At 33.7% G+C, this 57,671-nt stretch carries 52 protein-coding genes and 2 riboswitches (1 of these 54 running past the window's edge); of the genes, 42 read left to right on the top strand and 10 right to left on the bottom strand.

Annotated features, from left to right (window positions below; all coding sequences use genetic code 11):
- The 8 genes from OD803_RS11320 to argH all read left to right on the top strand — a co-directional run.
- Positions 1–631: the 3' portion of an argininosuccinate synthase gene (locus tag OD803_RS11320; RefSeq protein WP_262733488.1), read on the top strand. Its footprint begins 557 nt before the window's first position; only the last 631 of its 1,188 coding nucleotides appear in the window; its start codon lies off the left edge, out of view; the stop codon is at positions 629–631.
- Entirely contained in the window at positions 628–1,602 is a 975-nt protein-coding gene (gene argC, locus OD803_RS11315) for an N-acetyl-gamma-glutamyl-phosphate reductase (protein ID WP_262733487.1), read from the top strand. Before OD803_RS11320 ends, argC begins: the two co-directional genes overlap by 4 nt.
- Before the next feature lie 179 nt (positions 1,603–1,781).
- Positions 1,782–2,582: a pyrroline-5-carboxylate reductase gene (proC, locus tag OD803_RS11310; protein WP_262733486.1), complete on the top strand. Its 801-nt coding sequence runs from the start codon at positions 1,782–1,784 to the stop codon at positions 2,580–2,582.
- Entirely contained in the window at positions 2,579–3,709 is a 1,131-nt protein-coding gene (locus tag OD803_RS11305; protein WP_262733485.1) for an aspartate aminotransferase family protein, read from the top strand. Before proC ends, OD803_RS11305 begins: the two co-directional genes overlap by 4 nt.
- Positions 3,710–3,776: 67 nt before the next feature.
- On the top strand, positions 3,777–4,715 hold the full coding sequence (locus OD803_RS11300) for an N-acetylornithine carbamoyltransferase (RefSeq protein ID WP_262733484.1): 939 nt from the start codon (positions 3,777–3,779) through the stop codon (positions 4,713–4,715).
- Entirely contained in the window at positions 4,712–5,488 is a 777-nt protein-coding gene (gene argB, locus OD803_RS11295; RefSeq protein WP_262733483.1) for an acetylglutamate kinase, read from the top strand. Before OD803_RS11300 ends, argB begins: the two co-directional genes overlap by 4 nt.
- A complete protein-coding gene (locus OD803_RS11290) occupies positions 5,485–6,546 on the top strand; it encodes a M20 family metallo-hydrolase (protein ID WP_262733482.1) in 1,062 nt (353 codons plus the stop codon). The genes argB and OD803_RS11290 overlap by 4 nt, the downstream gene beginning before the upstream one ends.
- 108 nt (positions 6,547–6,654) lie before the next feature.
- A complete protein-coding gene (gene argH / locus OD803_RS11285) occupies positions 6,655–7,929 on the top strand; it encodes an argininosuccinate lyase (protein ID WP_262733481.1) in 1,275 nt (424 codons plus the stop codon).
- Between the two features lie 54 nt (positions 7,930–7,983).
- Here the strand turns inward: argH and leuB are convergent, their stop codons facing one another.
- The 4 genes from leuB to OD803_RS11265 form a co-directional block, all read right to left on the bottom strand.
- Positions 7,984–9,102, bottom strand: a complete 1,119-nt coding sequence (leuB, locus tag OD803_RS11280; protein ID WP_129761098.1) for a 3-isopropylmalate dehydrogenase — start codon at positions 9,100–9,102, stop codon at positions 7,984–7,986.
- Between the two features lie 147 nt (positions 9,103–9,249).
- Complete coding sequence (leuD, locus tag OD803_RS11275) at positions 9,250–9,834, bottom strand: 3-isopropylmalate dehydratase small subunit (protein ID WP_262733480.1); 585 nt, start codon at positions 9,832–9,834, stop codon at positions 9,250–9,252.
- 82 nt (positions 9,835–9,916) lie between these two features.
- The gene (gene leuC / locus OD803_RS11270) at positions 9,917–11,341 is read right to left on the bottom strand and encodes a 3-isopropylmalate dehydratase large subunit (protein ID WP_262733479.1); all 1,425 of its coding nucleotides are present in this window, start codon (positions 11,339–11,341) and stop codon (positions 9,917–9,919) included.
- 34 nt (positions 11,342–11,375) lie between these two features.
- Complete coding sequence (locus OD803_RS11265; RefSeq protein WP_262733478.1) at positions 11,376–12,551, bottom strand: 2-isopropylmalate synthase; 1,176 nt, start codon at positions 12,549–12,551, stop codon at positions 11,376–11,378.
- A gap of 145 nt (positions 12,552–12,696) precedes the next feature.
- On the opposite strand from OD803_RS11265, the gene OD803_RS11260 reads away from it, so the two are divergent.
- The 16 genes from OD803_RS11260 to OD803_RS11185 all read left to right on the top strand — a co-directional run bounded on the left by OD803_RS11260 (position 12,697) and on the right by OD803_RS11185 (position 33,824).
- Positions 12,697–14,241 (top strand): hypothetical protein, encoded by a 1,545-nt coding sequence (locus OD803_RS11260; protein WP_129761094.1) that lies wholly within the window; start codon positions 12,697–12,699, stop codon positions 14,239–14,241.
- 98 nt (positions 14,242–14,339) lie between these two features.
- Positions 14,340–14,473, top strand: a riboswitch (SAM riboswitch).
- A gap of 129 nt (positions 14,474–14,602) precedes the next feature.
- A complete protein-coding gene (thrA, locus tag OD803_RS11255; RefSeq protein ID WP_262733477.1) occupies positions 14,603–17,998 on the top strand; it encodes a bifunctional aspartate kinase/homoserine dehydrogenase I in 3,396 nt (1,131 codons plus the stop codon).
- Positions 17,999–18,017: 19 nt separating this feature from the next.
- Positions 18,018–19,187 carry a trans-sulfuration enzyme family protein gene (locus OD803_RS11250; RefSeq protein ID WP_262733476.1) on the top strand — a complete coding sequence of 390 codons (1,170 nt, stop codon included), beginning with the start codon at positions 18,018–18,020 and terminating at the stop codon, positions 19,185–19,187.
- A gap of 27 nt (positions 19,188–19,214) precedes the next feature.
- Positions 19,215–19,622, top strand: coding sequence for an RrF2 family transcriptional regulator (locus OD803_RS11245; protein ID WP_131509000.1), 408 nt, complete (start codon positions 19,215–19,217; stop codon positions 19,620–19,622).
- Between the two features lie 150 nt (positions 19,623–19,772).
- Entirely contained in the window at positions 19,773–20,399 is a 627-nt protein-coding gene (locus OD803_RS11240; protein ID WP_129761090.1) for a phosphoadenosine phosphosulfate reductase domain-containing protein, read from the top strand.
- Positions 20,400–20,414: 15 nt separating this feature from the next.
- The gene (locus OD803_RS11235) at positions 20,415–22,505 is read left to right on the top strand and encodes a HEPN domain-containing protein (RefSeq protein ID WP_262733475.1); all 2,091 of its coding nucleotides are present in this window, start codon (positions 20,415–20,417) and stop codon (positions 22,503–22,505) included.
- Positions 22,506–22,507: 2 nt separating this feature from the next.
- Positions 22,508–23,278, top strand: coding sequence for a uroporphyrinogen-III C-methyltransferase (gene cobA, locus OD803_RS11230; RefSeq protein ID WP_262733474.1), 771 nt, complete (start codon positions 22,508–22,510; stop codon positions 23,276–23,278).
- Between the two features lie 2 nt (positions 23,279–23,280).
- Entirely contained in the window at positions 23,281–23,868 is a 588-nt protein-coding gene (locus OD803_RS11225) for a precorrin-2 dehydrogenase/sirohydrochlorin ferrochelatase family protein (protein ID WP_262733473.1), read from the top strand.
- A gap of 2 nt (positions 23,869–23,870) precedes the next feature.
- Positions 23,871–24,920: an NAD(P)/FAD-dependent oxidoreductase gene (locus tag OD803_RS11220; RefSeq protein WP_262733472.1), complete on the top strand. Its 1,050-nt coding sequence runs from the start codon at positions 23,871–23,873 to the stop codon at positions 24,918–24,920.
- A gap of 133 nt (positions 24,921–25,053) precedes the next feature.
- Positions 25,054–25,785: a serine O-acetyltransferase EpsC gene (gene epsC, locus OD803_RS11215; RefSeq protein WP_262733471.1), complete on the top strand. Its 732-nt coding sequence runs from the start codon at positions 25,054–25,056 to the stop codon at positions 25,783–25,785.
- Positions 25,782–26,672 carry a cysteine synthase CysM gene (gene cysM, locus OD803_RS11210; protein ID WP_269468237.1) on the top strand — a complete coding sequence of 297 codons (891 nt, stop codon included), beginning with the start codon at positions 25,782–25,784 and terminating at the stop codon, positions 26,670–26,672. The genes epsC and cysM overlap by 4 nt, the downstream gene beginning before the upstream one ends.
- A gap of 59 nt (positions 26,673–26,731) precedes the next feature.
- Positions 26,732–26,849, top strand: a riboswitch (SAM riboswitch).
- Positions 26,850–26,897: 48 nt separating this feature from the next.
- Complete coding sequence (locus OD803_RS11205) at positions 26,898–27,911, top strand: homocysteine S-methyltransferase family protein (protein WP_262733470.1); 1,014 nt, start codon at positions 26,898–26,900, stop codon at positions 27,909–27,911.
- A 3-nt stretch (positions 27,912–27,914) separates the two neighbouring features.
- Positions 27,915–30,689 carry a methionine synthase gene (gene metH, locus OD803_RS11200; RefSeq protein WP_262733469.1) on the top strand — a complete coding sequence of 925 codons (2,775 nt, stop codon included), beginning with the start codon at positions 27,915–27,917 and terminating at the stop codon, positions 30,687–30,689.
- Between the two features lie 195 nt (positions 30,690–30,884).
- The gene (gene metF, locus OD803_RS11195) at positions 30,885–31,838 is read left to right on the top strand and encodes a methylenetetrahydrofolate reductase [NAD(P)H] (RefSeq protein ID WP_262733468.1); all 954 of its coding nucleotides are present in this window, start codon (positions 30,885–30,887) and stop codon (positions 31,836–31,838) included.
- A gap of 34 nt (positions 31,839–31,872) precedes the next feature.
- On the top strand, positions 31,873–32,964 hold the full coding sequence (locus OD803_RS11190) for an acyloxyacyl hydrolase (RefSeq protein WP_262733467.1): 1,092 nt from the start codon (positions 31,873–31,875) through the stop codon (positions 32,962–32,964).
- 113 nt (positions 32,965–33,077) lie between these two features.
- Positions 33,078–33,824, top strand: a complete 747-nt coding sequence (locus tag OD803_RS11185; RefSeq protein ID WP_262733466.1) for a head GIN domain-containing protein — start codon at positions 33,078–33,080, stop codon at positions 33,822–33,824.
- Here OD803_RS11185 and OD803_RS11180 read toward each other — a convergent pair.
- From OD803_RS11180 to gldA, 3 genes are all read right to left on the bottom strand, one after another.
- Positions 33,811–34,302: a hypothetical protein gene (locus tag OD803_RS11180; RefSeq protein WP_262733465.1), complete on the bottom strand. Its 492-nt coding sequence runs from the start codon at positions 34,300–34,302 to the stop codon at positions 33,811–33,813. The genes OD803_RS11185 and OD803_RS11180 overlap by 14 nt on opposite strands.
- Positions 34,303–34,424: 122 nt before the next feature.
- Positions 34,425–35,342 (bottom strand): HNH endonuclease, encoded by a 918-nt coding sequence (locus OD803_RS11175; protein WP_262733464.1) that lies wholly within the window; start codon positions 35,340–35,342, stop codon positions 34,425–34,427.
- A gap of 48 nt (positions 35,343–35,390) precedes the next feature.
- Positions 35,391–36,284: a gliding motility-associated ABC transporter ATP-binding subunit GldA gene (gldA, locus tag OD803_RS11170; RefSeq protein WP_129761078.1), complete on the bottom strand. Its 894-nt coding sequence runs from the start codon at positions 36,282–36,284 to the stop codon at positions 35,391–35,393.
- Positions 36,285–36,566: 282 nt separating this feature from the next.
- On the opposite strand from gldA, the gene OD803_RS11165 reads away from it, so the two are divergent.
- The 5 genes from OD803_RS11165 to OD803_RS11145 all read left to right on the top strand — a co-directional run bounded on the left by OD803_RS11165 (position 36,567) and on the right by OD803_RS11145 (position 41,246).
- Positions 36,567–37,394 carry a prephenate dehydratase gene (locus OD803_RS11165; RefSeq protein ID WP_262733463.1) on the top strand — a complete coding sequence of 276 codons (828 nt, stop codon included), beginning with the start codon at positions 36,567–36,569 and terminating at the stop codon, positions 37,392–37,394.
- The gene (locus tag OD803_RS11160) at positions 37,391–38,539 is read left to right on the top strand and encodes a pyridoxal phosphate-dependent aminotransferase (protein WP_131508933.1); all 1,149 of its coding nucleotides are present in this window, start codon (positions 37,391–37,393) and stop codon (positions 38,537–38,539) included. The genes OD803_RS11165 and OD803_RS11160 overlap by 4 nt, the downstream gene beginning before the upstream one ends.
- Positions 38,536–39,387, top strand: a complete 852-nt coding sequence (locus OD803_RS11155; RefSeq protein WP_134200912.1) for a prephenate dehydrogenase — start codon at positions 38,536–38,538, stop codon at positions 39,385–39,387. The genes OD803_RS11160 and OD803_RS11155 overlap by 4 nt, the downstream gene beginning before the upstream one ends.
- A gap of 13 nt (positions 39,388–39,400) precedes the next feature.
- Positions 39,401–40,483, top strand: a complete 1,083-nt coding sequence (locus tag OD803_RS11150) for a bifunctional 3-deoxy-7-phosphoheptulonate synthase/chorismate mutase type II (RefSeq protein ID WP_129761074.1) — start codon at positions 39,401–39,403, stop codon at positions 40,481–40,483.
- A gap of 130 nt (positions 40,484–40,613) precedes the next feature.
- Positions 40,614–41,246, top strand: a complete 633-nt coding sequence (locus OD803_RS11145) for a T9SS type A sorting domain-containing protein (RefSeq protein ID WP_262733462.1) — start codon at positions 40,614–40,616, stop codon at positions 41,244–41,246.
- Positions 41,247–41,272: 26 nt separating this feature from the next.
- On the opposite strand, the gene OD803_RS11140 is transcribed toward OD803_RS11145, so the two are convergent.
- On the bottom strand, positions 41,273–41,731 hold the full coding sequence (locus OD803_RS11140) for a hypothetical protein (RefSeq protein WP_262733461.1): 459 nt from the start codon (positions 41,729–41,731) through the stop codon (positions 41,273–41,275).
- Positions 41,732–41,819: 88 nt separating this feature from the next.
- Between OD803_RS11140 and rsgA the strand changes: the two genes are divergently transcribed.
- From rsgA to rlmN, 9 genes are all read left to right on the top strand, one after another.
- Positions 41,820–42,770, top strand: coding sequence for a ribosome small subunit-dependent GTPase A (gene rsgA, locus OD803_RS11135; protein ID WP_262733460.1), 951 nt, complete (start codon positions 41,820–41,822; stop codon positions 42,768–42,770).
- A gap of 3 nt (positions 42,771–42,773) precedes the next feature.
- A complete protein-coding gene (dtd, locus tag OD803_RS11130) occupies positions 42,774–43,226 on the top strand; it encodes a D-aminoacyl-tRNA deacylase (protein ID WP_262733459.1) in 453 nt (150 codons plus the stop codon).
- Entirely contained in the window at positions 43,226–43,750 is a 525-nt protein-coding gene (locus tag OD803_RS11125; protein WP_262733458.1) for a metal-dependent hydrolase, read from the top strand. The genes dtd and OD803_RS11125 overlap by 1 nt, the downstream gene beginning before the upstream one ends.
- 50 nt (positions 43,751–43,800) lie before the next feature.
- Positions 43,801–45,615 (top strand): DUF3857 domain-containing protein, encoded by a 1,815-nt coding sequence (locus OD803_RS11120; protein ID WP_262733457.1) that lies wholly within the window; start codon positions 43,801–43,803, stop codon positions 45,613–45,615.
- Between the two features lie 107 nt (positions 45,616–45,722).
- Entirely contained in the window at positions 45,723–47,744 is a 2,022-nt protein-coding gene (locus OD803_RS11115; RefSeq protein ID WP_262733456.1) for a DUF3857 domain-containing protein, read from the top strand.
- Positions 47,745–47,746: 2 nt separating this feature from the next.
- On the top strand, positions 47,747–48,073 hold the full coding sequence (locus OD803_RS11110) for a nucleotide pyrophosphohydrolase (protein ID WP_129761071.1): 327 nt from the start codon (positions 47,747–47,749) through the stop codon (positions 48,071–48,073).
- 51 nt (positions 48,074–48,124) lie between these two features.
- Complete coding sequence (locus tag OD803_RS11105) at positions 48,125–49,351, top strand: 3-phosphoshikimate 1-carboxyvinyltransferase (protein WP_262733455.1); 1,227 nt, start codon at positions 48,125–48,127, stop codon at positions 49,349–49,351.
- Between the two features lie 73 nt (positions 49,352–49,424).
- Entirely contained in the window at positions 49,425–50,474 is a 1,050-nt protein-coding gene (gene queA, locus OD803_RS11100) for a tRNA preQ1(34) S-adenosylmethionine ribosyltransferase-isomerase QueA (protein WP_129761069.1), read from the top strand.
- 84 nt (positions 50,475–50,558) lie between these two features.
- Positions 50,559–51,599, top strand: a complete 1,041-nt coding sequence (gene rlmN, locus OD803_RS11095; protein ID WP_262733454.1) for a 23S rRNA (adenine(2503)-C(2))-methyltransferase RlmN — start codon at positions 50,559–50,561, stop codon at positions 51,597–51,599.
- Positions 51,600–51,653: 54 nt separating this feature from the next.
- Here the strand turns inward: rlmN and OD803_RS11090 are convergent, their stop codons facing one another.
- Positions 51,654–52,811 (bottom strand): T9SS type A sorting domain-containing protein, encoded by a 1,158-nt coding sequence (locus OD803_RS11090; RefSeq protein ID WP_262733453.1) that lies wholly within the window; start codon positions 52,809–52,811, stop codon positions 51,654–51,656.
- 156 nt (positions 52,812–52,967) lie between these two features.
- On the opposite strand from OD803_RS11090, the gene OD803_RS11085 reads away from it, so the two are divergent.
- From OD803_RS11085 to OD803_RS11070, 4 genes are all read left to right on the top strand, one after another.
- Positions 52,968–53,945 carry a polyprenyl synthetase family protein gene (locus OD803_RS11085; RefSeq protein ID WP_129761066.1) on the top strand — a complete coding sequence of 326 codons (978 nt, stop codon included), beginning with the start codon at positions 52,968–52,970 and terminating at the stop codon, positions 53,943–53,945.
- Positions 53,946–54,008: 63 nt separating this feature from the next.
- Entirely contained in the window at positions 54,009–54,584 is a 576-nt protein-coding gene (locus OD803_RS11080; protein ID WP_243832985.1) for an RNA polymerase sigma factor, read from the top strand.
- Positions 54,571–55,362 carry a hypothetical protein gene (locus tag OD803_RS11075; protein ID WP_262733452.1) on the top strand — a complete coding sequence of 264 codons (792 nt, stop codon included), beginning with the start codon at positions 54,571–54,573 and terminating at the stop codon, positions 55,360–55,362. Before OD803_RS11080 ends, OD803_RS11075 begins: the two co-directional genes overlap by 14 nt.
- Positions 55,363–55,399: 37 nt before the next feature.
- Positions 55,400–56,476, top strand: coding sequence for a hypothetical protein (locus OD803_RS11070; RefSeq protein WP_129761064.1), 1,077 nt, complete (start codon positions 55,400–55,402; stop codon positions 56,474–56,476).
- Positions 56,477–56,507: 31 nt separating this feature from the next.
- On the opposite strand, the gene OD803_RS11065 is transcribed toward OD803_RS11070, so the two are convergent.
- Entirely contained in the window at positions 56,508–57,572 is a 1,065-nt protein-coding gene (locus tag OD803_RS11065; protein WP_262733451.1) for a hypothetical protein, read from the bottom strand.
- Between the last annotated feature and the right edge of the window lie 99 nt (positions 57,573–57,671).

Genomic DNA, 57,671 nt, shown 5'->3' with positions numbered 1-57,671 from the left:
ATCAGAAACCTTAACTTCTGATAAACCTTTACCAAGCGAGGCATATCCATCGCAATTAAAACATTCAGATCCAGAAAAAGTCTCGTTAACCTTTTTAAAAGGTGAATTGACTGCAGTAAACGGAATCGAAAACAATCCAGAAGTCAATATTGAAGTCTTAAATACGTTAGCGTCTGCCTATGCAATTGGTCGCGATATTCACGTTGGCGACACCATTGTCGGTATAAAAGGTCGTGTAGGTTTTGAAGCTGCTGCTGCTCTAATAATCATCAAAGCACACCATTTACTAGAAAAACATGTATTAACCAAATGGCAATTACAGCATAAAGATAATCTGTCTAATTTCTACGGAATGCATTTGCACGAAGGTCAATATTTAGATCCTGTAATGCGAAATATGGAAGCCTTTTTAAAAAGTAGTCAAGATAAAGTTTCTGGTGATGTTGTGGTGACTTTAAAACCTTACCATTTCACATTAGATGGCATTACTTCAAAACATGATTTAATGAGTGCGAAGTTTGGAAGTTACGGTGAAGAAAACAAAGGTTGGACTGCTGAAGACGCTAAAGGATTCATTAAAATTTTCGGTAATCAAAACAAAATCTATCAACAAGTAAATCAAGAGTTATGATTAAAGCAGGAATAATTGGTGGCGCAGGATACACAGCAGGTGAGTTGATTAGAATTTTAATCAATCATCCTGAAGTGAATATAGATTTTGTGTACAGCACATCCAATGCAGGTAATACTATTGGTAAAGTACATCAAGATTTAATTGGTGAATATTTAGAATTTTCTAATAAAATCAATCCACAAGTTGATGTTGTTTTTTTATGTTTAGGTCACGGAAATTCTAAAGCATTTTTAAGTAAAAATGAATTTTCAGCTGAAACCAAAATTATAGATTTAAGTAATGATTTTAGGCTTGAAAAAGATAAGATTTTCAATGGAAAATCATTCGTTTACGGTCTACCTGAATTAAATAAATCAGACATAAAACAAGCGGATTATATTGCAAATCCTGGTTGTTTTGCAACTGCAATTCAATTAGCATTATTGCCTTTAGCAAATGCAAAATCATTAATCGAAGGTGTACATGTAAATGCAGTTACAGGTGCAACTGGTGCAGGAACATCATTATCTGCGACTACGCATTTTACTTGGCGTGACAACAATTTTTCATATTACAAACCTTTTACACATCAGCATTTAGGTGAAATTAATCAGTCGGTGAAACTGTTACAAGATAATTTCAATGCACAGATCAACTTTATGCCAAATCGTGGTGATTTTTCAAGAGGAATTTTCGCAACGCTTTACACAAAATTTGAAGGTGGTTTAGAAGATGCCAAACAACTGTTTAGTAACTATTATAAAGACGCAAAATTCACTTTGATTTCAAATGAAGATATTCATTTAAAACAAGTTGTCAATACCAATAATTGCATACTTCATTTACATAAACACGAAGATAAATTATTGGTTACAAGCATTATTGATAATTTACTAAAAGGCGCGTCAGGACAAGCCGTTCAAAACATGAATTTAATGTTTGGGTTTGAAGAAACAGCTGGTTTAAAATTAAAGGCGAGTTATTTTTAAAACGACGTCATTGCGTTAGCGATTGAAGTAGCATCCTTTTTATTTGCCGCTTCGAGCGCAGTCGAGAAGTTGTCAAATAAAAAGATATAACGGAAAGCGCGACCCTCGTGGTAACGCCAAAAACATCAATTTACAAAATAGATTCCTGCCTGCGCAGGAATGATAAAACAACCAAAAAAATGAAAATAGCAATCATAGGAACAGGAAATTTAGGGAAATCGATAGCCAAAGGATTAATCACCAACAATGCGATTACGACTCTGTATTTAACAAAACGAAATGTGGATAGCATATCTGAATTTGATGGTTATAAAAACGTGACGATTACAACTGATAACGTTTTGGCAGTACAACAATCGGATATTTTGATTTTTGCGGTTCAGCCAGCACATTTCGAATCGATTTTAAAGGACATTAAACCTTTTTTAACCGAGAAGCATGTCGTAATTTCTACAATTACAGGTTATACCATTCCTAAAATTGAAGCACAAATTGGGACTGATCAATTTATCATTCGTGCTATGCCAAATACAGCAATTGCAGTTGGCAAATCCATGACCTGTTTGTGTAGCAATTTGCAAGGCGAAAAACGAATTAAAATTGCGCAAGCTATTTTTAATCGTTTGGGACATTCGTTAGTAATTCCTGAAGCGAAAATGCAAGCAGCAACAGTAGTTTGTGCTAGCGGAATTGCCTTTTGGATGCGCTTGATTAGAGCGACTACACAAGCGGCAATTCAGTTGGGATTCGACTCTAAAGAAGCACAGGAATTAGCGATGTACACATGTGAAGGTGCAGCTAATTTATTAATCACAAATGGCAATCATCCAGAAGAAGAAATTGATCTTGTAACTACGCCAAAAGGTTGCACTATTGAAGGGTTGAACGAAATGGAACACAAAGGATTAAGCTCATCTTTAATTCAAGGCATGGTCGCATCGTTCAACAAAATTAACAACATTAAAAAGGAACAAATATGAGTTTGTTTAACGTTTATCCACTTTTTGATATTACACCTGTAAAGGCTAAAGACGTCTATGTTTACGACGAAAATAATGTGGAATATTTAGACTTGTATGGCGGACATGCAGTGATTTCAATTGGGCATTCGCATCCAAAATATGTATCGGCAATTTCTAATCAAGTGTCAAAATTGGGTTTTTATAGTAATGCGATTCAAAATCCGTTACAAGTTGCTTTAGCGGATAAGCTAGAAGCGCTTTCAGGATGTAAAGAGTATCAATTATTCTTGTGTAATTCTGGAGCAGAAGCGAATGAAAACGCTTTAAAATTAGCATCCTTTCACAACGGAAGAGGTAAAGTGTTAGCTTTTAAAAATTCGTTTCATGGTCGTACATCTGCAGCAGTTGTAGCAACCGATAACCCTAAAATTGTGGCGCCAATTAATGCACAACAAGACGTTGATTTTGTTGAGTTAGGCGATTTAATTTCAGTTGAAAATATTCTGAAAGCAAACCAAACTTGCGCAGTAATCATTGAGTGTATTCAAGGTGTTGGCGGATTGGATGAAAGCACTACCGAATTTTATCAAGGTTTGGAAGCGTTATGCAAGCAATACAACACGATTTTAATCGCAGACGAAGTGCAATCTGGTTTTGGTAGAACGGGTGATTTTTTTGCTTTTCAAAAACACAATATTACGCCAGATATAATTTCAATTGCAAAAGGTATGGGAAATGGTTTCCCTATTGGTGGTATTTTAATTCATCCCAATATCAAACCTAGTTTTGGTTTGTTAGGTACAACCTTTGGTGGCAATCATTTGGCTTGTGCAGCTTCACTTTCGGTTTTAGAAGTTTTAGAGGAAGAAAAACTGCTAGAAAATGCAAATGAAATTTCAGTTTATTTTATTGAAAAAGCTAAAGAATTACCAAGCTTGAAAAGTATTAAAGGTCGTGGATTAATGTTAGGATTAGAGTTTGATTTTCCTGTTTCAGAATTAAGAAAACAACTCATACACAAACATCATATGTTTACAGGAAGCGCCAAAAACCCTAATCTTTTACGAATTCTTCCACCATTAACCATTCAGAAAAAACACATTGATGCCTTTTTTGAGGCTTTGAAAATTGAGTTAAATACATAAAAACCTCTCGATTGCGCTCGAGGAGACATTTTTCTGTCAGGTCGAGCGCAGTCGAGACCTAATTATTATGAAAAAATACACCGAAATAAAAGACATTTCTAACCTAAACGAAACTATAAAGGAAGCTATTTTATTAAAAATGAATCCTTATGAATTTCAAGATTTAGGAAGACATAAAACCTTGGTCATGTTGTTTTTCAATGCCAGTTTACGTACCAGATTAAGTACCGAAAAAGCAGCAAAGAATTTAGGAATGGATGTGATGGTTTTAAACGTTAATGATGCTTGGCAATTAGAATTTGAAGACGGAACCGTTATGAATGCCAACACATCAGAACACGTTAAAGAAGCAGCGCAAGTGATTTCGCAGTATGCAGACATTATTGCGGTTAGAGTATTTCCAACATTAACAGATAAAGCCAAAGACCAAAGCGAATACATTTTAAAAAGTTTTGAAAAATATGCTACAGTACCAATCGTTAACATGGAAAGTGCGACAGCGCATCCATTACAAGCTTTGGCAGATGCGATTACGATTACTGAATTGGCAGAAAAACCAAAACCTAAAATCGTTTTGTCTTGGGCACCACATCCTAAAGCACTACCACAAGCTGTGGCAAATTCGTTTGTGAAAATGATGCAAAATTTAGAGGTTGATTTTACAATAACGCATCCTGAAGGTTACGAGTTGGACAAAAAGATCACTAAAGAAACACCAATAAATTACAATCAAAAAGAGGCTTTACAAGATGCCGATTTTGTATATGTAAAAAACTGGAGCAATTTTAACAACTACGGAAAAGTTTTAAATCAAGATGAAAAATGGATGATGACACAAGACAAGTTAGGCAATGCCAAATTCATGCACTGCTTGCCAGTAAGACGTAATGTTGTTGTTGAAGATGCAGTTTTAGATAGTGAAAATTCAGTAGTCATAAAACAAGCCAATAACAGAACATTTTCAGCTCAAATTGTGTTGAAGCAGATTTTAGAAGGATTAAGATGAAAACACTAAAAATCATAAAAATAGGTGGAAACATCATCGATAACGAAGATGCATTACAAGCATTTTTAAAAGATTTTTCTACGATTGAAGAACCTAAACTATTGGTACATGGTGGAGGAAAATTGGCAACAAAACTTGCCAACCAAATGCAAGTAGAAGTAAAAATGATTGATGGTAGACGCATTACAGATGCTGAAACTTTAGACATTATTACTATGGTTTACGCAGGCAAAATCAATAAAAATATAGTCGCAGAATTGCAAGCAAATAACTGTAATGCAATTGGATTTTCTGGTGCAGATGGCAACACGATTGTATCAGATAAAAGACCTGTAAAAACTATCGATTACGGTTTTGTTGGTGATGTAAAACAAGTGAATACAAAAAGTTTAGAATTACTCTTAAATAATAGTATAACGCCTGTGTTTTGTGCAATTACACATGATAAAAATGGACAATTATTAAATACCAATGCAGATACAATTGCTTCAGAATTAGCTATAGGATTATCCGAAATTTTCAATACAGAATTATATTACTGCTTTGAAAAAAACGGTGTTTTAAAAGATGTCAATGATAATCATTCAGTGATTGAATCAATAACTTCAGAAAATGTTCAGCAATTGATAGACAATCAAATTATATCAGAAGGTATGCTTCCAAAAATTAATAATTGCATGCATGCTGTCAAACATAATGTTCAAAAAGTATGCATTGGAAAACCAGAGATGCTTTTCGATAAAAACTTAACCTACACAACCATTTCAAAATGATAGAAAGATTAACCACAACAGCAATTAAACTATTAAAAACGCTTATTGAGACACCTTCGTTTTCATCCGAAGAAGACCAAACTGCGCAACATATTGAGCAATGGTTTCAGCTTCAAAACATACCATATCAACGCACAAATAATAACGTTTGGGCAATCAATAAACATTTTGATGAGACTAAACCAACGTTACTATTAAATTCGCATCACGATACGGTAAAACCAAATAATGGCTACACTAAAGATCCGTTTAAAGCGATTGTTGAAGATGGAAAACTGTATGGTTTAGGCAGCAATGATGCTGGTGGTTGTTTGATAAGTTTGCTGGCGACATTTGCTTATTTCTATGAGCAAAAAAATCTGAAATACAATTTAGTTATTGTTGCTTCCGCGGAAGAAGAAAGCAGTGGCGACAATGGTTTAAATAGCATGTTAAGTGTTATTCCAAAAGTAGATGTTGCGATTGTAGGTGAACCAACCTTGATGCATTTAGCTGTTGCCGAAAAAGGTTTGGTTGTGTTTGATGCTGTAATAAAAGGCACGCCAAGTCATGCAGCACATCCAAATGATGATAATGCAATTTATAATACAATTTCGGTATTGGAATGGTTTAAAAATTATGAGTTTGAAAAAACGTCTGAAGCTCTAGGCGAAGTGAAAATGACTGTGACACAAATCAATGCTGGCAAGCAACACAACGCTGTTCCTGCGAATGTTGATTTGGTGGTTGATGTTCGTGTGAATGATAAATATTCTAATCAAGATATTGTAGATATTTTACAACAAGAAGCGCCTTGTGATAGCATCATTCCTCGAAGTATAAAACTGAATTCATCGTCCATTCCAATGGATCATCCTTTGGTAAAAGCTGGAATTGAAATTGGAAGAAACACTTACGGTTCGCCAACCTTATCAGATCAAGCGGTGTTAAGTTGTCCATCGTTAAAATTAGGACCAGGAGATAGCACACGATCGCACAGTGCAGACGAATTTATTTATATCAATGAAATTGAAGAAGGCATAAAGATTTATATTGAATTGTTAGAGAAAGTATTATAATGTCAGGTCGAGCGCAGTCGAGACCTAATCAACCTCTCGACTGCGCTCGAGGAGACAAAAGTTTAATTAAAAAGAAAGCAGAGATTCCTGCTTTCGCAGGAATAAATTATGAAACTCTGGGATAAAGGAATTAGCATAGACAAAAAAATAGAACAATTTACGGTTGGTAACGATCGAGACATCGATTTGCACATAGCAAAATACGATGTTCAAGCCTCATTAGCACATGCTAAAATGTTGCAAACGATAGGCATTTTAACTGCTGAAGAATTGCAATTATTAGAAAAAGGACTTCAAAATTTAGCATCACAAATTGAAAACGGAACATTTACCATAGACAATCAATTTGAAGATGTACATTCAAAAATTGAATTTGAACTCACCAAAACCTATGGTGACGTTGGTAAAAAAATCCATACAGCACGATCTAGAAACGATCAAGTTTTGGTGGCGTTACAACTATTTTATAAAGCTGAATTAATCAATATAAAATCTAAAACAAAAGACTTTTTTGAAACGCTATTAGAGTTGGCTGAAACACATAAAAAAACACTATTACCTGGCTACACGCATTTACAAGTTGCGATGCCATCATCTTTTGGGTTATGGTTTTCTGCCTACGCAGAAGTCTTAATTGATGATGTGTATTTGTTAGATGCAGCGTTAAAAACCGTTGATCAAAATCCGCTTGGTTCTGCAGCTGGTTACGGAAGTTCATTTGCAATTGATAGGCATTTAACTACAGAACTTTTAGAGTTTTCAACTTTAAAATACAACGTCGTTGCTGCACAAATGAGTAGAGGGAAAAGTGAACGTACTATTGCATTAGCATTAGGTAGTTTAGCCAATACTTTGGCGCGTTTTGCTATGGATATTTGCCTGTATATGAGTCAGAATTTTGGCTTTATCAGTTTTCCGGATGAATTAACTACAGGAAGTAGTATTATGCCTCACAAAAAAAATCCAGATGTTTTTGAGTTGATTAGAGGAAAGAGTAACAAAATTCAAGCTTTATATCATGAAATGGTTTTAATAACCAATAATCTGCCAAGTGGTTATCACAGAGATTATCAGTTGTTAAAAGAAAATATGATTTCTGCCATTAAGGATATGCAAGATATTTTAGAGATTTTCAACTATTCCATTAAACAAATAGAGGTGAAATCTATCGACTTAAACGATTCAAAATATCAATATTTATTTACGGTTGACAACATCAATACACTAGTTGAAAACGGTATGAGTTTTAGAGAAGCCTATCAAAAAATTGGTAACGAGGTGCAAAACGGAACCTACAAACCTGATACCTCAAAACAGCACACGCACATTGGTAGTATTGGCAATTTATGTTTAGAGAACATAAAATCGAAGTTTCCTGAATAAAAAAGCACCTCTTTGGAGGTGCTTTTCTGATTTTAATCAAAATAATTAATCACTCTAAATAATAGTAGATTGACCCAAATGAATATTCGCGAAATTTAGGTTACTATCTTTAGGGTTATTAATAAAGTCTTCAATAAAGTCTCCAACTTTACTTGTTGTTATAGTATTGTTTTTACTGTTTAAATCAGGTGTTGTGATTTCTAGTTGTAACGATTTTTCAACAGCTTCTCTAACCATTTCAGCTTCTTCATGTAACTCAAAATGATCAAGTAACATAGCAGCCGATAAAATAGAAGCTATAGGGTTTGCAATACCTTTTCCGGTAGCTTGCGGATACGAACCATGAATAGGTTCAAACATCGCGTGTTTATCACCAACCGATGCCGAAGCTAACAATCCAATGCTACCACCAATAACACTGGCTTCATCACTAATAATATCACCAAACATATTTTCGGTTAAAATAACATCAAACTGTTTTGGGTTTAATATCAATTGCATTGCAGCGTTATCTACAAACAAAAAGTCTAATGCTACATCAGGATAGTCTTCAGCAACTTGTTTTACAACATTGCGCCATAAACGAGACGTTTCCAATACATTGGCTTTATCAACAAGTGTTACCTTTTTTTGTCTTGTTTGTGCAGCTTTAAAAGCTAAATGCGTAATACGCTCAATTTCTTCACGAGAATATTCACATAAATCTGAAGCGATATTACCATCTTCACTTAATTGTTTTTCACCAAAATAAATACCACCAGTCAATTCGCGATAAATACTAATGTCAGTGCCTTTAATGTTTTCTTCCTTCAATGGCGACTGACTTAAAAGCATATCGTAAGCCTTAACAGGCCTAATGTTTGCATACAAACCAAGCTCTTTACGTAGCTTAAGTAATCCCTGTTCCGGACGCACTTTTGCATTAGGATTATTATCATATTTTGGGTCGCCAATGGCACCAAACAATACAGCATCGCTGTGTTTGCACAAATCTAGCGTAGCATCAGGAAGCGGTTCTCCAGTTTCATCAATGGCTATTGCGCCAACTGAAGCCGATTTAAAATTAAACGTATGGTCAAACTCTTGAGCTATCGCTTTCAATGTCTTGATGGCTTCTTTTGTAACTTCTGGACCAATACCATCTCCTGATAAAACTGCAATATTTAATTTCATAGTCATTTCCTTCGAAAGCAAATCATACTGCTCTCTTTATTTAGTTATTATTTTGTTGCTTTTTTTGGCGTTACCACAAGGGTCGCGCTTTCGGCAGTCGCTTCCAGATGGTTACAATCTGGAGAGCTTCAACAAATGCCTCAATCGCTAACGCGATAGCTCAAAAGCTTCTATTTGTTCTTTTTTACTTAATAGATAATCAATATCATCATAGCCATTAATCATACAAGTTTTCTTGTAAGGATCAATGTCAAAATCGGTTTGCAAATTTGTGCCATCAACCATTAAGGTTTGTGCTTCTAAATTCACGGTTAATACTGTTTCAGGATTGGTTTTAATAACCTCAAACAAATCTTTTAAAAATCCTTCAGAAACTTGTAATGGCAACAAACCATTGTTTAAAGCATTGCCTTTAAAAATATCGGCAAAAAAACTAGAAACAATCACTTTAAAGCCATAACCAGCAAGCGCCCAAGCAGCATGCTCACGACTAGAGCCGCAACCAAAATTATCTCCAGCAACCAATATGCTACCATGATATTTTGGGTTGTTTAAAGCAAAGGCTTCGTTGATGTTTCCTAGTTTATCAAAACGCCAATCTCTAAATGCATTATCACCAAAACCTTGTTTGTCGGTTGCCTTTAAAAAACGCGCTGGAATAATTTGATCGGTGTCAATATTCTCAATTTCCAACGGAATGGCAGTACTATGTAAAGTTGTAAATTTTTCCATACTATTTCCTGCGAAAGCAGGAATCTCTTTTTAATATTATTTTGTCAGGTCGAGCGCAGTCGAGACCTAATATTAATTTATTTTAAGAATGAGACCTTTCGACTGCGCTCAAGGTGACATTCGTTTCGTTTAACGCTTTAGTGACATCAACAATTTTTCCTTCTATAGCAGTTGCAGCGGCAACTAAAGGACTTGCTAAAATAGTCCTTGCGCCTTGTCCTTGTCTACCTTCAAAATTTCTATTTGATGTTGAAACACAGTATTCGCCTTCAGGAATTTTATCATCGTTCATAGCTAAACACGCACTGCAACCAGGTTGTCTTAATTCAAAACCAGCAGCTTCAAATACTGTTTTTAAGCCTTCTTCTTCTATTTGAGATTCTACTTGCTTACTTCCAGGAACTAACCAAGCAGTTACATTTGGTGCTTTTTGCTTGCCTTTTATATAGTTGGCAGCAACTCTAAAATCTTCAATTCGGGAGTTGGTGCAACTTCCTATAAATACGTAGTTAATAGGCTTGTTTAGCATAAATTCTCCTTTTTTAAAGTCCATATATTCCAAAGACTTTTCAAAAGAAGCATCGCTTAAATCTGGGATTTTGGCATTTATTTTTATACCCATTCCAGGGTTGGTGCCATAAGTAACCATAGGTTCGATGTCTTCAGCATCAAACGTATATTCTTTATCAAAAGTAGCATCGGCATCAGTAGGAAGTGTTTTCCAGTAAGCAACAGCTTTCTCAAAGGCTTCACCTTGAGGCGCAAATTCTTTCCCTTTTACATAGGTAAAAGTAGTTTCGTCTGGCGCAATCATGCCACCACGAGCTCCCATTTCAATACTCATATTGCATACAGTCATTCGGCCTTCCATACTCATGTTTTCAAAAACATCACCAGCATATTCACAGAAATAACCAGTTCCTGCATTTGTGCCAATTTTTGAAATGATGTATAAAATAACATCCTTTGGTAATACACCAGGTTTTAGGGTTCCGTTTACAGAAACACGTAAGCTTTTAGGTTTTGTTAAAAGCAAACATTGGCTAGCAAAAACTTGTGCAACTTGACTTGTGCCAATACCAAAAGCAATGGTTCCAAAAGCGCCATGCGTTGAGGTGTGGCTATCGCCACAAACCATAGTCATTCCAGGTTGCGTAATACCAAGTTCTGGAGCCATAACGTGAACAATACCATTGTATTTATGACCAAGACCGTAAAGTGTAATGTTGTTTTTATCGCAGTTTTCAGCCAATTGTTTTAATTGGTTCCTGGATAATTCGTCTCTTACTGGTAAATGTTGGTTTTGTGTTGGTGTATTGTGATCTGCAGTTGCTATAATTTGATTTGGTCTAAAAATAGGAATGTTACGTTCTTCAAGCTCATTAAATGCTTGAGGACTCGTAACTTCATGAATTAAATGTTTGTCTATATATAAAATTTGAGGGCCGTTTTCAATAGAATCGACCACATGTGCATCCCAAACTTTATCGAATAATGTTTTTCCCATAGTTGTTTTCCGCGAAAGCGGTACTCTTTTTTAATTAAGCCGAAATGATTTGTTGATACACGTTGCTTGTTTCAATAATTTGATGAATATCGCTATCATTGACTTCCTTTTTCTTATCTGCAAAAACCAAGAAGTTTTGATAAATATCATCAAGCTGTAATTTGGTTAGTTCGTAACCAATATTTTTCGCGCGATACGCTAAAGCAGCTCGACCACTTCTAGCTGTAAGTACAATTGCAGACTCGGTAACACCAACATCTTTTGGGTCTATAATTTCGTAAGTTTCACGGTTTTTAATAACACCATCTTGATGAATTCCAGAGCTGTGAGCAAAAGCGTTACTACCAACAATAGCTTTGTTAGGTTGAGAGTAAACACCCATTTGTTCTTGTACTAATTGGCTAATGCCATAAAGTTCTTGTGTTACAATACTTGTGTCTAAATTTAAATAAGGGTGTTGTTTTAAAATCATGACGACTTCTTCAAGAGCTGTGTTTCCAGCACGTTCGCCAACACCATTAATAGTGCATTCTATTTGGCGAGCACCATTAATAACACCTTCTATAGAATTTGCTGTGGCTAATCCTAAATCGTTATGGCAATGACAAGATAAAATAGCTTTGTCTATGCCTTTTACATGTTCTTTTAAATATTTTATTTTGGCACCATACTCACTAGGTAAGCAGTAGCCTGTAGTATCAGGAATGTTTAAAACCGTTGCTCCAGCACTAATGGCAACTTCACAAACTTTAGCAAGGAATTCGTTATCAGTTCGTCCAGCATCTTCGGCATAAAATTCTACATCTTCTACAAACGATTTAGCGTATTTTACAGCATTATAAGCACGTTCTAAAACTTTTTCGCGCGTAGAGTTAAATTTGAATTTTATATGTGAGTCTGATGTGCCTATTCCTGTATGTATTCTTGGTCTAACAGCTGTTTTTAAAGCTTCGGCAGCGACCTTAATATCATTTCCAACAGCACGTGTTAGTCCACAAACGGTAGCGTTTTTTACAATTCTTCCTATGGCAGCAACAGCTTCAAAATCTCCAGGGCTAGACACAGGAAAACCTGCTTCAATAATATCAACACCCAACGTGTCTAATCGTTCAGCAATGACCAGTTTTTGACTTGTGTTTAATTTACAACCTGGAACTTGCTCACCATCGCGAAGTGTTGTATCGAAAATTTGTACTTTATCTTTAGACATTAAAAAATAAATTTTTGTATTGTCTTACGAATTTATACTTTGGATTTATGATAGCGTATAAACTCGCAACTTTGTTTACGATGTTCAAATGCATTATTTTAATTTACAACACTGTATTTCAATTAGTTAATATTTAATTTGTTTGATGACTAAAGACCAAAAAGATAATTTGTTTTCGTTGGTAAAATCCATGACCAAATCTGAAAAACGCCAATTTAAATTGTATGTTGGCAGATTGGGTGTGAATGATGATTCAAAATTTTTGAATTTGTTTAATGTTATGGATAAGTTGTCATCGTATGATGAGGTTGCTATTTTAAAAAATGCCAATATTAAAAAGCAGCAATTAGCTAATGTAAAAGCGCATTTGTACAAGCAAATTTTAATTAGTTTACGTTTGAGTCCGTCGCACCAAAACACACGTTCTCAAATAAGAGAACAGCTAGATTTTGCGTCTATTTTGTATCATAAAGGTTTGTATAAGCAGGCGTTGAAAATTTTAGATAAAGCTAAAGATGTTGCGATACAGCATGAAGAAAAAAATCTAGCTTATGAAATTGTAGAGCTAGAAAAGGTTATTGAATCGCAGTATATTACACGTAGTATCAGTGGTCGTGCAGATGAACTTACAATACAAGCCAAAGAGTTGAGTCAAGCCAATGTGATTGCCAGTAAACTCTCAAATTTATCTTTGCAGTTATACGGACTTTTTCTAAAATTTGGTTACGCCAAAAACCAAGATGATGCTAAAGAAATACAAGACTATTTTAACGCCAGATTACCTAAATATGACATTTCACAGTTAGGTTTTAGAGAAAAATTATGGTTGTATAAAGCCTATTTGTGGTATAGTTTTTTAATGCAAGATTTTTTAAACTGCTATAAATTTGCTTTAAAATGGGTGTCTCTTTTTGAGCAAAATCCTGAAATGATTCACCTAAATCCTGTGTTTTTTATAAAAGGAAATAACTATTTGTTGGAGTCGCTTTTTTACATAAAAAACAAAGATAAATTTAAAGAATACCTCGATAAATTTGAAGATATTATAAATACGCCATCTTTCAATAAAGATGAAAATGTAGAAGCTTTATCATTCTTATATTACAATGTAAATAGTGTGAATTACTATTTTGTAGATGGTAGTTTTCACGAAGGCTTGCAGTTAATTCCTAAAATTGAAAAAGCACTACCAAAATATCAAGATAGAATAGATGAACATCACACCATGATTTTCTATTACAAGTTTGCGAGTATGCATTTTGGGGCAGGAAATAATCGAGAATGTATTCATTATTTAAATAAGATAATTTCTAATAAATCGCTTTCTATGCGTGAGGATTTACAGTGTTTTTCTCGTGTTTTAAACGTTGTGGCGCATTATGAAGAAGGTTTAGATTATCATTTGGAGCGTTTATTAAGAGATACTTATAAATATCTACTGAAAATCAATGACTTAAACGAGGTTCAAAAAGAAATGATTAGGTTTATTCGAGGACTTCAAGACATTTTTCCGCATGATATTAAAAAAGCATTTGTTAAGTTTCATAAACAGCTTAAGCAATACGAAAATCATCCTTATGAGCGTCGTGCATTTTTGTATCTTGATATTATTTCTTGGTTAGAAAGTAAGATTGAAAACAAGCCTGTAGCACAGATTATTAAAGAGAAATATTTAGAACAATACGCCTGATTTTTTAAAGAGATTTTATAAAAAAAATCAAAATTATTTGGATATTAAAATTTTCTAACTGAATATTTGCACTCACAAAGTTCAAATTACTTATTGAAATGTTATCAAGAAAGGTGGAGGGAATAGACCCTATGAAACCTTGGCAACCCTCGAAGTTCCTGCGAAAGCAGGAATCTAAATCGAGAAGGTGCTAAATTCTACTTTTTGTTATTTCGAGTATAATCGAAAATTTCAATTAGATAGATAACACAAAACTAATTACAGTCCTGTAATTACGTAATTTCTTTTTAACATATTCTATTTAAGTCCTCACAAAAGAGGTGTTTTGACTTTTTGATTTTTTAAAATTTATAAATCAAACATGAGCAAACTTAAATATGTTTTATTAGACAATGTCTTGCTAGAAAACAATGTGAGCATTAAAATTAAATTGTCTTATCAAACCTTTGGAAAACCTTTAGGAGAAGCACCCATTGTAATGGTAAATCACGCACTTACCGGAAATAGTAATGTTGCTGGTAAAGATGGTTGGTGGACAGATTTAATAGGCGATAACAAAGTTATCGATACTCAAAAATATACCATTTTAGCATTCAATATTCCAGGAAATGGTTACGACGGATTTGCGGTTGAAAACTACAAAGATTTTGTAGCAAGAGATATCGCGAACATATTTCTTTTAGGCCTAAAAGCATTACAAATTGATAAACTTTTTGCGCTAATTGGAGGTTCGCTTGGTGGTGGAATTGCTTGGGAAATGGCGTTTTTGTCACCAAATCTAGCCGAATATTTAATTCCTGTGGCAACCGACTGGAAATCTACCGATTGGTTAATTGCCAACTGTCAAATTCAAGAGCAATTCTTGGTGAACTCAAACAATCCGGTTCACGATGCACGCATGCACGCGATGTTGTGTTACCGAACGCCACAATCGTTTAAAGAGCGTTTTCAACGTAGTAAAAATGATGATTTAGAAATCTTTAATGTGGAAAGTTGGTTGTTGCATCACGGAAAAAAACTGCAAGAGCGTTTTCAACTATCGGCTTACAAACTCATGAATCAATTACTAAAAACCATTGATGTTACGCGTGGTAGAGGCGATAATGTAAATGTATTGGATATCATAAAATCTAACATTGCCATTGTTGGTGTAGATTCCGATTTGTTTTTTACCGCTGAAGAAAACCGCGAAACACAACGCCAATTGGCATTAACGCATCCTAATGTGACCTACAGTGAAATTCATTCCAGTCACGGACACGATGCATTTTTAATAGAATTTGAACAATTAGAACAGATTATAGAAGGCATTTTTAGACCTGAAACCAAAAATAAAAGAATGAAAGTATTAAAATTTGGAGGGAAATCGCTTGCTAATGGCGACGGATTAAACCGCGTGTTGTCAATTATAGAGCATAAAGTAAATGAAGGCGAGCGTATTGCGGTTGTGGTTTCAGCTAGAGGAAAAGCAACTGATACTTTAGAAGCCATTTTGGAGAAAGCAGCCAAAAAACAAGACTATCAAACTGCTTTTGAAACGTTTAAAAATTATCAAACAGAACCATTACCAGGTATTGATTTTACTGAAGAATTTTCAGAATTGAACAACATTTTTGAAGGTGTTAAACTGCTTGGTGATTATAGCGATAAAATTAAAGCGCAAGTATTATCCTATTGCGAATTATTATCTGTGAAATTGATTTCAGAATTATTAAAATCAAAAGGTGTTAACGCTAACCCAACAGATGCCAGAGTTTTGATAAAAACAGATGCTGATTATATAAATGCACAACCTCAAGATAAGCAATCTAAAGACAATGTTTTGGCGCATTTTAAAAGCTATAATGGTACAACTGTAAACGTTGTAACAGGATTTATCGGCTCTAATAAAAATGGAGAAACGACCTTGTTGGGAAGAAATGGAAGCAATTATTCAGCGTCATTATTGGCAAACTATTTAGATGCCGAAGAACTGCAAAATTACACGCATGTAAATGGTATTTACACAGCAAATCCAGATTTGGTAGAAGATGCCCAAAAAATTAGGGAGTTATCCTTTAACGAAGCTAACGAATTAGCGAACTTCGGTACAAGCGTTTTACATGCCAAAACCATTATTCCGCTAGTTGAAAAGAATATCAATCTTCGTATTTTAAATACGTTCAACCCTGAAGATGAAGGGACGTTGATCACAGCAAAATCAAGCAACAAAGAGGTTACGTCTTTGTCAGTTCTAAAAGATGTTGCGCTTATAAATTTAGAAGGTCGTGGTTTGCTAGGTAAAGTTGGTGTTGATGCGAGAATTTTTAAGGCGTTGAGCAATTATGGAATTAGTGTGAGTATTGTATCTCAAGGATCTTCTGAAAGAGGTATTGGTTTGGTGATAAATTCCGCACAAGCTACACAAGCGGTTATTGCTTTAGAACGTGAGTTTGAAACTGATTTCTACTCAAAGGATGTCAATAAAATTGAAGTGGTAGATGACGTTGCGGTGATTTCAATAATCGGTATCGAGTTAAGTTCGTTTCATAAGCCATTCAATGCGTTAATTAAAAATCAAATTACACCGTTGTTGTTCAACAATACGGTTACAGGACGTAATGTGAGTTTGGTGGTTAAAAAGACACAATTACATAAAGCTGTAAATGTAATTCATGGTGAAATTTTCGGAATTTCAAAAAAGATAAACATCGCCATTTTTGGTCACGGATTGGTTGGTGGCGCTTTGATTAATCAAATTTTAAAATCAAAAACAGAGATTGAAAAGCGTAAAGGCATTAACTTAAATGTGTTCGCCATTGCCAATTCTAAAAAACTATTGTTGGCAAAACATGGCGTTTCAGAAAACTGGAAAACCGAGATTACTTCAGCTGAAGAAAATTATAATATTCAAGACGTTATTGAGTTTGCTAAAGCGCATCATTTTGAAAATCTTATTGCTGTTGATAACACAGCAAGTAAAGTATTTCATGAGAATTATAAACCTTTGGTAGAAGCAGGTTTCGACTTGGTATCGTCTAATAAAATTGCCAATACCATTTCGCATGATTTTTATGCAGATTTACGTCAACATTTAAAAGAAAACAACAAGCAATACTTGTACGAAACTACGGTTGGCGCAGGTTTACCGTTAATAGATACTATTAAACTTTTACATGAATCTGGTGAGAATATTACACGTATTCGTGGTGTGTTTTCAGGAACGTTAAGTTACTTGTTCAATAACTTTTCGGTTCAGGATAAACCATTTAGCACCATTGTTCAAGAAACGATTGATAAAGGCTTTACCGAACCAGATCCACGTGAAGATTTTTCAGGAAATGATGTGGCAAGGAAACTACTTATTCTAGCTCGCGAATTGGATTTAATAAACGAGTTTGACGATGTTGCTGTTCAAAATTTAATACCTGAAGCATATCGTGATATTTCGGTTGCAGAATTTTTACAGCAATTAGATGTTCTTGATTCAGAATTTCAAAATATAAAAGATACACAACAACCAAACCATGTATTGCGATATGTTGGTGATTTATCAGGAGATTTACAACAAGACAAAGGAAATCTAGAAGTGAAATTGGTGTCAATTCCTGAAGATAGTGCTTTAGGGCAAGTAAAAGGAGCTGATGCTATTTTTGAAATTTTCACAGAATCGTATGGCGAACATCCTATTGTAATTCAAGGAGCTGGAGCAGGCGCAGAAGTTACTGCAAGAGGTGTTTTTGGTGATATTTTACGCCTTTCAAAACATATTAACTAAAAGAAAAAAACTAAAGATAATGAGCAAAGAAAACCATTTTGAAACCCAAGCGATACGCACACAAATGGAGCGTTCGCAGTATTTAGAGCATTCAACACCATTGCACTTAACCAGTAGTTTTGTGTTTGAAGATGCCGAAGATATGCGTGCTTCATTTGCCGAAGAAAAAGAGCGTAATATTTACAGCCGATTTACAAACCCAAACACGTCAGAATTTGTAGATAAAATTTGCAAGTTAGAAGGTGCTGAAGCTGGTTATGCATACGCAACAGGAATGTCGGCTGTGTTTTCAACATTTGCAGCTTTGTTAAATGCAGGTGATCATGTGGTGTCTTGCCGAAGCGTTTTTGGGTCAACACATAGTTTGTTTACCAAATTTTTACCAAAATGGAATATTGAAACGAGCTATTTCAAAGTAAATGAAATTGATAAGATTGAAAGCCTTATTCAACCAAATACTAAAATTCTCTATGCTGAAACACCAACCAATCCAGCGGTTGATATTTTAGATTTAGAGTTGCTAGGAAACATCGCCAAAAAACACAATTTACTATTGGTTATAGATAACTGTTTTGCAACACCATATTTACAAAACCCTATTAAATTTGGAGCAGATTTGGTTATTCATTCAGCAACTAAATTAATAGATGGTCAAGGTCGTGTTTTAGGTGGTGTCACTGTTGGTAAAGCCGATTTGATTAGAGAAATTTATCTGTTTTCAAGAAATACAGGTCCAGCATTATCGCCGTTTAATGCGTGGGTATTATCAAAAAGCTTGGAGACACTTTCTGTTCGAGTTGATAGACATTGTGAAAATGCGTTAAAAGTAGCAGAGTTTCTAGAGTCGCATAAAAATGTGCAATTGGTAAAATATCCGTTTTTAAAATCGCATCCGCAATATGACATAGCTAAAAAGCAAATGAAAAAAGGCGGTAATATTGTTGCTTTTGAAATAAAAGGAGGTATTGAAGCTGGAAGACAGTTTTTAAACAAATTGCAACTATTGTCATTGTCAGCAAATTTGGGAGATACCAGAAGTATAGCAACGCATCCAGCATCAACAACACATAGTAAATTGAATGAAGCTGATAGACTTGAAGTTGGAATTTCAGATGGTTTGGTGCGTGTGTCAGTAGGGTTGGAGCATTATGAGGATATTATTGCCGATTTAAACCAAGCGTTAGGTTGATAACAGATTTTGGTTATCTTTGAATTTATGCTTTCAAAGAAAACCAAATATGGCCTAAAAGCGCTAACGTATTTAGCACGACAGGAAGGAAACAAACCTGTTCAAATCAGTGCTATTTCCGAAAGTGAAAATATCTCCAGAAAATTTCTGGAGAGTATTTTATTAACGCTTCGTAAGAATGGGTTTTTAGGGTCTAAAAAAGGTAAGAATGGAGGTTATTATCTTCTTAAAGATCCCAAAGATATTAAAATGGCACCAATAATGAGAATCCTTGAAGGTCCTATTGCTATGGTGCCATGCGTGAGTTTGAATTTTTATGAAAAATGCGATGATTGTCCAGACGAAACAGCCTGTGCTGTTCATAGCTTAATGATTGAAGTTAGGGATAGCACACTGCAAATTTTCAACAATAAATCATTGGCAGATTTACTGTAAATCAACACTTTTTTAATTAACGCAAAGGATAACTTTAACGATTTTATTCAAATTTTAACCTAAATAATACCTGCTAGGTAAATATTTTTATATAGTTTTGTTTTTAATTCCTACTATTCCGATAGGAATATAGTAAAAATAAAAAAATAGATGATAGGACAAACGATAGATATAGCATATTGGAACCAAGTATTAAAAGATAAAACACCTGATGAAATCATTGATTGGGCATTGCGATTAACAAACAATAACATAGTAACAACAAGTTTTGGTGTATACTCTGAAGTTTTGTTAAGTACCATAACCAAGCATAGTAACGACATAAAGGTAATTTGGTGCGATACGTTATACAATCAACCAAGTACTTATGAACATGCTAAAAATATTACAGAGAAGTATCATTTAAATCTTCGCAAGTATCAATCGTTATTGAGTAAAGAAGAGGTTGAAAAAACTATAGGTTTTCCATCATTAGAAGATGATAATTTCGATCAGTTTTCAGAAGTTGTAAAATTAGAACCCTTCAAAAGAGCTTTAAAAGAACACAATCCTGAAGTATGGTTTACGAATATTCGTGTAAGACAAACCGAGTTAAGAAATAAGAAAGATATTTTAAGCTTAAGTAAAAACGGCATTTTAAAAGTGAGCCCATTTTACTATTGGACAGATGCCGATTTAGACGCTTATGTTGCAAAGCATAATTTAACCAAAAACGTCGATTATTTCGACCCAATAAAAGCACTTCAAAGTAGAGAGTGCGGAATTCATTTACAATAAAAAAAGCGACGCACCATGCAGAGTTTTAGAACAGAAATAGAAAATCCAGTTGTAGAGAAAGACATTATAGAATTAGCCAGAAAAATTGAGCTATTCCATAATGGAAACATTGATGAAGAAAAGTTTAGAAGCTTACGTCTTGCTCGTGGTGTTTATGGGCAAAGACAGCAAGGTGTACAAATGATTCGTATAAAATTGCCTTATGGAAAAGTATTAAGTAAACAATTACGCCGAATTGCAGATGTTTCAGACGAATATTCTCGCGGAAGGTTGCACATTACAACTAGACAAGATATACAAATTCATTACGTAGATCTTGATAGAACACCAGAACTTTGGGCAGAATTAGAACGTGACGATGTAACCCTTCGTGAAGCTTGTGGTAATACGGTAAGAAATGTAACAGCAAGCGAAACTGCCGGAATTGACGTAAACGAACCTTTTGATGTGTCTCCTTATGCGGATGCCTTGTTTAAGTTCTTTTTGCGTAACCCAATTTGTCAAGAAATGGGACGTAAGTTTAAAGTGTCTTTTTCAGCATCAAACGAAGATACAGGATTGTCTTACATGCACGATTTAGGCTTTATCGCAAAAGTTGAAAACAATGTACGTGGCTTTAAAGTGATGCTTGGTGGCGGATTAGGTTCGCAACCACGACATGCCGATGTGTTTTATGAATTTTTGCCTAGTGATAAAATTATTCCAGTAATGGAAGGTGTTTTGCGCATCTTTGATCGTTATGGAGAACGTAAAAGTCGTGCAAAAGCGCGTATGAAATTCTTAATAAAAGATATTGGTTTAGAAGAATTTAAGCGACTTGTAGCAGAAGAGCAAAAAGCAATTGAATTTGCTTCGGTTCCAATTGATGCAGGAAATTATCCAGTTTCCAAACCATTAAATGTTACTGCACCAAAAGTTGATATAAAAGACGAAAAAGCATTTCAAACTTGGAAAAATACCAATGTTATCAAACAAAAACAAGAAGGTTATGTAGCGATAGGAATAAAGGTGTTGTTAGGTGATTTTTATACAGACAAAGCACGATTGTTAGCTAATTTAGTCGAAGATTTTGCAGCAGGAGAACTACGATTAAGCTTACGCCAAAACATATTAATTCCGTTTGTTAAGGAAGATTTATTGCCATTTTTCTATCAAGAATTATCCAAATTAGGTTTTGCAGAAGCTGGTTACAACAAAGCAGTAGATATTACAGCTTGTCCAGGAACAGATACTTGTAATTTAGGAATAGCAAGCAGTACAGGAATTGCCGAAGAATTAGAGCGCGTCATTAAAACTGAATATCCACAATACTTAAATAACAAAGATCTTGTAATTAAAATTAGCGGTTGTATGAATGCTTGTGGTCAACACAATATGGCAAATATTGGATTTCAAGGTATGTCAATTCGTACACCAGATAAATTAGTTGCGCCAGCATTGCAAGTTCTTTTAGGTGGTGCAAACAAAGGTAACGGTCAAGGTGTTTTTGCAGACAAAGTAGTAAAAGTTCCAAGTCGTCGTGCACCAATAGCGTTGCGTCGTTTGTTAGACGATTTTCAAATTAACGCAAATAACCTGTCGTTTGAAGATTACTATCAAGACAAAGGACAAATGTATTTTTATGATATGCTTACAGACTTATCAGATGTAAGCAATTTAACTCAAGAGGATTTTATCGATTGGGGAAATACCGAAGTTTATAAAAAAGCAATTGGTATTGGTGAGTGTGCTGGTGTAGTTATCGATTTAATTTCAACTTTATTTTTAGAAAGCGAAGAAAAACTAGAGTTAGCAAAAGAAGCTTTAGAGAACAACGTGTATTCTCACGCCATTTATCACACGTATAATGCGTTTGTAAATTCAGCTAAAGCAATATTGCTAACAGAAAATAAATCTACTAACTCTCAAGCAGGAATTATTAAGCAGTTTGATGAAGATTTTGTAGCAACAAAGCGTATTCCGCTTGACGTATCATTTTCAGAGTTGGTATTTCAAATTAAAGAAAACGCTCCAAGTAAAGCATTTGCAGAGCAATATTTTAAAAGTGCTGAAGCCTTTTTAAAAACAGTAAAAACTTATCGTGAAAACGATCAAAAAGTAGCATGATGATGAAGACAATAATTCCAAAATTAACCATTGTTGGTGCAGGACCTGGCGATCCAGAATTAATAACGCTTAAGGCTATTAAAGCAATTCAATCGGCAGATGTAATTCTCTACGATGCTTTAATAAACAAAGACTTGCTTGACTATGCGTCAAAAAAAGCAGAACTGATTTTTGTTGGTAAACGTAAAGGTTGTTATGCTTATCAACAAGAACAAATTAATGAGTTAATCGTTCAGCGAGCAAAAACAAAAGGACATGTTGTAAGATTAAAAGGAGGCGATCCTTTTGTATTTGGTCGTGGTGCAGAAGAGATAGATTACGTGAAGCCTTTTGGAATAGAAACTTATGTGGTGCCAGGTATTTCTTCAGCTTTAGCTGTGCCAGCATTTCAAGGTATTCCGTTAACAAAACGTGGTGCTTCAGAAAGTTTTTGGGTAATCACTGGTACAACAAAATCTCATAAAATGTCAAACGATATTGTCCTTGCAGCAAAATCTACTGCAACTGTAGTAATCCTTATGGGAATGGGCAAATTACAGCAAATTATGGATGTGTTTTCTTCTGAAGGCAAATCAAATACTGCAGTAGGAATTATTCAAAACGGTACAACAAAAGATGAAAAATTTGGCATTGGAACTGTAAATACAATTTGCGATGTAGTTAAAAAACAGCAACTGTCTAATCCAGCAATTATTGTAGTTGGTGATGTTGTAAAACAACGCGTTGCACTTAATTCAATCGCTAAACAAGTAGAAACTTTAAAAGTAGCATAACCATGAATGAAAGAAATAATTTATACCCAATTTTTATAAAAATGCACAGCATTAATACGCTAATTGTTGGTGGCGGTTATGTGGCTTTAGAAAAACTAACGTTTTTGCTAAAATCTAGTCCAAACGCTAAAGTGACAATGGTAGCTAATTTTTTTAGACCAGATGTGATAACATTAGCAAAGCAGTTTGATGTTAAGTTAGTTAAGATGTCTTATCATGATTCATTTTTATTAGATCAAGATTTAGTCATTGCGGCGACAGATAAACCAGAAGTAAATCAACAAATTTACAACGATGCAAAAGCTAATCATATTTTGGTAAATGTAGCAGATACACCAGAGTTGTGCGATTTTTATTTAGGAGGTATTGTAACCAAAGGTCATGTAAAAGTAGCTATTTCTACCAACGGAAAATCGCCAACAACAGCAAAACGTTTAAGACAGTTTTTTGAAGATGTTATACCAGAAAACATAGACGATTTGGTGCAAAATTTAAACCGATTTAGAAAAACAATTAAAGGCGACTTTGAGCATAAAGTTCAAACCCTAAACAATGTGACTAAAACATTAATTTCAAACAAACAGATTTAAACATGATTAAAACCGATATATTAATAATAGGAGCAGGACCAACCGGATTATTTACCGTTTTTGAAGCAGGATTATTAAAATTAAAATGCCATTTAATAGATGCATTAGCACAACCAGGTGGACAATGTTCAGAGATTTACCCAAAGAAGCCAATCTATGATATTCCTGGATTTCCTGAAATTTTAGCAGGCGATTTAACCAAAAATTTATTGGAACAAGGCAAGCAGTTTGAACCTGGTTTTACGTTAGGAGAACGCGCAGAAACCATAGAAAAGTTAGAAGACGGTTCGTTTATTGTAACAACAAATAAAGGCACAAAACATCATGCACCAGTAGTAGCAATTGCTGGTGGACTAGGAAGTTTTGAACCTAGAAAACCTAAAATTGAAAATCTTGAATTTTACGAAGACAAAGGCGTGGAATACATGATTAAAGACCCAGAAGTGTATCGTGACAAGAAAGTAGTAATTTCTGGAGGTGGTGATTCAGCTTTAGACTGGAGTATTTTTCTTGCTGATATCGCGTCTGAAGTGACTTTGGTTCACAGAAGAAACGAGTTTCGTGGCGCTTTAGATTCTGTAGAAAAAGTAAAAGAGTTAAAACTTTTAGGAAAGATTAATTTAATTACACCAGCTGAAGTTACAGCTATTCATGGTAATCAAAATGTTGAAGGTGTAACTATCGAAAAAGAAGGTGAAGACATACTTTTAGAAGCAGATCATTTTATTCCGCTGTTTGGTCTATCACCAAAACTTGGACCTATTTCAGATTGGGGATTAGAGATTGAAAAAAATGCCATAAAAGTTGATACGTTAGATTATCAAACCAATATTCCTGGAGTTTTTGCTATAGGCGATGTTAATACCTACGAAGGTAAATTAAAGCTGATTTTATGTGGTTTCCACGAAGCAACATTAATGTGTCAATCAGCTTATAAAATTATCAATCCTGGTAAAAAATATGTTTTAAAGTATACAACCGTTAGTGGTGTTGATGGTTTTGATGGAACCAGAAAAGAAGCGCCAAAAGCAGTTGTGCAAGCAATAGATTAATGATTAGTTGCTGTATATTTAGTTGTAATTCCTCGTGGTGAAATTTTTTACTACGAGGTTTTATTTTAATAAAATCTTAAAGCTTGTGATAAACTAAAAATGGAATAGTAATTTTAGCATTCATAAGAAAAACATGCAGATAAATTTACGAATTAAAGAGACCGTTTCAGATGTAACAAAGCAATTGTTTTATGCATTGTTTGATGATGAAGTAAGACAAAAAGAACAACTGAAACAGCTAAAGCCTATATTTAAAACAGTTGTTGAAGACATTACAGATAAAGACTCTGAAGTCATTTGGAGTACTTTTGAAAGTATACTTCCAACGATAAAAAAGAAAATTGAGTTAGATGCCAAAGCTGCCGAAAAAAATGATCCAGCTTGTAAGAGTTTGCAAGAAATTTATCTAGCATATCCAGGCTTTCATGCCATAGCAATTTATAGGATGAGTCACGAATTATTTAAAATGGATTTACCTATTATTTCTAGAATGATGAGCGAGTGTGTTCATGGTAAAACAGGTATCGATATTCATCCTGGAGCAACCATTGGCGATTCATTTTTTATAGATCACGGAACAGGAATTGTAATTGGAGAAACTAGTATTATCAAAAACAATGTTAAAATATTTCAAGGTGTTACTTTAGGTGGCTTATCGGTTAAAAAAAGTTTGTCGCAAACCAAACGTCATCCAACCATAGAAGATAATGTAACAATTTACGCCAACGCAACTATTTTAGGAGGCGATATTGTAATAGGAAAAAACAGCGTTATTGGTGCCAATGTATGGATTACGCAATCTGTTCCGCCAAATTCATTAGTGACCTATAAGTCAGAAATTAATATAAGCACAAGACCATCATGATACAAAGTCAATCAATAACTAATTTAATAGGAAATACGCCGTTAATTGAAGTTCAAAACATCCTAAAAAAAGATGGTGTAAGACTATTTTTAAAGCTTGAAGGAAAAAATCCTGGCGGAAGCGTAAAAGATCGTGCTGCATTTAATATGATAAGCGAAGCTTTAAAACGAGGTGATATTAAACCTGGCGATACTTTAGTTGAAGCAACTAGTGGTAATACTGGTATTGCATTAGCTTTTATTGCGAAATTATTAGGCGTAAATATGATTTTAGTAATGCCTGAAAATTCTACTGAAGAACGAATAAAAACCATGCGAGCTTATGGTGCCGAATTAATTTTAACGTCTTCTGAAGTTGGTATTGAAGGCGCTCGCGATGAAGCCGAAAGACTTCATAAAGAAAACGGCTATTTTATGCTAAACCAGTTTGCAAATGATGATAACTGGAAAGCGCATTACAAAACCACTGGCCCAGAAATTTGGCGCGATACTAATCAGCAAATCACACATTTTGTCTCTGCAATGGGTACAACAGGTACTATTATGGGCGTATCTACTTACCTAAAAGAACAAAATCCAGACATAACTATAGTCGGTGCGCAACCTAAAGATGGTGCGAAAATTCCGGGAATTAGAAAATGGCCAGAAGCTTACAGGCCTAAAATATTTAATCCTCAAAAAGTAGATCAAGTTGTAGAAATAAGTGAAGAAGACGCAAAAAAAACAGCTAATTTACTAGCAACTCAAGAAGGTGTTTTTGCAGGTATGAGTAGTGGTGGTTCTGTAGCATCGGCTTTAAAAATAGCGCAAACTATAGATAAAGGTGTTATTGTGGCAATCATTTGCGATATAGGTGATAGATATTTGTCTTCAGATTTATTTGAATAAATATTGCGATTCAATTTTTTATTACGTTACTTTGTCCCATAGTTCATAATTAATATTGTTTGTTATCACGAAAGGCAGAGGGAATAGACCCGTTGAAGCCTTAGCAACCCTTAATTTTCTTTGATAAGAAATTTAAGAAGGTGCTAAATTCTACCCATTTTTTGGGACAGATAACCCGAGAATTATTCTTCTCTCTTTTCATGATGACATTTTAAAAATTATAAAATGTCAGACATTTTCAAAATATTACAACACCGAATTTTAGTTTTAGATGGCGCAATGGGAACCATGTTGCAGCGCTATAATTTTACTGAAGACGATTTTCGTGGTTCAAGATTCAAAGATTTTAAACATCCATTAAAAGGAAATAACGATTTATTATCGCTAACTCAACCAGAAGCTATTGCCGAAGTACATAGAAAGTATTTCGAAGCTGGCGCAGATATAGTTGAAACCAATACATTTTCTGGTACAACCATTGGTATGGCAGATTACCATATGGAAGATTTGGTGTACGAATTAAATTATGAATCCGCTAAAATAGCTAAACAAGTTGCTGAAGAATTCACAAAAGCCAATCCTGAAAAACCGCGTTTTGTAGCTGGAAGTATCGGTCCAACAAACCGAACGGCAAGTTTAAGTCCAGATGTAAACAGACCAGAATATCGTGCAGTAACCTTTGACGAATTACGCATTGCTTACAAACAACAAGTTGAAGCTTTAATTGATGGCGGAAGCGATATTTTGTTAGTCGAAACTATTTTCGACACACTAAATGCCAAAGCAGCATTATTTGCTATTCAAGAAGTCAAGGAAGAACGTAATATTGACATTCCGGTTATGGTATCTGGAACCATTACCGATGCTTCTGGTAGAACTTTATCTGGGCAAACTGTAGAAGCATTTTTAATTTCAATATCGCATATTCCGTTATTAAGTGTAGGTTTTAATTGCGCACTTGGTGCAGACCAATTACAACCGTATTTAAAACGTTTATCTCACGAAACCGATTTTTATACATCAGCACATCCAAACGCAGGATTACCAAATGCATTTGGCGAGTACGACCAAACAGCCAAACAAATGCAACAGCTTATAGAAAACTATTTAAAAGATGATTTAATAAACATCATTGGTGGTTGTTGCGGTACAACACCAGAACACATAAAAGCAATTGCCGAAGTTGCTTCAAAATATAAACCTAGAACTGTCGGTTCGAGCGCAGTCGAGAACTTTTAATGTATGAAAGAGAACAAAAACCGATATCTAAAACTATCAGGTCTAGAACCATTAATAATAACGCCAGAAAGTAATTTTATAAACGTTGGCGAGCGCACTAACGTTACTGGTTCGCGTAAATTTTTACGATTAATAAAAGAAGAAAACTATGCCGAAGCATTAGATGTTGCGAGAGACCAAGTGGAAGGTGGCGCGCAAATCATAGATGTCAATATGGATGAAGGTATGCTTGACGGAAAACACGCCATGATAACCTTCTTAAATCTTATCGCATCAGAGCCAGATATTGCGCGCTTGCCTATAATGATCGATAGTTCAAAATGGGAAATCATTGAAGCTGGTTTGCAAGTCGTACAAGGTAAATCGGTTGTAAATTCTATCAGTTTAAAAGAAGGCGAAGCGACTTTTATTCATCACGCAAAACTTATCAAGCGTTATGGTGCAGCTGTGATTGTTATGGCTTTTGATGAAGATGGTCAAGCCGATACTTATGAGCGAAGAATAGAAATCTGTAAACGCTCTTACGATATTTTGGTAAATCAAGTTCAATTTCCACCAGAAGACATCATTTTCGATCCAAACATTTTTCCTGTTGCAACCGGAATGGAAGAGCATCGTTTAAATGCTTTAGACTTTTTTAATGCTACAAAATGGATTAAAGAAAATCTACCTTATGCCAGTGTTTCTGGTGGTGTAAGTAACGTGTCGTTTTCGTTTAGAGGAAACAATGTCGTGCGTGAAGCCATTAATGCAGCATTTTTATATCACGCGATTCAACACGGAATGAATATGGGAATCGTAAACCCAACAATGTTGGAAGTGTATGACGAAATTCCGAAGGATTTATTAGAACACGTCGAAGATGTACTTTTTGATAAACGAGATGATGCAACCGAACGTTTACTAGAATTTGCCGAAACCGTAAAAGGACAGAAAAAAGACGATGTAGCAAAGGTACAAGAATGGCGAAGCGAACCTTTACAAGATCGCATTACGCACGCTTTAGTAAAAGGTATTGATGCCTTTATTGTTGAAGATGTTGAAGAAGCACGACAAGCGGTAAACAAACCTATTCAAGTTATCGAAGGTCACTTAATGACCGGAATGAATGTGGTTGGCGATTTGTTTGGAAGCGGAAAAATGTTCTTGCCTCAAGTGGTGAAATCCGCTCGAGTGATGAAAAAAGCAGTTGCTTATTTACAACCTTATATTGAAGCTGAAAAAGATGATTCGCAACGCTCTAACGGTAAAATTTTAATGGCAACCGTAAAAGGCGACGTACACGATATTGGTAAAAATATTGTGAGTGTAGTTTTGGGTTGTAATAATTATGAAATTGTGGATTTAGGCGTTATGGTTCCGCCAGAAAAAATCATTGAAACCGCTAAAAAAGAAAACGTCGATGTTATTGGATTAAGCGGTTTAATTACACCATCGTTAGACGAGATGGTTTACGTTTCGCAAGAAATGGAAAAACAAGGGTTTAATATTCCGTTGTTAATTGGTGGCGCAACAACATCTAGAGCGCATTCTGCGGTAAAGATTGCACCACATTATTCCAATACTGTTGTGCACGTCAACGATGCGTCTAGAGCTGTAACCGTTGTTGGAAATCTGTTGCAGAAGGACAATAATGTTTACAAAGAACAGATTCGTGAGGAATACGAAAAATTCCGTGAGCAGTTTCTAAAACGTGGGAAACAAAAGGAATATGTGTCTATTGAAGAAGCGCGTGACCGAAAGTTTAAAATCGATTGGAACACAACCGACATTGTAAAACCAAAACAATTAGGAATACAAGACATTCAAGATTTTGATATTACGATTTTAGAAGATTATATCGATTGGTCACCATTTTTTAGAAGTTGGGATTTACACGGAAAATATCCAGATATTTTAACCGACGACATCGTTGGTAAACAAGCAACCGAATTGTTTAAAGACGCTAAAGTCTTGCTTCAAAATGTATTTGATGAAAAACAACTGAAAGCCAAAGCGGTTTTTGGATTGTTTCCTGCAAATACTGTAAATGATGATGATATTGAGGTGATAATCGAAGATTGTCATGCTGAACTTGATTCAGCATCTAAAAAAGATTTTGATGGAGTTAATCTTGAGCGCAGTCGAAAGGTTGATTCAACATCTAGCCAAACACCAAACACTAAACACCAATTCCTAACACTGCGTCAGCAACTCAAAAAAAGAGAAGGCGTTCCAAACTTTGCATTAGCCGATTTTATCGCACCTAAAGACACAGGAATTCAAGATTATATCGGCTGTTTTTGCGTGACTACAGGTTTTGGAACCGAACAATTAGCAAAAGAATTTGAAGCGAATCACGACGATTATAATTCCATAATGATTAAAGCATTAGCCGATAGATTAGCTGAAGCTTTTGCAGAATATTTGCATCAAAAAGTACGTACAGATTTTTGGGGTTATGCATCCAATGAAAATCTAAGCAATCAAGAGTTGATTAAAGAAGCATATAAAGGTATTCGTCCTGCACCAGGTTATCCAGCTTGTCCGGATCATTTAGAGAAAAAGACTATTTGGGGCATTTTAAAAGTCGAAGAAACCATTGGTGTAAAACTAACCGAAAGTCTTGCGATGTGGCCAGCAGCAAGTGTGAGCGGTTATTATTTTGCAAATCCAGAAGCTAAATATTTTGGGTTAGGAAAAATTACCGAAGATCAATTAGAAGATTATGCCAAAAGACGTGGTATGTCAACCGAAGAAGCTCAAAAGTGGCTGAATCCAAACATGTCAGAAAATTAACTAATAATTACAAATAAATTAATATTCGATATTAAATAAATCACTAATCTTGCAGCAACAAATTTGCTATAAAAATGACAAAATTTAAAGTAGAAATACGATTTGCTTTTCAGTTGATTTTAATCACTGGATTGTCTTTGTTGGTTGCATATTTATCGGCTTAAAGTTTGATAAGATTGGTGCCAAACATAGACTATGAAGGTAACCGAACATATAAAGCAAGCCAAAGGAAAAACCTTGTTTTCTTTTGAGATCATTCCGCCACAAAAAGGAAGTAACATTAAAGAGTTATACAACAATATTGACCCTTTAATGGAGTTCAAGCCACCATTTATTGATGTAACAACGTCTAGGGAACAACATGTTTATATAGAAAAAAACGGTTTGTTAGATAGAAAAATTACGCGTATGCGACCAGGAACCGTTGGTATTTGTGCGTCTTTAAAATACAAATACAACGTTGATACAGTTCCGCATGTGTTATGTGGCGGTTTTAGTAGAGAAGAAACCGAATATTTACTTGTAGATTGCCACTATTTAGGAATTGATAATGTTATGGCATTACGAGGTGATGCTATGAGTCATCAAAAGTATTTTGAGCCTTCAAAAGGAGGTCACCAATATGCTAGCGAATTGGTTGAGCAAATTCAAAATTTGAATAAAGGAAAATACTTGCACGATGTTATTGAAGCTAGCGATAAAGCTGACTTTTGCATAGGTGTTGCTGGTTATCCAGAAAAACACATTGAAGCACCTTCATTACAAAGCGATTTAAAACGCTTAAAACACAAAGTAGATTGTGGTGCAGATTACGTAGTGACACAAATGTTTTTTGATAATAAAAAATACTTTGAATTTGTTGAAGCTGCGAAACAAGCAGGAATTACAGTGCCAATAATTCCAGGGATAAAGCCAATTGCGACTAAAAAGCACTTGCAATTATTACCGCAAGTATTTAAAATAGATTTACCAGAAGACTTAATTGATGCTGTTGAGGATTGTAAAGACAATAAAGCTGTGCGACAAGTAGGTGTAGAATGGGCAATTAAACAATCTAAAGAATTACAAAATGCAGGTGTACCAGTATTACATTATTACTCAATGGGTAAAAGTGATAACATAAAAGCAATTGCAGAGCATTTGTTCTAAATATTCTGTTATTTTTGCTTCACTAAATTAAACTATGAAGCAGCTTGTTACCTATACTTTTTTGTTTTGTTGTGCTTTTATTTTTGCACAGGAAAAGCAAACAACATCTACTTTTGATGTCAATTATTTTAAAGGTAATATTGCGCTTCATAATGATGATATTCTTCATTTAATAAATGGGCATCCCGAAGGTTTTATTTTAAGTTGGAATAAAAAAACCTTTGGTCATCAAGCTTGGGAGCAACGTTACAACTATCCTGATTATGGTGTGTCATTTGCTTATCAAAATTTAAAAAATGAGGTCTTAGGAGATAATTATTCCTTGTACGCGCATTACAATTTTTATTTCTTAAAACGTCATTTAATGTTTCGTATTGGTCAAGGGTTAGCCTATACAACCAACCCTTATGATAAGGTTGATAATCATAAAAATATAGCGTTTGGTTCTCGTTTGTTGAGTAGTACCTATTTAATGCTCAACTATAAAAAAGAACGCTTGTTTGATAGGTTTGGGTTTCAAACAGGGTTAAGTCTTATTCATTATTCAAACGCTAATGTAAAAGCACCAAATACTAGTGTTAATTCCATAACCTTTAATGTTGGATTGACGTATAATTTAGAAGAAGAAACTCCTGAATATATCTATAACCTTTCAGAAGAAAAATTCACAGAACCCATAAAGTTTAATTTTGCTTTAAGAAGTGGAATAAACGAAAGTGATGTAGTTGGTAGTGGTCAATATCCTTTTTTAGTTGTTTCTGCTTATGCTGATAAACGTTTAAGCCATAAAAGTGCAGTGCAGCTGGGAGCAGATGTGTTTTTCTCGCAATTCTTGGAAGAATTGATTTACTATAAATCTGTTGCTTTTCCTGAAGATAACGTTAGTGGAGATGAAGACTGGAAACGTGTTGGTGTTTTTGCTGGTCATGAGTTGTTTATTAATAAACTGTCTGTTGTAACCCAGTTAGGGTATTATGTTTATTATCCATATGATTTTGAAGGTAGAACCTATTTTAGAGTGGGAATGAAGCGTTATTTTGGAGATAAAATATTTGGAGCACTAACTTTAAAATCTCATGGTGCAAAAGCCGAAGCTGTTGAAATTGGTATTGGTGTTAGATTGTAAATGCTTGTTATTCTACATTTGATATGGAATATAAATGAAAGCATGCAAATAGATCCTGAATCAAGTTCAGGATGACAAAAAGAGAATAATAAATATTCGTGAATTAGTGGCTAATGAAAAAAATAGTTTACATAGTAAGTTTTATAATGCTTTTTGCTTGTGATAGCGAGGATGCGAGCGACTGTTTTCAAACCACAGGAACCATTGTGCAAGAAGTTGTAGAAGTTGCAACTTTTGATAAAATTTTGGTGAATAGAAATGTGCAGTTGATTTTAAAACAAGACGCTGAAACCACTATTATTATTGAAACTGGTGAAAACTTACTGTCTGATGTTGAAGTAAAAGTTGAAAACGCACAACTTATACTTTCAGATAATAATACCTGCAATTTTGTAAGAGACTACGCTGCAACAAAAGTGTATGTTACAGCACCAAATATTACTGAAATAAGAAGTTCAACTCAGTTTGAAATACAGTCTGATGGTGTTTTAAATTATAATAATTTAAAGTTGCTATCAGAAGATTTTAACGCACCAGGAACGTTTACAGTTGGCGATTTTAGAATGGAACTTAATAGCAACCAAGTTAGAGTTACATCTAACAACATCGCGTCTTTTTACCTTTCAGGAGTAACTAACAATTTATTTGTAGGTTTTTATTCTGGAGCAGGTCGTTTTGAAGGCGAACAACTTATAGCCCAAAATGTTGATGTGTATCATCGTGGAAGTAATGATATGATTGTAAATCCACAAGTAGAGTTAACAGGCAAATTACTTGGTACAGGAAATTTGATTTTAGTAAATCAACCACCAATTGTTGAGGTGGAAGAGTTATATACAGGAGCGCTTATTTTTCAGTAAGTTCAGTAAAGTTGTTTGTTTCCGTAATTGATTTAAACCCATTAATATTTTTTAATTCTTTTAGCCCTTTTTTTGAGCAAAATTTAAAAAGAAGTTCAATATAGATATATCTAATTATTAGCAAATGAATCAGCAATCCTGCAAATTTATCGGGTTGTTTTAAAATTATTGAAAGAGGAATTAATGATAAGATTGTAATAAAAAGTAAAGAAAAAAATGTTTTAGTATATCTGTGAAATTCGATTTTAAGAAAAACTACTTCATTCTCAATCTTTCCATGAAAAGTACAAAATAACCCTAAAATTTTTTTAGATAATTTTACTGTAAATTGCTTGTTTGTTACTTCTCCTATGAAAATTTGATTATTCCAATTAGAGATAAAAATGTTTTTAGGTATAGTTCTACTTTTAATTTCATTAAGAGCTTTTAATGAATTCTGAAACTCAATCTCATAAAACTTTACAGGGAATATAGTCAATATAATGTGTTTGATTAGTTCGTGGTTAAGTAACTAAATTAGCAAACTTTTGTGAACCCGATAAAATTCCGCAGAAATTTTTAAGATTAACCACTTAAATAATAATTGATTATGTGTGGTTTTTATTCAATATTTACTTTTAATTCTTTAATATTATCTAGATTAAATAAGTAATCTCTTTCAATATTAGGATTGGGATAAAATTTAAGATTCATTTTCCTTTCCTGTTCTAACTTTTTACTTATAGAAATGTTAATAGGCAAATTAGGCAAAGGTAATTGTACAATGAACATTGTTTTGGATTTTCCAGTATCTAAAATAAAATTTGATGTCAAACTTTTTATATCCTTATTTTTTAAAATAAAACAACCGCAATAGGATTCTGGTAGGTTTTGTGTTATCCAGAAACCATTTGGATAGATTCTTTGATTAGGTTTTGTTAATTGTTCTCTGACAATGTCATAAGATTTATCTAGAATAAAAAGATAGCCGAATTTTTCAAAAACCATTAGATATGCTGTTTTTAGCAAAGCATATTCTAAATTATCAGGCTTAATTTGTTCTCTCAGTATTGTGATTTGCTCTATTTTTTTTCCTTTCTTTATTCTATCACGTAGAATGTTTGGATTATTATTTTTTAAACTACTAATTAGTTTTTGATTTCCTTCTGTATCTATGGTTATTTCCGCTCTAATAATCTCATTATCTATTTTAATTTCAATTGGAATTGATGAATTGGGAAGTAGTTTAGGTTTGTCTAAATCTCGCATTCTCTTAACAAGATGAGAATCAATTTTATATCCACATTCATTATTGCATTTCTTACAAGTGAGAGTATTAGCTTTTCCTCCTAGACTTTTTGGTGGAGCATCTTCAAGTGTAAGAGGATTTTCAGTATTAATTTCTGTGTGATTACTCAAACATATAGGACATATGTAAACATTCTTTTTACTTTGTACAAAACCATATTCATTCAAAAAGTTGAGATTCTTTATGTATTTATTAAAAATACCAGTCCTCTTAATTTCTTGTTTATTCATGGTTATGTTAAATTACAGCTTACATCTTCTTTTGGTAAATACCTTTTTTTAACTCGTCAACTCCCTAAACAAACTTTCCAGACTCGCATTTTTTTGGTTAAGCTGGAGGATTTTCAGTTGGTTATCATGTGCAAAGTCAAATACATGAGAGCGCATATCTTCAGTAGTTGAAAACGTGATTTCGTAAATAAAATCAAAAGTGTTTTCAACTTTGGTAACCTTTGGGAGCTTCAACAAAAACGCTTCTTCAACTCTGTAATCAAATTCAACAATAACCGTTTGAACTTTTTCGTCTCTTAGGTCTTTAAGTGTTTTGTCGGCTACAATTTCACCTTTATTGATAATAATAACTCTATCGCACATTGCTTCAACTTCTTGCATAATGTGAGTAGATAGGAAAACTGTTTTTTCTTTACCTAAAGACGTGATAAGGTGACGTATGTCAATTAATTGGTTTGGGTCCAATCCTGTAGTAGGTTCATCTAAAATTAAAACCTCAGGATTATGCAACAATGCATTGGCTAAACCCACACGTTGCCTGTAACCTTTAGAAAGTTGACCTATTGTTTTATGCGCTTCGGGAGTAAGACCTGTAAGTGCTATGACTTCGTCAATTCTAGATTTTTCAACCTTATAAACACCAGCATTAAAACTTAAATACTCTTTTACATACATGTCTAAATATAAAGGGTTGTGCTCAGGTAAGTATCCAACGCGCTTTTGAACTTCTTTAGAAGCTGTGTTTACATCAAAATTGCTCACTTTTGCAACACCATCAGAAGCTTCAATATACGTCGTGAGGATTTTCATCATCGTCGATTTTCCTGCTCCATTAGGACCTAAAAAACCAACAATTTCACCTTTATTGACTTTAAAAGACACTGCGTTAAGCGCTTTTTGGTTTCCGTAAGTTTTTGAAATGTGTTCAACCTCTATAGACATAAAAGAAATGTTTATTCAAAAATAGCAATTATATAATTTATGTAATACATTACTGTATAATCTTTAAAAAGTTAAATAATAACTGCAAAAAAGTTTTTTAAGTATTTTGATTTGTGAAAATATTAATTACATTAGCAACTTCATAAACACAATGAAAACAAACAATTATACATATTACAACTGGTTTTATTTCTTTTTTAGCGAAAAGAGCGAGACGTTGTATGTATAATTTAAGGTAACTAAATTTAATATGAGTCTCGATGAAAATCGGGATTTTTTTTTATGATAAAGTCAGTAGCTATACAAGGTATTAAAGGGTCATTTCATCATATTGTATCTAAACAATTTTTTGATGATACTGTGGCTATCGATGAGTGCTTGTCGTTTGATATAGCAGTAAATAGCTTGCTTTCAGGAAAGAGCGATACGGTTATTATGGCTATTGAAAACTCTATAGCTGGCTCTATTATACCCAATTATGCATTAATTGATACTCATAATTTACACATTATTGGAGAGCATTATCTTGATGTGCAACACAACCTTATGGCATTACCAAACCAAGCGTTAAGTGCTATTAAAGAAGTGTATTCGCATCCTATGGCGTTGTTGCAGTGTAAAGAGTTTTTTAAAGCATATCCTCATATAAAGCTTATTGAAGATAAGGATACAGCAGAGGTTGCGCAACGCATAAAAGAACAAAATTTAAAAGGCGTTGCGGCTATTGCTAGTGGATTGGCTGCTGAATTGTTTGAATTGGAAATTTTAGCAGAAAGTATACAAACCATAAAACATAACGAAACACGTTTTGTGATTGTAAAGACGCAAAACTCTGAGATTTCTGAAAGTGATATTAATAAAGCGTCTATCAAATTTGAATTAGACCATAAACGAGGTAGTTTGGCAACTGTGCTTAATGTAATGAGCGATTGTAAATTGAATTTAACCAAAATACAGTCGTTGCCTAAAATAAATTCACCTTGGAAATACGCCTTTTTTGTGGATGTAACTTTTGATGCTTATGAAGACTTTAAAAAAGCAAAATCTATTTTACAGATTATGGCACAAGATTTAAAAATATTAGGAGAATATAAAAATGCAAAGTTATGATTTCAGTAGCTGACAGATTGCATACCGTTGAAGAGTACTATTTCTCTAGAAAACTCAAGGAAGTTAACCTTTTGAAAGAGCATGGTAAACCTATCATTAATTTAGGAATTGGTAGTCCAGATTTGCAACCACCATCTAGAGTGGTATCAGCTATTGTTGATAGTATGCAAGATGCTACAGCGCATAAATATCAAAGCTATCAAGGTTTGCCAGAGTTAAGGCAAACGATGGCAGATTTTTATAAAAAACACTTTAGTGTGTCGTTAAGCCCTAAAACCGAAATTTTACCATTAATGGGAAGTAAGGAAGGGATTATGCACATTTCAATGGCATTTTTAAATGAAGGCGATGGCGTGTTAATACCAAATCCTGGATATCCTACATATACTTCGGTAACTAAACTTGTAGGAGCTACACCTTTGTTTTATGATTTAAAAGAAAAAAATAATTGGTTGCCAGATTTTGTTGCACTTGAAAAAACACATGATTTAAGTAAAGTGAAAATCATGTGGATTAATTACCCACACATGCCAACAGGAACTGTTGCGCCTAATAAGTTTTATGAAGATGTTATTGAGTTTGCAAAACGTCATAATATTCTTGTGGTTAATGATAATCCGTACAGCTTTATTTTAAACCAATTTCCAAGAAGTATTCTTAAGTATAAAAATGCCAAAGACCACTGTTTAGAGCTTAACTCGTTGAGTAAAACGTTTAATATGGCAGGATGGCGAGTAGGAATGGTTATGGGAAAGTCAGAATATTTAGACAGTATCATAAAAGTGAAAAGTAACATGGATTCTGGTATGTTTTATGGTATCCAAAAAGGCGCTATTGAAGCGTTAAACTGTTCTGATATGTGGTACTTAAGCCTAAATAGTGTGTATGAAAAAAGAAGAACACTAGTTTGGGAACTAGCCGAAGCATTGAACTGTACGTATGATAAAAACGCAACAGGAATGTTTGTTTGGGCAAAATTACCAGAGTTTGTAAAGTCAGAAGAATTTATAGACACAGTTTTAAAAAACGATTCCATTTTTATTGCACCAGGAACCATTTTTGGAAGTAATGGAGAAGGATACATAAGGTTTTCGTTATGTGCAGAAACCGAAGAAATTGAAGAAGCAATTGCAAGAGTAAAATGAAAAAAATAGTTGTAATAGGAGTAGGATTAATAGGAGGTAGTTTTGCGCTAGATATAAAGCGTGTTTACAAAGATGCTGTTATTTATGGTGTTGATGAAAGTGATACACATCTAGACGAAGCATTAGAACTTCAAGTAATTGATAAAAAAGCAGAATTAAATGAAATCTCAAATGCCGATTTGGTTATTGTTTCAATTCCTGTTGATGCTACAGTAAAGCATATTTCAAAGGTGCTGGATTTAGTGTCAGATACCACATTGGTTATTGATGTAGGTTCTACTAAAGAAGCCATTTGTGAAGTTATAGATACACATAAAAATCGTAGGAATTTTTTGGCTGCACATCCAATTGCTGGTACTGAGTTTTCAGGACCTAAAGCTGCAAAACAGCATTTATTCAATGGTAAAACCATGATTATTTGCGAAGTAGAAAAAACAGCATTTAAGCTACAGGAGAAAGCATTGCAATTGTTTTCTAATGTTGGTATGCGTATTCGTTACATGAACCCAAAAGCGCATGACAAACACATAGCTTATGTGTCGCATTTATCGCACATTAGTTCATTTATGCTTGGAAAAACAGTTATTGAAAAAGAAAAGAATGAACGCGATATTTTTGATATGGCAGGAAGTGGTTTTGAAAGTACTGTGCGTTTAGCAAAAAGTTCACCAGATATGTGGACACCCATTTTTAAGCAGAACAAAGCTAACGTAGTTGAAACTCTAGAAGAGTATATCAACAACCTTTCAAAATTCAAACAGTTTATGGAAGCTGACAATTTTGAGGCTATTCACAGTGAAATGAAAAATACAAATCATATAAAAGATATTTTAAACGGAATTATATAAAAAAGGAAATGTTATGGAAAACAAGAAAGAATTAAGATCGTGGTTAGATAATTTCGGATTAGACCATCCGTTAGTAATTGCAGGACCATGTAGCGCAGAAACCGAAGAGCAAGTACTAAAAATTGCACACCAACTTAAAGATAGTGATGCAACAGTGCTTAGAGCAGGAATTTGGAAACCAAGAACGCGACCAGGAAACTTTGAAGGTGTTGGAGCTTTGGGTCTTAAATGGTTACAGAAAGCTAAAGAAGAAACAGGAATGTTAACCACAACTGAGGTTGCAAACGCACACCATGTTGATTTAGCATTAAAGCACGATGTCGATATTTTATGGATTGGTGCAAGAACAACTGTTAGCCCTTTTATTGTTCAGGATATTGCTGATGCTTTAAAAGGAACAGACAAAACCGTATTGATAAAAAACCCTGTAAACCCAGATTTGGCTTTATGGTTGGGAGCTGTTGAACGTTTTTACACTGCTGACGTTAAAAACTTGGGTGTAATTCACAGAGGGTTTTCAACTTATGAAAAAACAAGATACAGAAACAATCCAGAGTGGCAATTGGCTGTAGATTTACAAAATCGCTTCCCTGATTTGCCATTAATTTTAGATCCTTCGCATATTGCTGGAAGAAGAGATATTATTTTCGATTTATGCCAAACAGCATTAGATCTTAATTACGACGGAATTATGGTTGAAACACATCACGACCCAGATAACGCTTGGAGTGATGCTGCACAACAGATTACACCTGAGACGCTTGTTCAGTATACAAAAGATCTTAAAATAAGAAAGGAATCTGAAGATGCTGCGGAGTTTAATAACAAGCTTAATACCTTACGTACGCAAATAGACGTGGTGGACCATCAACTTATTGAAATGTTAGGCAAACGTATGAAGGTTGCTGATGAAATTGGAGCGCTTAAAAAATCTAAAAACGTGGCAGTACTTCAGTCTAAACGATGGAACGAGATACTAGGAAAAATGATTTTACAAGGCGAAGAAAAAAATCTTAGTGAAGAATTTATCTTAAGAGTATTTAAAGCCATTCACCAAGAATCTATTAACCATCAGGAAAAAATCATTAATGGATAATTAATAGAAAGCCTCATTAAGAGGCTTTTTTTTATGTGTTTTCTCATTCAAAAGTAGTGTTTACTCATTATGGGTTTTAGTTGATAGTGATTTCAATTAGGTTTGAATCATTAATCAAACTATCACTATTATGAAACCAACAGTATTCTTTTTATTTTTCAGTCTTTCTTTCTCTTTTTTTGGTCAAAACAGTATTAGCGGAACCGTTTATGATACTGAAGGAGTATTGCCTTTTGCTAATGTTATAGTAAAGCATACCTTCAAAGGTGTTATTGCTGATGAGAACGGTAAATTTACAATTGAAGCTAAACCTACTGATACATTACAGGTTTCCTTTTTAGGCTATACACCTAAAGACGTGCATTTGCAAAACATTAAAGATCTTGATGTGGTTTTAGATGGTTATGAATCTCTTGATGAGGTTGTAGTAACGGCATTTGATTCAAGTTGTAGAACAATCCTTACGTGCTGTGGATATTATATTAGCTATGAACACATTTATGAAGAAGCTAAGGGTGTTGAACCAAAAATTTATCCAAATCCTTCAAGTACTGGTGTTTTTAATTTTGTTTCTCAAAGAGACTACCAAACCGTTGAGATTTTAATTCACGATTTTTCTGGAAGGCAAATACAAAAATTGCAATGGAGTAACTTTAACAGAAAAGGACAAATCGACTTATCAGGATATCAATCAGGAATTTATTTAGTAAACATAAAAGCCGATGGAACTTGGCTAGAAACCAAAAAGATAATTAAAGGATAAAAAAAGACCTCGTTTGAGGTCTTTTTTTAATCTTGTGTAGCTTGTTTTTTAAAAACATAACGAGTTATAAAAATACCTTGACCGTCATCTTTTCCACTATCGCTTTCAACAGCACTTGTTACAAATAGCAATTCCCAGCCATCATTAGCCATAGCTGATAATTTTGAAGAAATTATAGCATCATTGGCAGCAATGTTTTGAAAGCGAATACCACCAAGATTGTAAAAGTTTAAAAGTTTGGTTTCTTCAAAATCTTTTACCCTTATGTCTTTACGTTTAGATTTGTTTCTTGTGTTATCTTCTTCTGTTTGTTCAGAGGTAAAGTCTTCGTAGTTTCTTTCAGCTTCCGCAGAAATAATTCTAGAACGACCTAAGCCATTTGGTACTATAGATTCCACGCTAGTTATTACTTTGTATTCTACTTGAGCGCTTGTCTCTAAAAAAGAGAATAAACAAATAACAGTAATTATCAATAAGTTTTTCATATTTGAAAGGTTTAGTAAATTTAAGTTTTAAAGATACATTTTTCTTAAATTTAAATATTGTTAATTTGCTTATTCAACAAAATAATTAATGACAGGAACAGTTTACAAATCTACAGGTAGTTGGTATACCGTAAAAAACAATTTAGGCGAAGTTTATCAATGTCGCATAAAGGGTAAATTTCGTATAAAAGGGATAAAAAGTACTAACCCAATAGCTGTTGGCGATGTTGTAGATTTTGAACTGGAAACCAATAACGACGAAACTACAGGTATTATCAATAACATTCACGATAGGCAAAATTATATTGTCCGTAAATCGGTTAACCTGTCTAAACAAACACATGTTATAGCGTCAAATGTTGACCAAGTGTTTTTGTTAGTGACTATTGATAATCCACCAACATTTACAAGTTTTATAGATCGATTTTTGGTAACAGCCGAAGCTTATTCAGTAAAAACTATTTTACTCTTCAATAAAATTGATTCTTATAGCGACGACACACTAGACGAAGTAAAATACCTAGCGCATGTGTACCGAAAAATAGGCTATGAATGTATCGGTATTTCGGCAACTACAGGGAAAAATATTGATAAGGTTAAGTCTTTGATGAAAGATAAAACGAGCATGTTTGCTGGTCATTCTGGTGTTGGTAAATCTACATTAGTTAATGCAATTGAACCTGATTTGGATTTAAAAACCAAAGAAATTTCAACACAGCACATGCAAGGGCAACATACTACAACTTTTGCTGAAATGTTCGATTTAAGTTTTGGGGCTAAAATTATCGATACTCCAGGTATCAAAGGGTTTGGAGTTGTGGATATGGATAAGGAAGAAGTTGGCGATTATTTTCCTGAGTTTTTTGAGTTGAAACAAGACTGTAAGTTTAATAATTGTTTACATCTTGAAGAACCTAAATGTGCTGTAAAAGACGCACTCGAAAACGATGAGATTGCCTACTCAAGATACCGAAGTTATTTGCAGATTTTAGAAGGTGAAGACGAACATTACCGAACTGATAACTGGGATAACGAATAGTTTATGAAAGCAGTAATACAAAGAGTATCTAAAGCAAGTGTAACGATTAAAGGAGATAAAGTTGCCAATATAAATCAAGGGCTTTTAATTCTGTTAGGAATTGTTGATGAGGATACCAAAGAAGATATTGATTGGTTATCTAAAAAGATTGCTAACCTTCGCATTTTTGCAGATGAAAATGACGTTATGAATAAGTCTGTCATGGATGTTAAAGGTAAGGTAATTGTTGTGAGCCAGTTTACCTTGCATGCAAGCACAAAAAAAGGAAATAGACCAAGCTATATAAAAGCAGCGAAACCTGATGTGGCTGTTCCTTTGTATGAGGAGTTTGTAAAACAAATAGAAACTGATTTAGGAACAACAGTTCAAACAGGTGAATTTGGCGCAGACATGAAAGTTGAGCTGCTCAATGATGGTCCTGTTACAATTATTATAGATACTAAGAATAAAGAGTAATGGCTTCAATATTTGGACATGGTATTGCAGCATTTACAATTGCAAAAGTAGCTTCCAAGAAAGCTTCAATTGGCTTGGTGGTTTTAGCAATACTGTCTTCAATTCTTCCAGATGTAGATGTGTTGGCTTTTAATTTCGGAGTTCCATACGAATCGCCTTTTGGACATAGAGGTTTTACTCATTCCATTTTATTTGCAATTATTTGGGCTTTATGCATTTGCGTGTTGTTTGGTAAGCAAAGGAAAATGCTGTATTTCTTAGTGATACTCTTCAGTACATTGTCTCATGGGATTTTAGATGCATTAACAACAGGTGGAAAAGGTGTTGGTTTTTTTATTCCGTTTGATAATGAGCGTTATTTTTTTCCGTATCAAGTGATAAAAGTATCTCCAATAGGAGTGGAAAGATTTTTTTCAGAATGGGGATTACTAGTCATTTTTAGCGAACTCAAATATGTGTTTTTACCATGTGTTTTAATACTGATTTTTAAATTATTAATAAATAGGTTATTAAAAGAAGATTAATCTTTTGCGCTTTGGTAAATATTTATATTTTTGGTTTTTAACAATTTATTATGCCTACAAAAATTCTTCTTGCCATTGCCTTCTTCTCTATTTCATTTTTATCAAATGCGCAGGACGAAAGCTTATTGGTTGTAGCAACTATTCCATCTGAACTTACAACTGAAGCAAATGCGGTTGTTAGATATAATCATAAAAAGATTGAGATTTCTTCTTTGAAAAGTTTAAGTGTAGCTCATAAAAGAATAGTTACAATTTTAAATAAAGCTGGTAACCGTAATGTTGAAGCTTATGTGAGTTATGATAAAGGAATAGATATTAAAAAAATTGAAGCTAAAGTTTATGACCAATTTGGAAATCAAATAAAAAAGTTTAAAAAATCTGATTTTGAAGATGTTTCTGCCGCAAACGATTTTTCACTTTATGAAGATAGTAGAGTTAAATATTTAAACTACACACCAACTGAATATCCATATACCATAGAGTTTTATTATGAGACTAACACAAATAATACTGCATTTATACCTAGTTGGTATCCCTTAGAAGGGTATTATGTAAGTACGCAAAAAAGTGTATACGAAATTGCTTATGAAACAGGGATTGATATTAAACAAAAAGAGTATAATTTTAAGGGTTATGAAATAGTAAACAATAGCCAAGACAATAATTTACTTTACGAAGTAAATAACATAAAAGCGATTAAATCAGAGGCTTACAGTCCTGATTTCAAAAATATTAGCCCTCATTTAGGGGTCGCTTTAAATAAGTTTCACTATGAAGGTTTTTATGGAGAGTCTAATGATTGGACAAGCTTAGGGAAATGGATGTATGATGAATTGTTAGTAGGTAGAACTGAACTTCCTGAAACAACAAAATCTGAAATAAAAGCATTGGTTATGGGAATAGATGATCCTATTGAAAAAGCCAAAGTAGTATACAACTTTGTTCAGCAAAGAACAAGATATATAAGCGTGCAAGAAGGTATTGGAGGTATACAGCCCATTGAAGCCTCAAAAGTAGATGAGGTTAAGTATGGTGACTGTAAAGGGCTAACCAATTACACCAAAGCTCTTATGGATGTAGTGGGTGTAAAAACAAATTATTCAAGAGTATATGCTTCTAGAAGTACTGTTGATATTGATAAGGAGTTTGTGACTTTTTTGGGTCAAACAAATCATGTAATATTAAATCTTCCAACACCAAATGGAGACATTTGGTTAGAATGTACAAGTCAAACCTCTCCATTTGGTTATAATGCAAATTTTACTGATGATAGAGATGTATTTGTCATTACACCAGAAGGAGGAAAAATAGTTCATACTCAGGTTTATGATGCAGAAAAAAATCTTTTAGAAACAAACTCTACCATCAATTTAAGCCCTAATGGATCTATTGATGCCAAAATTACTTCTAGTGCATTTGGTGCTAGATACGATTATCTCGCTCATACTCGTGGACTTTTAGAAAAAGACCAAAAGCTTTTTTATAAAGAAAAATGGGGATATTTAGGCGATTTGACTATAGACTCAATGAGCTATAATGATGACAGAGATAGTATTGTTTTTACTGAAACTATTCAAATGAAAGCTGAGCGTTATGCTACTAAGGTAGGGAATAGACTCTTATTGCAACCAAATTTTTTTAATAGAGAACAATCAATTCCGAAGCGTTATTCTAAAAGAAAGCTTCCTTTTGAAATTGAAAGAGGCTACATTAACAGAGACTCATACATAATTACTATCCCAAATGGTTTTATGGCTGATGCATTAATTGATTCGGTATCTATTGAAACTAAATTTGGAAGTTATACAATGTCAATTTCAAAACATTCAGATAGTGAGCTGTTCTACAAAAGAGAACTAAGCTAAATAAAGGGATTTATTCACAAAGTGAGTATAATGATTATAGAGATTTTTGGATAGAAGTAACTAAAAATGATAAAGCAAAAATAGTATTAAAACCTAATTTATAAAAAATGAAAAAAACAGTTATTATTTTCTTGTTATTTATAGGACAATTAACGTATTGTCAAAACTATAAGTTTGGGAAAGTTAGTGAAGAAGAACTTTTAGAAACTCAACACCCAGAATATCCTGAAGCAACTGCAGCTATTCTCTATAAGAAACAAAAGATAATGTTTGACTACATACAAGGTAAGGGATTTATTCAAAGCACAGAAATACAAGAGCGAATAAAGATTTATAATAAAGAAGGTTTTGATTATGCTACAAAAATGATAACTCTTTATGATGGAGCAAGTAGTGCTTCCTCTGAAAAGTTAATAGGACTAAAAGCTTACACATACAATATTGAAGGAGGTAAAATCATAAAAGATAAACTAAAGAATAGTGATGTTTTTGATGAAGACACCAATAAGTATCGTAAAACAACCAAGTTTACAATGCCAAATCTTAAAGAAGGCTGTGTTATAGAGTTAGAATATACTATAGAATCACAATTGTTTTCTATAGATGATATTGCATTTCAACAAATGATACCAACCAAAAATTTTGAACTGTCACTAAACACACCTGAGTATTTAATTTATAAGACATTTTTAAACCCAAGAGCAACTTATATTCCGCAATTAACTGAAACAAAAAAGCGTAGAAGTGTTACTATAACAAGTAGAGAAAGATCTCAATCAAGAGGTGGTGGATTAGCTAACTATAGTTCTTCAAAAATTGATTTTAACGATAATGTAGTTGAAGCAAATCTGTCTAATATTCCTCCATTAAAAGATGAGAATTATGTGGACAATTTGGCAAATTACCAATCAAGATTATTGGTTGAGTTAGAGCGTATAGAGCTTCCAAATCAGCCTATAGAATATCTTTCTACAACATGGGAAAAGGTGACAAATACAATCTATGACGATTCAGACTTTGGAGATCAATTAAGTAAAAATAATTACTTTAAAAAAGATTTAGAGATATTAATGTCTAGTAAGCCTACGAATGATAAAATAGAAAAGGTATCCATGATTTTAGATTTTGTTAAGTCAAAAGTAAAATGGAATGAATATTATGGTTATACTGCTGAGCAAGGTGTATCAAAAGCATATAAAGATGGAGTTGGTAATAGTGCTGACATAAATTTAATGCTAACCTCAATGCTAAGATATGTAGGTATGGATGCTAATCCGGTTTTAGTAAGTACAAAAAATAATGGAATTCCATTAGTCCCAACAAGATCAGGATTTAATTATGTTATATCTGCTGTTAATGTTGATGGCAAAATAATTTTAATAGACGCTACAAGAAAACATGGTACCATTGATATTTTACCTACAAATACTCTTAACTGGTTAGGTAGATTAATAAAAGAGGATGGGAGTTCTGATTGGATTAACCTAATACCAGAAGTAAGCTCAAGCGAAATGGTTTCTTTGAACGCCAAATTAGAAACAGACCTTTCAATAAATGGAAAAATAAGACATCAATATACGAACTATCAAGCCAACAGATTAAGAAATAAATATGATGGATATGGTGATGAGAAAGTTATAGAAGCATTAGAGAAAGATAAAGGGCTTATTGAAATTTCAGATTTAAATCTTAGCCAAATAAACGAAGTAGATAAGCCAGTTTTATTATCATATGACTTTAATATTGATGAAGCTATAGAGGATGTTGGAGGAGATTTGTATTTAAAGCCAATGCTGTTCTTAGCTTCTAAAGAAAACCCATTTAAGCAAGACACAAGAATATATCCTATAGATTTTGTGTATCCAATTTCAGATAAATATATGGTGAATATGATGATTCCTGAAGGTTATGAATTAGATGTATTGCCAGAAAGTGTTAAATATCAGTTTAATGGTTCAGACGGAGTATTTACTTACATGGCTAATAAAAATGGAAGTTATATTCAGTTTGTTATAACGTTTGAACTTAATAAAACCTTAATTTTGCCAACCGAATACAAGCAGTTTAAAGAGTTTTATCAATTAATGATTGAAAAGCAAAATGAACAAATAGTGCTTAAAAAAATATAACAATGAATATTGAAAATGCTCAAAAAATAGTTGATGACTGGATAAAAGAACATGGAGTACGTTACTTTAACGAACTTACTAATATGGCTCAACTTACAGAGGAAGTAGGTGAAGTAGCTCGTATTATTGCACGTCGTTACGGAGAGCAAAGTGAAAAAGAAAGCGATAAGGATAAAGATTTAGGTGAAGAATTGGCTGATGTGGTTTTTGTTGTATTATGTTTAGCAAATCAAACAGGAATAGATTTGCAGGCAGCTTTTGATAAAAAAATGGATAAAAAAACCAAGCGAGACCACGATAGACATCACAATAATCAAAAGTTAAAATAAAAATTTATAATTGACACATCGAGTTTTCTCGATGTGTTTTATCAGTTCAAAATGAACATCAAATTATTCAAATCACAAATAAAAACCGTTTCTAGTATCACAATAACAGGTTCTAAGAGTGAATCTAATAGATTGTTGCTGCTACAAGCGTTATATCCTGAAATAAAAATTGAAAACCTATCCAATTCAGATGATAGTGTAGTAATGTCTAAAGCGCTGAGTTCAAATTCGAATACAGTAGTAGATATACATCATGCAGGTACAGCAATGCGTTTTCTTACAGCTTTTTTTGCAACCCAACAAGGTAAAGAAGTGACTTTAACAGGGTCGCAACGTATGAAAGAACGACCAATACAAATTCTTGTAGAAGCGTTGAATCAGTTAGGGGCTAATATTTCTTATTTGGAGAATTCTGGTTGTCCACCATTGCTCATAAAAGGTAAAGCGCTTACTCAAAATAAAATTAGCTTAAAAGCTAATGTAAGTAGTCAATATATTTCTGCACTATTGTTAATTGCACCTAAGCTAGAGCAAGGTTTAGAGTTGACTTTAAATGGCGAAATCACTTCAATTCCTTATATAAACATGACCTTGAATTTGTTAAATCAAATTGGAGTTGAAACATCTTTCAAAAATAATGTCATTACAGTAAATCCGTTAAAGGAGGTTTCAGGGGATAAAACAATAGTTGTGGAGTCCGATTGGTCTTCAGCATCGTATTTTTATAGTATTGTTGCGTTAAGTCCTATTGGAACTCAAGTTAAATTATCTTCATACAAACAAGATTCTTTACAAGGCGATTCAGTTTTAGCTGAATTATACCAAGCATTTGGTGTTAAAACCACTTTCAAAGGACTTTCAATAGTTTTAGAGAAAACATCTCAGCATCAAGCTGAAATTGCTTTTGATCTTGTAAAATCACCTGATATTGCGCAAACCATTGCTGTAACAGCATTAGGTTTAGGTGTGAAATGCGATTTAGAAGGATTGCCTACCCTAAAAATAAAGGAAACAGATAGATTAGTTGCGCTTAAAAATGAAATAGAAAAACTAGGAGGAGATATAGAAGTAACCAACGAAACGCTTCACCTAAAACCGTTTGATGGCAATTTTAAACTAGCAACTATACAAACATATAACGACCACAGAATGGCAATGGCATTTGCTCCATTAGCGTTAAAAACTGAGCTAAAAATTGAAGATGCTATGGTAGTTTCAAAGTCCTATCCAACATTTTGGGACGATTTAAAATCTATAGGTTTTCAAATAAACCAATAATAATCTTTGAATTACTTGACAAACCCTATGTTGAGATTGTATATTTGCCACTTGCAAAAAATAAAACATTGAAATGAAATTATCGCACTTTAACTTTAAACTCCCTGAAGAATTACTAGCCGACAGACCATCTGACATTAGAGATGAGGCAAGATTAATGGTACTTAATAGAAAAGAACAAACAATTGAACACAAACTATTTAAGGACGTTATCGATTATTTTGATGAAGGAGATGTGATGATCTTAAACAATACAAAAGTGTTTCCAGCACGTTTGTATGGTAATAAAGAAAAAACAGGAGCAAGAATTGAAGTGTTTTTGTTAAGAGAGTTAAACGAAGAACAACGCCTTTGGGATGTTCTTGTAGATCCTGCTCGTAAAATAAGAATTGGAAACAAATTATACTTTGGTGATGACGATACTTTAGTAGCTGAAGTTATTGATAATACAACATCTAGAGGTAGAACATTACGTTTTCTTTACGACGGTTCTTACAAAGAATTCAGAAATAAATTAACTGAGCTTGGTGAAACTCCATTACCAAAATACATTAAAAGAGATGTAGAGCCAGAAGACGAAGAGCGTTACCAAACTATTTTCGCTAAAAACGAAGGTGCTGTAGCAGCTCCAACTGCTGGTCTTCACTTTTCAAAACACTTACTTAAGCGTTTAGAAATTAAAGGTGTTGAATTGCCAGAAATTACACTTCATGTTGGTTTAGGAACATTCAACCCTGTTGAGGTAGAAGACCTTTCTAAACATAAAATGGATAGCGAGGAAATTTTTATAGGTCCTGATGCTGTGGAGACTATCAACAAAGGGATTTCAACCAAAAAACGTGTATGTGCTGTAGGTACAACATCTATGCGAGCTATTGAAAGTTCAGTATCGTCTAGTGGTACGCTTAACGAGTTTTCAGGATGGACAAACAAATTTATTTTCCCTCCTTACGATTTTAGTATTGCTAACTGTATGATTACTAATTTTCATACACCAAAATCAACATTATTAATGATGGTTTCTGCTTTTGCAGGTCATGATTTCATGAAAAAAGCTTACGAAGAAGCTGTTAAAGAAAAATACCGTTTCTACACTTATGGAGACGCCATGTTAATTCTTTAATATATTATATAAATCGATAATTATTAAAGCCTTACTAAATGTAAGGCTTTTTTATATGTAGCTTTTATTATTTTTGCAGTATCTATGGAGATTAAAAAGAAAGATATACGTGCGCTTACCAAAGAACAGCTTAGAGACTTTTTTGTAAAAGAAGGCGATAAAGCATTTCGAGGGAATCAGGTGTATGAGTGGCTTTGGAACAAAGGAGCTCACACATTTGAAGATATGACCAATATTTCCAAAGACACCAGAAATATGTTGGAGGATAACTTTGTTATCAATCATATTCAGGTGGATCAAATGCAACGTAGTAGTGATGGTACAGTTAAAAATGCTGTGCGTTTACACGACGGTTTGGTTGTGGAGTCGGTTCTTATTCCTACTAAAACAAGAACTACTGCGTGTGTGTCTTCGCAAGTAGGTTGTAGTTTAGACTGTAGATTTTGTGCTACTGCTAGATTAAAGCGTATGCGAAATTTAAATCCTGATGAGATTTTTGATCAGGTTGTTGCTATTGATAATGAAAGCAGACTGTATTTTGATAGACCTTTGAGTAATATTGTATTTATGGGAATGGGAGAACCACTCATGAATTATAATAACGTACTAAAAGCAATTGATAAAATTACTTCTCCAGAAGGCTTAGGGATGTCTCCAAAGCGAATTACAGTTTCTACTTCAGGAGTTCCTAAGATGATTAAAAAAATGGCAGATGAAGAGGTGAATTTTAAGCTAGCCGTTTCACTTCATTCAGCAATTGATGAGGTTCGTACTTCTATTATGCCATTTAATGTAACATTTCCGTTAAAAGATTTACGTGAAGCATTAGAGTATTGGTATGCTAAAACCAAAAACAGAATCACTTATGAGTATGTGGTTTGGGATGGTATTAACGATACTAAAAAAGATGTAGATGCACTTATTGAGTTTTGCAAATTTGCGCCAAGTAAAGTCAATTTAATTGAATACAACCCAATTGACGACGGTGAGTTTCAGCAAGCAGATAATAAAGCATTGCAAATGTATATTGATATGCTCGAAGCCAATAATATTACTGTTACAGTAAGGAGATCTAGAGGTAAGGATATTGATGCAGCATGTGGGCAATTAGCAAATAAAACATAAAAAAAAGAGCGACTTAATAGTCGCTCTTTTGATTTTTCATAAGGTTTTAAAACATTACTGCTTTAAGACTTTAATAGTTTTGGTGTTTCCGTTTATAGTAACTTTAGTTAAATAAATTCCGTCTTTTAAATCAGACATATTAATTGTTTCTCTATTTAAACTTAAGTTATTATTTATTACTTGTTGACCTAAGATGTTAAATATTTCAACATGTTCTAGAGGAGTGCTAGAAGATTCTAAAGTTAAAACGTCTGTGTCTTTGTTGTAGAAATGAGAGAAAGTATCGTTTGTAACTTCATCAATAGAAGCGGTAGGGTCAGCTTCGGTTGTGAAACTCCAAATTTCAGAAGCGGTTTCGCCACCAATATTTACAGCAATAATTTGCCAGTAATAAGTTGTGTCGAAAGAAATATTGTATATGAAATCTCCATTAGGGAAATTGTTAAATTCTTGTACAGGAGGATTTTCTGTACCAAGAACTAGTCTGTAGCTAGTTGCTGGATCTCCAGTAGTAGGCTCTGTCCAAGAGAAATATATTTTGTTGGGATAATCAATGTCATCTTGTACAAGAGGAACATCAGTTGCTTCATCTGCAGGACTTGGTTCGATAACAGCATCAGGAGCTGAAACAGTTGGTTGTTGTACAACAACATTATCAAAACCCCACCACCAAGAGTAGTCCCCTACCCATCTAAACCTTACTTGGGCATTAGATACGCCAGCTAATTCTGTACTAACATCAATAATTTCACTTCCATAAAGGTATCCATCTGTTGCGGCGGCGGCATCATCATATGTTGCAACTGTTATCCAGCTAGATCCATTGTAAACTTCAACATAACCATAACCACTATATCCAGATAGGTAAAAGTGATTGTAGCTTAATTTGATAGTTGTTAATGTCGAACAGTCAAATGTAGGGCTTTCTAGTGCTGCTTCTTCTGGGCCACCACCATAAGCATCGCTATTAAAAATGGCATAAGAGCCAGAAAAGCCAGCAGGATCATAGAGGTAGCTGTTTGGAGTTGTAAAACCAGCAGGAGTTTGACCTGTGTTTTCAAAGGTCCATACGTTTCCTCCTCCGTTTATGTCATTATTAACCCAGCCAGTAGGTACTGTAAGTCCGCCCTCAAAATCTTCAGATATTAATACCTGTCCAAAAATTATAGAGGAAGTAAAAAATAAAGTAAGTAATAAAGTAATTTTTTTCATAAGCTAGTATTTGAATATTAATAGAATTTATAAAGCTACCAAATAATGAATAGTTATCCTACTCTTTTATGTTAAGAAAAACTAAAAAACATCTAAAATAGTATATCACAAGCTTTTTTAGTACGTTTGTTGTTCTCAATTTTAGTAGCTTTTTAATTGAAAATTACAGAACAAATAAAACAACCTATTGCTTATGAAATGGATCTTTTCGAAGAAAAGTTCCGTTTGTCAATGTCTTCTAAGGTTGCATTACTCAACAGAATTACACACTACATTGTTAATAGAAAAGGGAAGCAAATGCGACCTATGTTTGTGTTTCTAGTAGCTAAAATGATTAAAAATGGCGAAGTTAGTGAGCGAACTTATAGAGGTGCTTCGGTAATTGAATTGATTCATACTGCTACTTTAGTGCATGACGATGTTGTTGATGATAGTAATAGACGTAGAGGCTTCTTTTCTATAAATGCACTTTGGAAAAATAAAATTGCAGTACTTATAGGTGATTTTTTATTGTCTAAAGGATTGTTGCTGTCAATTGATAATAATGATTTTGATTTACTTAAAATTATTTCAGTAGCTGTTCGAGAAATGAGCGAAGGTGAGTTGCTCCAAATTGAAAAAGCGAGACAGCTTGATATTACTGAAGATGTCTATTACGAGATTATTCGTCAAAAAACAGCAACGCTTATTGCGGCTTGTTGCAGTTTAGGTGCAGCTTCGGTAAAACCAAATTCACCCGAAGTAGAAACCATGCGAAAATTTGGTGAGCTTATTGGGATGGCATTTCAAATTAAAGATGACTTGTTCGATTATGGAGATGAAGCTATCGGTAAGCCTACAGGAATCGATATTAAAGAGCAAAAAATGACTTTGCCACTCATTTATGTGCTTAACAACAGTTCAGATAAGGAAAGAAAATGGTTAATAAACTCCATCAAAAATCATAACAAAAACACAAAGCGTGTTAAAGAGGTTATAGCTTTTGTGAAAGCTAATGGAGGATTGGAATATGCAATTGATAAAATGAAACAGTTTCAAACAGAAGCACTTCAAATTCTTGATACATATCCAAAATCTGAATTTAAAGATTCGCTAGAACTCATGGTGAATTACGTGATTGACAGAAAAAAATAATTTTTTTTCATACTTCAGGCAACCATTTTAAAAAAACTTTCGTCTTTATAAATAGAAGACCTTATGAAAGCTATTTTGAAAGTTATTCAATTGCATAATAATAACACTGAGCTTATCAGTAAAGCTGCGAAAAACAATCGCGAAGCGCAACATGTGTTGTACGAAATACATGCGCCTAAAATGTTGAGTGTTTGTAGGTATTATATAAAAGATGTTCAAAAAGCGGAAGAGGTAATGCTAAATGGGTTTTTTAAAGCATTTACAAATTTAAAGAGCTTTAAAAACCTAGGAAGTTTTGAAGGTTGGCTGAGAAAAATAATGGTACGAGAAGCAATATCATTTTTAAGACAGCAAAAGCAAATTGAGTTTTCGGTAGAAGAGGTAACAATGCCTCACGATTATGCAAATAATATCAATACCGAAATTGAAATGGCTGAATTACAACAGTTGATTGATGAATTGCCAGAAGGCTATAAAATGGTTTTTGTAATGTATGCTATAGAAGGTTATAAGCACCACGAAATTGCAGAACTATTAAATATATCAGAAGGAACATCAAAATCGCAACTCTTCAAAGCAAGACAAATGCTTCAAGAAAACATTAAAAAATTAAACACATCTAGTTATGGCACCAATTAAGTTTGAGGAAAATCTTAAGGAGAAGATTGAGGAGCGTACCATACAGCCATCTGAGGCAAGTTGGGATGTTTTGGCAAAACGTTTAGATAATCAAGATAAAAGAAAACCCAAAACGGTATATTTTTGGGTTGGTATTGCAGCAAGCATTGTAGGTGTTGCTTTAGTAACGACATTGTTTTTTAATAATTCAGAATTAGAAAACAGCACACCAGCAATTGTAGATACTGAAACTAAAGAAGAACAATTAAAAGAAGAAGTTTTAAATCCTGTTGAAAGCAAAAAAGAAATAAATACTGTTGCTGTAGAACAAGTTGAAGACATAAAAACTTCAACTGAAAAAATAATTCCTACCCCAAAAAGTGGAGCAGTGGTGCAAAAGTCAACAAGAATTGTAAGTCCTAATACAACGGTTACAATTAAAGAAGCTGTGGCTGCAACCACTACTAAAGAGCAAGAAAAAGTTAAGCACTTAGAGACTCCTTTAAACTCACTAGAGTTTGAAAAAGCTAAAATAAACGATGTAGTTGACGAAATAAAAAAGCTCAACCTCGAAGATGTTACAGTTAGTAATGCCGAAATTGATTCGCTTTTAAAACAAGCAGAACGAGAAATACTAAAAAACAGATTATACAACGAAACCACAAGAACGGTAAGTGCTGATGCTTTACTTCAAGACGTTGAAGATGAGCTAGAGCAATCGTTTAGAGCAAAAGTATTTGATGCTCTTAAAAATAGTTTCGACACAGTAAAAACTGCAGTTGCTGAACGAAATCATTAACACTTAAAAAGAAACATTAATCACAAAACGAACAGTTATGAACACTATTACAAAATGCGTAGTGCTAGTAATCTTATGCCTAGTTGTAGGTAAAATGAACGCACAAGACACAATTCAAAAGTCTAAAAATCAGTTTAAAATTGAGAGCCTTGATGAGTTAAAGAAAAAAATTGAAGAAGAAGAACGCGAGTATCTTAAAAAAGAAGTTGAGGCTATAAATCTTCGATTGGAAAATGGCGAAATCACTCAAGAAAAAGCCGATGCGCTTAAAAAAGAAGTAGCCAAAAAGCGTGCGCTTAATATTGAAAATCGTATTGCAATTATAGATAACAAAATAGAGTTGCTAAAGCGTAATGAAATAGGTTATGATAATTTGGACGACGATAAAGGAGATTATTTCGGATTCAGTTTTGGAGGCGATGGCGAAAGCTTTGCAGGTTTTAGAATAAAGAACAGAAAAAAGTTTCGAAAATACGACAAACGCACAACTAGCGACCTAGTGTTTGCAGCAGGTTTTAACAACGCTATTGGTGACGGACAAAAAATAGGTGATGAATATGGTTTTATGAACTCAGGATTTGTAGAGTTAGGTTGGGCTTGGAAAACCAGAGTATTTAAAAACTCAAATGCCTTACGTTTAAAGTACGGATTCTCTTTTCAGTGGAACAAACTATCGCCTAAAGATGATAGGTACTTTGTGCAAAATGGTAACGTAACTACATTAGAGGAATTTCCGTATGAATTAAAAGAGTCTGAATTTAGAGTAACCAATTTGGTAGTGCCAGTGTATTTTGAGTTTGGTCCATCTAAAAAAATCGAAAAAGACGATTATTTCCGTTATTCAACACACAATAAATTTAAAATTGGTGTTGGTGCTTACGCAGGATTTAACATTGGTACACAGCAAAAACTAAGATATAAACAAGATGGAGATAGAGTAAAAGAAAAAATAAAGCGTAATTACAATACTTCCGACTTTGTATATGGTCTTGGCGCTTATGTTGGTTATGGCAGTATGGGATTATATATGAAATACGATTTAAACCCTTTATTTAAGGACCAAGCGTTTGATCAACACAATTTATCAATGGGTTTACGCTTTGATTTAGATTAAAACAATTATTTGAGTTAGTAAAAAAGCCTCCTTAATTGGAGGCTTTGTTGTTTTTAAGAGCAACACTATGTCCTTCTGCTAATAAATAAATAGTATTAGGGTGATTTTTTTCAATACTCTCAACTACTTTTTTGGGAGTTAAATAAGACTCGTAATAGTAAAATACATTATTATGCATCTCATCTAACTTGGTATAAGTATAGTTGTAACTGTTCTTAATTTTTTGTGCTAAATCATCAAGATTATCAAAAATAATGGCGTTAACTTCATGTTTTAATTTGGGGACAAATAAGTTGGCATAATCACGCTGTAAAATAGGAATTGTACCAACTGACATTGCCTCGTTAATATTATGGCATAAAGCCATAACGTAACCAGGACAAGCCAAAAAGAAATGAAACTTTGAAAACGTTGGTCTTAATTCTTGCATAGGTAATGAAAAATCTTCACGTTTTATCAAAATGCATTTATGGTCTTCGTTACTTGTTAAAAATGCTTGAAATTCATGTGGTTTACTGTAGCTTGTTAATAGGTTTTTGTCGTTTAAAAAGTTGTAAATAGCAATTCTACTTATAATGTTAGGTGAAGTATGCTTAATTCTTTCGTAACCCAAGCTGTCAAAATTTCCAATCATAAAAATTGAAGTTTTTCGCGGCACGTAGTTAATGTTGCTGTTCCATAATTGCCTATGGTACATAAGTGGATGTTGAGCTATTGGTATGTAATAAAAACCACTATTCTCATGTGCTGTTTCAATTTTTGAGAAGTAGTCGGCAGTTAAGTTGGTTGAGTTAATTATAATGCCATTAAATGACTTCGTTATGGTTTTAAAAACAACTTGTGCTTCATTGCTTAATAGCCCTAAATATTCTTTTGGATGATGTAAAAACCTAAACTGATTAAAGGTTTTTAGGAAAACAACAGTATAACCTTCAATAAGAAAAGCTTTAACAAGCGTATATAAATATCTATTATAAATTCTTGGGTCCGAAATGTTAAAATAAACCTGTTTAGATTGCTCAATAGCTTTTGGCTTGTAGAATATAAACTTTATAAAAGCAGTTAAAATATATATTACTTTTTTAAAAAACGACATTGAAGTTTTTTGTGATTTCGTTTAACGGTCTCCTTTACTTTGATATTATTAAATTTAACAAGAGTAGAGAGGAGAACTCGAACGGTCTTTAGGTAATAC

The sequence above is a fragment of the Gaetbulibacter sp. NE genome (assembly GCF_025548475.1).
In the GTDB taxonomy this organism is placed as follows: domain Bacteria; phylum Bacteroidota; class Bacteroidia; order Flavobacteriales; family Flavobacteriaceae; genus Gaetbulibacter_B; species Gaetbulibacter_B jejuensis.
The sequence above is the reverse complement of the archived record's forward strand: the minus strand, read 5'-3'. Positions and strand labels throughout refer to the sequence as shown.

What these genes read in the sequence shown, in the direction of transcription:
- OD803_RS11245 (WP_131509000.1), top strand. Translation starts at nt 19,215, where the DNA reads ATGCTTTCAAAGAAAACCAAATATGGCCTAAAAGCGCTAACGTATTTA.
- queA (WP_129761069.1), top strand. Translation starts at nt 49,425, where the DNA reads ATGAAATTATCGCACTTTAACTTTAAACTCCCTGAAGAATTACTAGCC.
- leuC (WP_262733479.1), bottom strand. Translation starts at nt 11,341, where the DNA reads ATGGGAAAAACATTATTCGATAAAGTTTGGGATGCACATGTGGTCGAT.
- OD803_RS11265 (WP_262733478.1), bottom strand. Translation starts at nt 12,551, where the DNA reads ATGTCTAAAGATAAAGTACAAATTTTCGATACAACACTTCGCGATGGT.
- OD803_RS11115 (WP_262733456.1), top strand. Translation starts at nt 45,723, where the DNA reads ATGAAAAAAACAGTTATTATTTTCTTGTTATTTATAGGACAATTAACG.
- OD803_RS11150 (WP_129761074.1), top strand. Translation starts at nt 39,401, where the DNA reads ATGGAAAACAAGAAAGAATTAAGATCGTGGTTAGATAATTTCGGATTA.
- cobA (WP_262733474.1), top strand. Translation starts at nt 22,508, where the DNA reads ATGAAGACAATAATTCCAAAATTAACCATTGTTGGTGCAGGACCTGGC.
- OD803_RS11120 (WP_262733457.1), top strand. Translation starts at nt 43,801, where the DNA reads ATGCCTACAAAAATTCTTCTTGCCATTGCCTTCTTCTCTATTTCATTT.
- OD803_RS11080 (WP_243832985.1), top strand. Translation starts at nt 54,009, where the DNA reads ATGAAAGCTATTTTGAAAGTTATTCAATTGCATAATAATAACACTGAG.
- OD803_RS11165 (WP_262733463.1), top strand. Translation starts at nt 36,567, where the DNA reads ATGATAAAGTCAGTAGCTATACAAGGTATTAAAGGGTCATTTCATCAT.
- rsgA (WP_262733460.1), top strand. Translation starts at nt 41,820, where the DNA reads ATGACAGGAACAGTTTACAAATCTACAGGTAGTTGGTATACCGTAAAA.
- metH (WP_262733469.1), top strand. Translation starts at nt 27,915, where the DNA reads ATGAAAGAGAACAAAAACCGATATCTAAAACTATCAGGTCTAGAACCA.
- OD803_RS11090 (WP_262733453.1), bottom strand. Translation starts at nt 52,811, where the DNA reads ATGAAAAAAATTACTTTATTACTTACTTTATTTTTTACTTCCTCTATA.
- OD803_RS11290 (WP_262733482.1), top strand. Translation starts at nt 5,485, where the DNA reads ATGATAGAAAGATTAACCACAACAGCAATTAAACTATTAAAAACGCTT.
- OD803_RS11155 (WP_134200912.1), top strand. Translation starts at nt 38,536, where the DNA reads ATGAAAAAAATAGTTGTAATAGGAGTAGGATTAATAGGAGGTAGTTTT.
- argH (WP_262733481.1), top strand. Translation starts at nt 6,655, where the DNA reads ATGAAACTCTGGGATAAAGGAATTAGCATAGACAAAAAAATAGAACAA.
- leuD (WP_262733480.1), bottom strand. Translation starts at nt 9,834, where the DNA reads ATGGAAAAATTTACAACTTTACATAGTACTGCCATTCCGTTGGAAATT.
- OD803_RS11185 (WP_262733466.1), top strand. Translation starts at nt 33,078, where the DNA reads ATGAAAAAAATAGTTTACATAGTAAGTTTTATAATGCTTTTTGCTTGT.
- OD803_RS11250 (WP_262733476.1), top strand. Translation starts at nt 18,018, where the DNA reads ATGAGCAAAGAAAACCATTTTGAAACCCAAGCGATACGCACACAAATG.
- OD803_RS11160 (WP_131508933.1), top strand. Translation starts at nt 37,391, where the DNA reads ATGATTTCAGTAGCTGACAGATTGCATACCGTTGAAGAGTACTATTTC.
- OD803_RS11260 (WP_129761094.1), top strand. Translation starts at nt 12,697, where the DNA reads ATGACTAAAGACCAAAAAGATAATTTGTTTTCGTTGGTAAAATCCATG.
- OD803_RS11105 (WP_262733455.1), top strand. Translation starts at nt 48,125, where the DNA reads ATGAACATCAAATTATTCAAATCACAAATAAAAACCGTTTCTAGTATC.
- OD803_RS11190 (WP_262733467.1), top strand. Translation starts at nt 31,873, where the DNA reads ATGAAGCAGCTTGTTACCTATACTTTTTTGTTTTGTTGTGCTTTTATT.
- leuB (WP_129761098.1), bottom strand. Translation starts at nt 9,102, where the DNA reads ATGAAATTAAATATTGCAGTTTTATCAGGAGATGGTATTGGTCCAGAA.
- OD803_RS11225 (WP_262733473.1), top strand. Translation starts at nt 23,281, where the DNA reads ATGAATGAAAGAAATAATTTATACCCAATTTTTATAAAAATGCACAGC.
- OD803_RS11065 (WP_262733451.1), bottom strand. Translation starts at nt 57,572, where the DNA reads ATGTCGTTTTTTAAAAAAGTAATATATATTTTAACTGCTTTTATAAAG.
- OD803_RS11240 (WP_129761090.1), top strand. Translation starts at nt 19,773, where the DNA reads ATGATAGGACAAACGATAGATATAGCATATTGGAACCAAGTATTAAAA.
- gldA (WP_129761078.1), bottom strand. Translation starts at nt 36,284, where the DNA reads ATGTCTATAGAGGTTGAACACATTTCAAAAACTTACGGAAACCAAAAA.
- epsC (WP_262733471.1), top strand. Translation starts at nt 25,054, where the DNA reads ATGCAGATAAATTTACGAATTAAAGAGACCGTTTCAGATGTAACAAAG.
- cysM (WP_269468237.1), top strand. Translation starts at nt 25,782, where the DNA reads ATGATACAAAGTCAATCAATAACTAATTTAATAGGAAATACGCCGTTA.
- OD803_RS11075 (WP_262733452.1), top strand. Translation starts at nt 54,571, where the DNA reads ATGGCACCAATTAAGTTTGAGGAAAATCTTAAGGAGAAGATTGAGGAG.
- thrA (WP_262733477.1), top strand. Translation starts at nt 14,603, where the DNA reads ATGAGCAAACTTAAATATGTTTTATTAGACAATGTCTTGCTAGAAAAC.
- OD803_RS11305 (WP_262733485.1), top strand. Translation starts at nt 2,579, where the DNA reads ATGAGTTTGTTTAACGTTTATCCACTTTTTGATATTACACCTGTAAAG.
- proC (WP_262733486.1), top strand. Translation starts at nt 1,782, where the DNA reads ATGAAAATAGCAATCATAGGAACAGGAAATTTAGGGAAATCGATAGCC.
- OD803_RS11110 (WP_129761071.1), top strand. Translation starts at nt 47,747, where the DNA reads ATGAATATTGAAAATGCTCAAAAAATAGTTGATGACTGGATAAAAGAA.
- OD803_RS11070 (WP_129761064.1), top strand. Translation starts at nt 55,400, where the DNA reads ATGAACACTATTACAAAATGCGTAGTGCTAGTAATCTTATGCCTAGTT.
- OD803_RS11145 (WP_262733462.1), top strand. Translation starts at nt 40,614, where the DNA reads ATGAAACCAACAGTATTCTTTTTATTTTTCAGTCTTTCTTTCTCTTTT.
- OD803_RS11140 (WP_262733461.1), bottom strand. Translation starts at nt 41,731, where the DNA reads ATGAAAAACTTATTGATAATTACTGTTATTTGTTTATTCTCTTTTTTA.
- dtd (WP_262733459.1), top strand. Translation starts at nt 42,774, where the DNA reads ATGAAAGCAGTAATACAAAGAGTATCTAAAGCAAGTGTAACGATTAAA.
- argB (WP_262733483.1), top strand. Translation starts at nt 4,712, where the DNA reads ATGAAAACACTAAAAATCATAAAAATAGGTGGAAACATCATCGATAAC.
- metF (WP_262733468.1), top strand. Translation starts at nt 30,885, where the DNA reads ATGAAGGTAACCGAACATATAAAGCAAGCCAAAGGAAAAACCTTGTTT.
- rlmN (WP_262733454.1), top strand. Translation starts at nt 50,559, where the DNA reads ATGGAGATTAAAAAGAAAGATATACGTGCGCTTACCAAAGAACAGCTT.
- OD803_RS11235 (WP_262733475.1), top strand. Translation starts at nt 20,415, where the DNA reads ATGCAGAGTTTTAGAACAGAAATAGAAAATCCAGTTGTAGAGAAAGAC.
- argC (WP_262733487.1), top strand. Translation starts at nt 628, where the DNA reads ATGATTAAAGCAGGAATAATTGGTGGCGCAGGATACACAGCAGGTGAG.
- OD803_RS11220 (WP_262733472.1), top strand. Translation starts at nt 23,871, where the DNA reads ATGATTAAAACCGATATATTAATAATAGGAGCAGGACCAACCGGATTA.
- OD803_RS11300 (WP_262733484.1), top strand. Translation starts at nt 3,777, where the DNA reads ATGAAAAAATACACCGAAATAAAAGACATTTCTAACCTAAACGAAACT.
- OD803_RS11175 (WP_262733464.1), bottom strand. Translation starts at nt 35,342, where the DNA reads ATGAATAAACAAGAAATTAAGAGGACTGGTATTTTTAATAAATACATA.
- OD803_RS11205 (WP_262733470.1), top strand. Translation starts at nt 26,898, where the DNA reads ATGTCAGACATTTTCAAAATATTACAACACCGAATTTTAGTTTTAGAT.
- OD803_RS11125 (WP_262733458.1), top strand. Translation starts at nt 43,226, where the DNA reads ATGGCTTCAATATTTGGACATGGTATTGCAGCATTTACAATTGCAAAA.